This window comes from Streptomyces sp. NPDC006487 (genome assembly GCF_042870555.1).
Lineage (GTDB): Bacteria > Actinomycetota > Actinomycetes > Streptomycetales > Streptomycetaceae > Streptomyces.
In genome coordinates this window covers 1-57,671 of sequence record NZ_JBIAHN010000009.1, presented here as the reverse complement: position 1 = coordinate 57,671, position 57,671 = coordinate 1, and the positions used below count along the sequence as shown (strand labels likewise).

The window sequence follows — 57,671 nt, the reverse complement described above, 5'->3', positions numbered from 1 at the left end:
CTCGAGGTGGCCGCGTGGCCGCCTTCCAGGGAGAACAGCGCCCGCTCCACGTGCGCGGCGGGCAGCTCGGTGCCGGCCGCCGCGGCGACGGCCTGGGCGGCCACCAGCTTGCGCAGGGAGGGGATGTGGTCGGGCGGGCCCAGCACCAGGCCGATGCGCTCGTGGCCCAGGGAGGCCAAGTGGCGCCAGGCCTGTTCGACCGCGACGGCGTCGTCGCAGGAGACGCACGGGAAGCCGAGGTCCTCTATCGAGGCGTTGATGAGCACCACCGGGACCTTGCGGTCGTGGAGCAGTCGGTAGTGCTCGTGCGGGGCGTCGGCCTGCGCGAAGAGCCCTCCGGCGAAGACGACGCCGGACACCTGCTGCTGGAGCAGGAGCTCGACGTAGTCGGCCTCGGAGACCCCGCCCGTGGTCTGCGTGCAGAGCACGGGGGTCAGCCCCTGCTGGGCCAGCGCGCCGCCGATCACCTCGGCGAAGGCCGGGAAGATCGGGTTCTGGAGTTCCGGCAGGACCAGGCCGACCAGCCGGGCGCGTTCGCCGCGCAGTTGGGTGGGGCGCTCGTAGCCGAGGACGTCCAGGGCGGTGAGCACGGACTGGCGGGTGGTCTCCGAGACGCCCGGCTTGCCGTTGAGCACCCGGCTGACCGTTGCCTCGCTGACCCCCACCTTCTTCGCCACTTGAGCAAGTCGTCGCGTCATGAGCGCAAGAGTAGCGCAAACAATGCAAGTTCCTTGCAGTTCGATTACGGCCAGTTTGGCCCATCGGAAACCGGCGCGGAACCCCCCGAGCCCCACCCGCCCCGGCGAGCCCCCGCGCGGCGAGCGGCGGGGCACCCCTCAGGGATGCCCCCCCGCCCTCGTTCCCCGTGCCGGCCGCCCGCTAGGGCAGCTGGTTGATCTTGAACGTCGAGGTCGTGTTCCGTACGTCCACGGCGTTGTCGCTCATCTTCAGATTCTGGATGGTCACCTCACCCACCGCCGGACCTTGTCCCGCTTCGGGCATCTCGTTCGCCCAGAGACCGAAGCCGGACTTGGCGTCGAAGGCGTCACCGCTCTTCTTCGCCCCCGTGATGGTGATGTCCTTCAGAATGGTGTCCTTGATGGGATTGACCGGCTGGCCGCCGACGTACTGCGTCTGGAACATGATTCCGCTGTAGGTCGGATCGACGATGTCCACATTGTTGATGCGGATTCCCTGGAACACCTTGGACGCCGAGAAGATCCAGATTCCGGGGAAGGTCTGCGCCCCCCAGAAATGGCCTCCGGCCCGGACGATCGAGATGTTCTCGAAGAGCGTCGGGTCGGTCCCGAACCCGTTCATCGGATACCCGAAGTCCAGCGAGCTGATGGTGATGCCCGAGTAGACGAGGATGTCCGCGATGTAGATGTTGCGGAAGGTGTTGTTGAAGCCGCCGTACACGGCGACACCGGCCGCGCGCCAGGTGAGGATGGCGCTCAGGTTCTCGTAGACGTTGTTCTTCATGTCCGCGCCGCCCGCGTCGATGGCGGAGAACAGCGCGAAGCTGTCGTCACCCGTGGAACGGGCCTCGATGTTGGTCACGAGGTTGTCCGTGCTGCCGTTGGTCATGTTGATGCCGTCGGCGAAGGTGTCGCGGATCCGCGAGTTCTTGATCGTGATCCGGTCGGTGTTGGCGCCCCAGTAGAGGCAGACCTGGTGCTCGTTCCAGACGTTGTCGATGGTCATGTCGGTCACGTTGGCGAAGTCGAATACCTTGCCCGGACCGTCGATGCGCGAGGTGTAGTTGCCGAAGTAGGCGAAGCCCGTGAAGGACGAGCCCTTCGCGGTGCCCTCCGCGCGCCAGCCGTTGTCGGTGTTGTCCTGCGTGGACGGGGCGTGGAAGCGGGTGAACCACGGTCCGGCACCGACGACCTGCACGGCCTTGCCGTACACCTGGAACTTGCTCGCCGTGGCGTAGTCGCCCGGCGGCAGGTAGACGCCCACGAGCTTGCCCGTGGTGTCCATGCGGACCTTGTCCAGGGCGTTCTGCACGTCCTGGTGGGTGAAGCCGGCGGGCACCGTGTAGATCGCCGCGTCGGGGTTGGGGACCACCGTGGCCTGTTCCAGGCTCACGAAGTCGATCGCGTAGGTGGTGGTGTTCGCCGCGTCCTTCTGGAGGCGGATCTTGCTGCCCTGCGGGACGGTCTCGCCGAGGAGGATGTTGGCCTCGTCGTAGATGTGCCGCGGGGCTCCGGCGCTCGGCGCGTTGCCCGGGCCGGCCTCGGCCCCGTAGAGCCAGGCGTACTTCGAGGTCAGCGGCAGGGCCTTCTTCAGGACGCCGTTGACGTAGACGTTGATGGTGGAGTCGATGCCGCCGCCGCCCGGGGCGTCCGGGATGGAGAAGCGGGTGACCAGGGTGTTGGTCGCGGCCCGGGTGGTGAACTCGACGTACTCGCCCGTCGCGTCCAGGTTCACGGCCTTGCGGCCCGAGGCCTCGCCGGCGATGTCACCGACGGTTCGGTTGGGACCGACGACATTGGCTCCGCCGCCGACCACTCCGTCCTCCGCCTCGTAGGTGTCGAAGGGCATGTTCGCCCCGCGGCCGACGAAGAAGGGCTTGGTGGAGGTGTTGTTGGCTCGCTTGACCGGCAGTTCGTTGGCGTCGTCGGCCAGAACCACCTTGACGGTGTACTTGCCGTTGGCCGCCGTCCAGTTGCCGAGGGCGATCGGGGCCGAGGAGGCACCGGCCGCGAGCGCGCCGCTGAAGGATCCCGTCAGGGTACGGACGGTGGCGCCGCCCGCGTCCTGCAGGGTGAGGGTCACGTTGTGGGTGCCCGTGGCGGCGGCCACGGTGCCCTGGTTCTTGACCGTGACGGAGAAGTTCACGGACTGCCCGGCGGACGGGGCGCTCGGCGACCATCCGACGGACGAGGCCACCAGGTCCGAGCTGTCGACCGGACGGACCACGAGCGGGGCGCCGATGAGGGTGTTGTTGGTCTCGTTCTGCTCGATGACCGTGTTCGCCTCGTCGACGACCGCGCTCAGCGGATAGCTGCCCGCGTCGCGCGGGCCGATCCCGGCGGTGACCTCGGCCGTGGCGCCGGCGGCCAGCGCGGGCACGTTGGCCGAGGCGACCTTCGAACCACCGAGCTGGAAGGAGACGGAAGTCGCCGCCGCCGGGGCCGGGCCGGTGTTCTTGACGGTGGCGGACAGGGTGACGGACTCCGACTCGACCGGGGTGGCCGGGCTGGCGCTCACCGCGGCGACCTGGAGGTCCGGGTTGGGCGCCGCGACGCCCACGACCTGGAACTCGGCGATCTGGCCGTTGGAGGAGCCGGTGTTGGAGGTGAAGCGCAGCTGCACGTCCGCGACCCGGGCGTTCACCGGGATGGTGACGGTGTTGGAACCCGAGGCCGGGTTGAAGACGTAGTCCTTGGCGGCCACCAGGCCGGTGACGCCCGAAGCGCTCTGCTCGCGGCCGAGGACCTGGATGTTCTGGGTACGGGTGCCCCAGCTGCTGTCCGGGTTGAGCTTGAGGACCAGGCGGTCGACGTCGGCGTTGGACCCGAGCTTGACGGTCAGCGTGCTCGGGTAGGCACCGCCCGCCCCTTCCCAGTAGGTGGAGGTGCTGTTGTCGTTGGCGTTCTCCGCGACGAAGGTGTGGATCACCGAGGAGCCCACGATGGGCTTTCCGACGGCCAGGTTGGAGCCGCCGCCTCCGCCGCTGCCGTTGCGGGTCACGGAGTTGCTGTCACCGGAGCGGTTGCCCGCCGCGTCCTTGGCCCGGACGAAGTAGCTCACGGTGGCGGTGGCCGGCTGCGTGTCCGTGTAGGTGGTCGCGTTCCCCGCGACCGTGGTGAGCAGCACGTTGTTGGCGAAGACCTCGTAGCCGGTGACGCCGACGTTGTCGGTGGACGCCTGCCAGGCCAGCTTGATCTGGCCGGAGGCCGGCTCGGTGAAGGCCAGGGCGCCCGGGATGGTCGGGGCCTGGGTGTCGCCGGTGTCGCCGGCTCGGGTGACGCTGTTGCTGTTGGCCGACTGGTTGCCTGCCGCGTCCTTGGCCCGGACGTAGTAGGTCACGCTCGCGGAGGCGGGCTGGGTGTCGGTGTAGGTGGTGACGTTGCCCGCGACGCTGGTGCGCAGCTGGTTGTTGGCGTAGACGTCGTAGCCGGTGACACCCGTGTTGTCGGCGGCGGCGTTCCAGGTGAGCTTGATCTGGCCAGTGGCGGGCTCGGTGTAGGCGAGCGCCGTCGGGGCCGTCGGGGCCTGGGTGTCGCCGGTCGTCGGGCCGTAGATCTCCAGCTCGGAGAGCTGCCCGCCGGGCTGTACGGAGTTGGCCGATATCCACACCCGTACGTAGCGGGTGGTGGTGGCATCGAAGGTGACGGTCACCGCGTTGGCGGCGGCGGTGTTGAACTCGTAGGCCTTGGACGCCGTCAGGTCGGTGTATTCCGTCCCGTTGGCGCTGCTCTGGATCTTGAGGGTCTGGGTGCGGGCACCCCAGTTCTCGGGCAGCTTGAGGACCACGCGGTCCACGCGCACGGAGGCGCCCAGGTCGGCCTGGATCCACTGGGGCATGGCGTTGTTGACGCTCTCCCAGTAGCTGGCGGCGTTTCCGTCGCCGGCGTTGCCCGGCACGTAGACCTGGGTGTTGCTGCTCGCGGTGAAGGTCTTACCGAGGGCCAGGTTGGTCCCGGAGTCACCGGGGGCGCGGACCTCCAGCTCGGAGAGCTGGGCGGCCTGCCAACCGGTGTTGGCGGTGATGTCGATCCGCACGTACCGGGCCTGGGTGGCCGGGAAGCCGATGGTGACCACGTTTCCGGCGCCCTGGCCGAAGGTGTACGTCGTCGAGCTCACCAGGGTGCTGAAGCTGGTGCCGTCGGCGCTGCCCTGGACGGACAGGGTCTGGTTGCGGCTCTCCCAGGAGGCGGGGAGCTTGAGCACCACCTGGTCGACGCGGATGGTGGCTCCGAGGTCGGTCTGCACCCATTGCGGGAAGGTGCTGCCGGCGCTCTCCCAGTACGAGGACTGGTTGCCGTCCGTGACGTTGCCGGCCGTGTAGGCGCCGTTGGTACTGCTCGCCGTGGCGGGCCTGCCCGCCGAGACGCTCGGTCCGCCGGCGGCCACGGCGGTCAGAGCGGGCCAGCCCAGCATCAGCAGGGCCGTGCTGATCAAGGCGGCCAGGGTCCGCCATCTCCAGTTGTGCCTTCTCATATGTCCTCGTCCCTCGACATGAACTTTCTGAACCATGGGAGATAGGAATTTGCAGTGTGCGGTGCGAGAGTTGCAGAGCTTTGGCGAGTCGTCTACATCTCTGACCGCACTTTCATGCCGTCATCGCTTGCGCAAGCTGGGCGCAAATAACGCAAGCCATTTGCGTGAGGGGGAGGAATTCCACTTATGCCCGAACCGCCCTACCGTTCGTACTCATGCGGTCCCTGCGGTTCCTCCACATGAGCCCTCGGCGGCTCGGGCTCCCCAGACGGGCCGCCTCCCAGATCCTGCTGACGCAGCTGGCCATCGCCGCCGGGGTGCTCGCCCTGGCCACCGGCCTCTTCCTGGCCCCGCTGAGCGCGCAGCTCGACGACCAGGCCATGCGGCGTGCCCTGGCCATCGCCCAGAGCGCCGCCGCCGACCCCGCCCTGGCCACCGGCCTCATCGGCTCGGCTCCCTCGCCGGACAGCCCCGTACAGGCCTCGGCGGAACGGATCCGCTCTGCCACCGGCGCCGAGTACGTGGTGGTCCTGGACCTGGACGGCATCCGCCGCTCGCACCCCAGCCCCGACCGCATCGGGCGGCACGTCTCCACCGACCCCGGCGACGTCCTGGCCGGCCGCGAGGTCATGGAGATCGACGAGGGCACCTTGGGCCGTTCCGCGCGCGGCAAGGTCCCCCTGCTCGCCGCCGACGGCGAGATCGTCGGCGCCGTCTCGGTCGGCATCGCCTACGACAGCGTCCAAGGCCGCCTGCTGGGCGCCATCCCGGGCCTGCTCGCGTACGCGGGCGGGGCCCTGGCCGCGGGCGCTCTCGCCGCCTACCTGCTCTCGCGCAGGATCCACCGGCAGACACGCGACCTGGCCTTCTCCGATATCGCGGGCCTGCTCGCCGAGCGCGAGGCGATGCTGCACTCCATCCGCGAAGGCGTGATCGCCCTCGACCGGGACGGCCGGGTCCGGCTGGTCAACGACGAGGCGGCCCGGCTGCTCGGGCTCGCGCCCGAGGCCGCCGGCGCTGTGGCGGGGCGCGCGCTGGACGAGGTGCTCGGCGCCGGCCGCACCACCGACGTCCTCACCGGCCGGGTCACCGGCCGCGACCTGCTCACGGTCCAGGGCAGCAGGGTCCTGGTCGCCAACCGGATGCCCACCGAGGACGGCGGAGCCGTGGCCACCCTGCGCGACCGCACCGAGCTGGAGCACCTGGGTCGCGAGCTCGACTCCACCAAGGGCCTGATCGACGCCCTGCGCGCCCAGGACCACGAGCACGCCAACCGGCTCCACACCCTCCTGGGCCTGCTGGAACTGGGCCTGTACGAGGAGGCCGTGGAGTTCGTCACGGAGGTGGTCGGCGTGCACCGCAGCACGGCCGAGCAGGTCACCGAGAAGGTGCAGGACCCGCTGCTCGCCGCCCTGCTGATGGGCAAGGCCACGGTCGCCGCGGAGCGCGGGGTCCCCCTGCGGCTCGCCGATTCGGCCCTGCTGCCCGACCGCCTCGTCGACCCGGGAGGTCTGGTCACCATCCTCGGCAACCTCGTCGACAACGCGCTGGACGCCGCGGTCGGCTCGCCCGCGCCCCTGGTCGAGGTGGACATCCGGGCGGATGGCCGCACGGCGGTCCTGCTGGTCCGCGACAGCGGCCCCGGCGTCTCCGTGACACGCCGCGAGGAGATCTTCACCGAGGGCTGGTCGACCAAACAGCCCCCTGCCGGCGCCCACCGCGGACGCGGGCTCGGTCTCGCCCTGGTGCGGCGCCTGGCCGAGCGGCAGGGCGGCACGGTCCGGGCCGGCGAGGCAGCGGACGGAGGGGCGGAGTTCTCCGTCGTACTCCCGGAGGCCCTGCGATGAACGATTCCAGCGCGTTCAGCACATCCGGCGCATCCGGCATTTCCGGCGTGTTCGACGTACTGGTCGTCGACGACGACATGCGTGTTGCCCGGATCAACGCGGCCTACGTGGCCAAGGTTTCAGGCTTCCGCGTGTCGGCCCAGGCTCATTCCGCGGCGGAGGCGCTGGCCCTCCTCGACTCACACCCGGTGGACCTGATCCTCCTCGACCACTACCTCCCCGACGAGAACGGCCTCGACCTGGTCCGGCGCCTGCGCGAGCGCGGCCACCACACCGACGTGATCATGGTGACGGCCGCCCGCGACCTGGCCACGGTCCAGGCCGCGATGCGCCTCGGCGCCCTCCAGTACCTGGTCAAACCCTTCACCTTCGCCGGTCTGCGGACCCGGCTGGAGGCCTACGGAGCCCTGCGCCGCACCCTGGACACGGGCGGGGAGGCCGAACAGGCGGAGGTGGACCGGATCTTCGGCGCCCTAGCCGCGGCCGGCGCGGACGCCCCGAGCGACCTCCCCAAGGGACACTCCCCCACCACCGCCGACCTGGTCCGCGGGATCCTGCGCACCGCCGAAGGCCCGCTCTCCACCCAGCAGATCGCCGACCGCGCGGGGATCAGCCGCCAGACCGCCCAGCGCTACCTCAAGCTCCTCGACCGCACCGGCCGCGTCACCCTCGCCCTGCGCTACGGCGAAACGGGCCGCCCGGAACACCGCTACGCCTGGCGCCCGCCCACCACGGGCTGACCCCGGCCGCCGGTCCGGCCGACCCCGCTCCCCCGCCCATGCGGACCTACACCGCACCGGCCCCGGTCAGCGCGCGGACCTCGGTCTCCGCGTGCCGCCGCTCGTCCGGTTCCTCCGCCGAGGTCACGGTGCCCAGCCAGCCCGCCAGGAAGCCCAGCGGGATGGACACGATGCCGGGGTTCTGCAGCGGGAAGAACTGGAAGTCCACACCCGGGAAAAGGGATTCGGGGCTGCCGGAAACCACCGGGGACAGCGCCACCAGCAGCACGGCCGGGAGCAGTCCCCCGTACACCGACCAGACGGCGCCCCGCGTGGTGAACCCGCGCCAGAACAGCGAGTACAGGAGCACCGGCAGGTTCGCCGAGGCCGCCACCGCGAAGGCCAGACCCACCAGGAAGGCCACGTTCAGGTCCTGCGCGAGCAGACCCAGCGCGATCGCCACCGCTCCGATCCCGACCGCCGCCACCCTGGCCACCGCCACCTCGCTGCGCTGCCGGGCGTGGCGGCGCTTGAGCGAGGCGTACAGGTCGTGCGCGACGGAGGCCGACGAGGCGAGGGTGATCCCCGCGACCACCGCGAGGATGGTCGCGAAGGCGATGGCCGCCACGAAGGCGAACAGCACCGCGCCGCCGGTCGAGTCGGCCCCGCCGCCCAGGAAGGCCGCGAGCAGCGGAACCGCCGTGTTCCCGGAGGCGTTGGAGGCCTTGACCTCCTCCGGCCCGAGCAGCGCCGCCGCGCCGAAGCCGAGCACGATGGTCATCAGGTAGAAGCCGCCGATCAGCCCGATCGCCCACACCACCGACCGGCGGGCCGCCCGCGCCGTGGGCACGGTGTAGAAGCGCGACAGGATGTGCGGCAGCCCGGCCGTGCCCAGGACCAGGGCGAGCCCGAGGCTCATGAAGTCGAAGCGGGCCGTCCAGTCCCCGCCGTACTTGAGCCCCGGGCCCAGGAACCGGTCGCCGTGCCCGCTGCGCTCGGCGGCGCTGCTGAGCAGCTGGTCGAAGTTCCCGTGGAAGCGCAGCAGCACGAGCACCGTCAGGGTGATCGCCCCGCCCATCAGCAGCACGGCCTTGACGATCTGGATCCAGGTGGTGGCCCGCATGCCGCCGAAGGACACGTAGATCACCATGAGGGCGCCGACCCCGATGACGGTCAGCGTCCGTGCGGCCCGGCCCGAGTCGGCGAGCAGCAGGCCCACGAGGCTGCCGGCGCCGACCATCTGGGCGACGAGGTACAGCACGGAGACGACCACCGACGAGGTGCCTGCGGCGATCCGGACCGGCCGCTCGCTCATCCGCGCGGCGACCACGTCGGCGAGGGTGAACCGGCCGCAGTTGCGGACGAGTTCGGCGACGAGGAACAGGACGACCAGCCAGGCGACGAGGAAGCCCACCGAGTACAGCAGGCCGTCGTAGCCGAAGAGGGCGATGAGGCCGGAGATGCCGAGGAAGGAGGCGGCGGACATGTAGTCACCGGCGATGGCGAAACCGTTCTCCATCGGCGAGAACAGCCGCCCGCCCGCGTAGAACTCCTCTGCCGAACCATGCCGGTTGCGGCTCACCCAGGTGGTGATGCCCAGGGTGACGGCGATGAAGACGCTGAACAGGAGCAGCGCCAGCGTCTGGTGCTCCGTGGTCACCGGCCCGCCCCCCGTGCCCGGGTGCGCTCGCCGGCATCCGCCCGGCGGACCTGCTCCTGCTCGAAGACCGTCCAGCGCAGGTCCAGCGCCGCACGGTCGCGCCGCAGCCGGGCGTGCCGGGCGTAGGCCCAGGTCAGCAGAAAGGTGCTGAGGAACTGGCCGAGACCGGCCAGCAGGGCCACGTTGACGGACCCGAACACCGGCCGGGCCATCATGCCGGGCGCCGTGGTGGCGGCGATCACGTAGGCCACGTACCAGAGGAAGAAGCCGGCGGTCGCGGGGACGACGAACCTCCGGTAGCGGCCGCGCACTTCCTGGAAGGCGGCGCTGCGCTGCACTTCGAGGTAGATGTCGGACGCTGCGCGCGCGGGTGCGCCGCCGGGGCCGGAGCTCGGGGGTGACGTTTCCGCTCCGCCGCCCGGCGCTCCGCCGGACCCCTCGCCCACCCCGGCACCCTCGCCCTCGCCCCAACCGACGGCCAGCGCGTCGTACCAGGGGTCGTCCAGCCGGATCGTTCCGGCATCACGACCTTCGTGCTTGTCCACCGAACTCTCCTTGTCCGCCGCCGCAGTGGCCGCGTGCCCACAAGGATGTGCGGGAGGGACGGTTTCCGGACTGGTGTCCCGGTGCTCTTCACTCCATCAGGTGATGGAGTGAAGAGCACCGGTGTGCCAGGGCCACGGAAGTGCCACCGGGGGTCCCCGGTGGCCCCGGGTCCGCTCAGGCGTCGATCCGCGAGCGGTCCAGGGTGGCGGCGGAGCTGGTGATGAACTCCTTGCGCGGAGCCACCTCGTTGCCCATGAGCAGGTCGAAGACCGACTCGGCGGAATCCAGGTCGCCGATGTTGATCCGGCGCAGGGTGCGGAAACGGGGATCCATGGTGGTCTCCGCCAGCTGATCGGCATCCATCTCGCCGAGGCCCTTGTAGCGCTGGATCGAGTCCTTGTACCGGACGTTCTTGCGCTGGTACTCCAGCAGGGTCTGGCGCAGCTCGTTGTCCGAGTACGTGTACACGTACTTGTCCTGGCCCTTCTTCGGCTGGACGAGCTCGATCCGGTGCAGCGGCGGCACGGCGGCGAAGACCCGGCCCGCCTCGACCATCGGGCGCATGTAGCGCTGGAAGAGCGTGAGCAGCAGGCAGCGGATGTGCGCGCCGTCCACATCGGCGTCCACGAGCAGGACGATCTTCCCGTACCGGGCGGCGTCGATGTCGAAGGTCCGGCCCGAGCCCGCTCCTATGACCTGGATGATCGCCCCGCACTCGGCGTTCTTGAGCATGTCCGAGACCGAGGACTTCTGGACGTTGAGGATCTTGCCCCGGATGGGCAGCAGCGCCTGGAACTCGGAGTTCCGGGCGAGCTTTGCCGTACCGAGGGCGGAGTCCCCCTCGACGATGAAGAGCTCGCTGCGCTCCACGTCGTCACTGCGGCAGTCGGCCAGCTTGGCGGGCAGCGAGGAGGACTCCAGCGCGGTCTTGCGACGCTGCGCCTCCTTGTGCTGGCGGGCCGCGATCCGGGTCCGGGCGGCCGCGACGATCTTCTCCATCACGGAGCGGGCCTGCTGCTTGTCGTCCCGCTTGGTGGAGGTCAGGAAGGCCTTGAGCTCCTTGGCGACGACGGCCGCGACGATCCGGGTGGCCGCCGAGGTGCCGAGCACCTCCTTGGTCTGGCCCTCGAACTGCGGCTCGGCGAGGCGGACGGTGACGACCGCCGTCATGCCCTCCATCGCGTCGTCCTTGACCACGTCGTCCTCGGCGACCCGCAGCAGCTTCGCGGAGCGCAGCACCTCGTTCACGGTCTTGGTGACCGAGCGCTCGAAGCCGGAGATGTGGGTGCCGCCCTTGGGGGTGGCGATGATGTTCACGAACGACTTCACGTTCGTCTCGTACCCCGTGCCCCAGCGCAGGGCGATGTCCACGCCGAGCTCACGGGTGACCTCGGTGGGGGTCATGTGGCCGCGGTCGTCGAGGACCGGGACGGTCTCCTTGAAGGTGCCGGTGCCGGTCAGGCGCAGCACGTCGCAGGCCGCCTTGTCCTGGGCGAGGTACTCGCAGAACTCGCTGATGCCCCCGTCGAAGCGGAAGGTCTCCTCGGTCTTGCCGGCCCCTTCCAGGGCACGCTCGTCGCGGACCACGATGGTCAGGCCGGGCACGAGGAAGGCCGTCTGGCGGGCGCGCTGGTAGAGCGTGTCCAGCGTGAGCTTGGCGTCCTTGAGGAAGATCTGCCGGTCGGCCCAGTAGCGGATCCGGGTGCCCGTCTTGCCCTTGGCGATCCGCTTGCCCTTGCGCAGGCCGTTGGCGGGGTCGAAGGGGCTGTCGGGGCCCTGCTCGGTGAACATGCCGGGCACGCCGCGCCGGAAGCTGATGGCCTGCGTCGCGCTGCCCCGGTCGACCTCCACGTCCAGACGGGCCGAGAGGGCGTTGACCACGGAGGCGCCGACGCCGTGCAGGCCTCCGGAGGCCGCGTACGACCCGCCGCCGAACTTGCCGCCGGCGTGCAGCTTGGTCATGACGACCTCGACTCCGGAGAGGCCGGTCTTGGGCTCGACGTCCACGGGGATGCCGCGGCCGTTGTCGCGGACCTCCACCGAGGAGTCCTCGTGGAGGATCACCTCGATGTGGTCGCAGTACCCGCCCAGGGCCTCATCGACCGAATTGTCGATGATCTCCCAGAGGCAGTGCATGAGGCCTCGGCTGTCGGTGGAGCCGATATACATGCCGGGGCGCTTGCGGACGGCCTCGAGGCCTTCGAGGACGAGCAGGTGCCGCGCGGTGTAGTTGGAGCCGTCCCGGTCTGCTCCGGTCAGGAGTGCGCTGGAAGGCACGGACGTGTCGGCGGTCACGCAGTTCGCTCCTCGCTGAATTTCTTTTCTGGCCCGGTCGGGCGCAGTGGTGGCTCGGTTGCCGTTGGAAGGGTACCGAGGCCTGGTAGAGCCGATGCAACGCCATCCCAGCCCCTTCACCAGCCTAGTGCAGGTCCGTACGCATGTTCGATCCCCCGTGAGGGTGAAGCAAACATCACGTTCCCTTCCGCGCATGAACCATTTAGTGTTCGGGCACGTCCTCATCAACAACCGGCACTCAGCCGGAGAGGGCAGAACTGCGACAAGCGAACGACCTGACACCGCGAAACCGTAAAGCAACGCAATACGGTTCCTTCGCCGCCAACCGGCAACGGCCGGCCAGCTTCGGAAGGAAGTTTCGAGGAAAAGCCGCGAGCGGGAACGTTTTCGGCCTGGTTGGATGTTGACCCTGGTACGACAGCTCGTCGAGCTAGAGAAGAGGCGACGTGACTACTGTTCTGACACCCGCGACCCCGCTGACGGCCGCTGACCGATGCGACCGTTGCGGCGCCCAGGCATATCTGCGCGTCGTCCTGCTGAGCGGCGGTGAACTGCTCTTCTGCGCCCACCACGGGCGCAAGTTCGAGCCGGAACTCAAGAAGATCGCCGCGGAAATACAGGATGAGACCGAGCGGCTTACGTCCGCTCCGGCGGCCAGTGCCGCCGACCCCGAGGACCGCTGACACAAGGCCTACACCTCGCATCCGACGAGCCAGGACCGGCTAAGCCGGTCGACGGGCGGTATCTCTGCGACCCAGAGACACCGCCCGTCCTCATGCCCGGATGCGGTTCAGCGCTTCGGCGCGGGCCGGTCCCCTGCCGCGAGGCCCCTCCCGGGCCCCTGAGCGGGGCGTACGCCCATCCCCAGGACTCCGCGGGCACCAGGACGACCCAAGTCCCCCCGGGTCGTCTCCGGGCCGCCGGCGGAGTCGGCGACGAAGCCGATCAGCGGTGCGATCCGCGTGTACACCCCCGGGCTGTCCGCGCGCCCGCAGCCGCGCCCCCAGGACACCAGCCCGATGAGCCGGCCCTGGGCCACCAGGGGTCCTCCGCTGTCCCCCTGGCAGGCGTCCTTGCCGCCCGCGCGGTCGCCCGCGCACACCATGGAGTCGGCCCGGTACTGACCGTCGGCGTCTCCCGGGTAGGCCCGCCCGCACACCTCGTCCGCCAGCACCGTCACCCCGGCGGCCCGCAGCCCGTAGGCGTAGTCGCCGAATCCGCTCGTGTCGCCCCAGCCGTATACGGCGGCCTCGGTGCCGGCCCCGTACGCCGGATGCCCGAGCGCGGCCATCGGCAGCACGTTCTGCGCGGCCACGGCTTCGACCAGCTCGAGGACGGCCAGGTCGCCGGCATTGCTGCCCGGGTCGTAGGCCGGGTTCACCCGGGCGGAACGCACCGCGATCTCCCGGCCCTCGCTCGCGCGCAGCTCCGTACGCCCGGTGATCACCCGGAAATCGCGGACGGAGTCCACCGGGCCCCCCAGCACCTGACGCCCCAGGCAGTGGGCCGCGGTCACGACCTTGGTCGTGGTGACGAGGACGCCCCCGCAGAACTGGCCGCCGCGCGTACCCCCGAACCGGTCACGGCTGGCGAGGGCCACGACCCACGGGGCCTCGGCCACCTTCACCGGCCTTCCGCCGATCACCACGCTGTCCGCGGCCGCTCGCGGCGCCTGGGAGAGCGGCGCCGCCGCCGCTCCCGCCGCCAGGGTCAGCGCTCCCGCCAGGACACGGGCAAAGGGACGACGCATGAGGCCTCCTGACTCCGAGTGTGCATGACTCCACTCAGAGTGGGACGCCCGGTGGCCGCGCGCACCCGCGCGGCCACCGGCGACGACCTGCGGCGAACCCCTCGCCGCGCCCGGTGCGGACCGGTCCGGCCTAGTCGAGGTAGTCGCGCAGCACCTGGGACCGGGACGGGTGACGGAGCTTCGACATGGTCTTCGACTCGATCTGGCGGATGCGCTCACGGGTGACCCCGTAGACCTTGCCGATCTCGTCGAGCGTCTTGGGCTGGCCGTCCGTGAGGCCGAACCGCATCGAGACCACGCCCGCCTCGCGCTCGCTCAGCGTGTCGAGGACCGAGTGCAGCTGCTCCTGCAGGAGCGTGAAGCTCACGGCGTCGGCCGGTACGACCGCTTCGGAGTCCTCGATGAGGTCGCCGAACTCGCTGTCGCCGTCCTCACCCAGCGGGGTGTGCAGGGAGATCGGCTCGCGGCCGTACTTCTGGACCTCGATGACCTTCTCGGGGGTCATGTCGAGTTCCTTGGCCAGCTCCTCCGGGGTGGGCTCGCGGCCCAGGTCCTGGAGCATCTGGCGCTGGACGCGGGCCAGCTTGTTGATGACCTCGACCATGTGCACCGGGATGCGGATGGTGCGGGCCTGGTCGGCCATGGCCCGGGTGATCGCCTGCCGGATCCACCAGGTGGCGTACGTGGAGAACTTGTAGCCCTTGGTGTAGTCGAACTTCTCCACGGCGCGGATCAGACCCAGGTTTCCTTCCTGGATCAGGTCCAGGAAGAGCATGCCGCGGCCCGTGTAGCGCTTGGCCAGGGAGACCACGAGGCGGAGGTTGGCCTCCAGCAGGTGGTTCTTGGCCCGGCGGCCGTCCTCGGCGATGATCTCCAGCTCGCGCTTGAGCTTGGGCGCCAGCTTGTCGGAGTTGGCGAGCTTGTCCTCGCCGAAGAGTCCGGCCTCGATGCGCTTGGCGAGCTCGACCTCCTGCTCGGCGTTGAGGAGCGGAACCTTGCCGATCTGCTTCAGGTAGTCCTTGACGGGGTCGGCGGTGGCGCCGGCCACAGCGACCTGCTGGGCCGGGGCGTCGTCCTCGTCGTCCGAGATGACGAAGCCCTTGCTCTCGGCACCTTCCTCCTCGTCCTCGGACTCGGCCTTGGCGGCCCCGGGACCCTCTTCGGCGGTCTCTTCGTCGCCCGCGTCGTCGGAGTCCTTCTTGGCGGCCGTCTTCTTCGCCACCGTCTTCTTCGCCGCGGTCTTCTTGGCGGCCGTCTTCTTCGCCGCCGTCTTCTTCGCCGCGGTCTTCTTGGCGGCGGGCTCGGTCGCGGTCCCCTCCGCGAGGGCGTCGGCAGCCGTGTCCACGGGGTCCGCTTCCGCCGTCCCGGCCGCCGCGTCCGGTACGGCCACTGCGGGCGCGGCCGCCGTCTTGGCCGCGGCCTTCTTGGCGACGGGCTCGGTGGCCGTCCGCTTGACGGGGCTCTTCGCTGCGACGCTCTTGCGGGTGGCGCGCTTGGGCGACTCCGCGGCACTGACCATCAGCGTCACACCCTCTTCCTCGAGGATCTGGTTGAGGCTGCGCAGAACATTCTTCCACTGGGTCGCAGGAATCTGGTCAGCCTCGAAGGCCCGACGCACGTCATCGCCGGCGATCTGCCCCTCGGCCTTGCCCCGCTCGATGAGCGCCATCACAGACTCGGAATCGGCGATCTCCGGCGGGAGCGTACGGGATGTGCTGGCCGACACGAACAACCTCTCGGAACGATGGAAACGGCTTCCGACCCCGGCCTGGTGGTGCTGGACCGGAGCCGACGACCACGACTGGGGATGGGCCGGGGGCGCGGGCAGGGGCCGGGGAGCTGCACAGCACCCGCAAGGGCTGCTGTCTTCCCTCCGTCGGCCATCACCTCTTAGGTCATCGCGTGACCTCGCTGAGCGTTACGCCCAATCTTCGTGGCCCGAGTCACACCCCGTTTGATGCCATGCCGGTCATACCGTTATTTCTGCACGTCCGGTGTGTCCGAACACGCCCCGTTTCGCGGGCCGGACGACTCCCCCGAAGCGGAGTCCCGGCGACCGCGGACCGGAGCCGGGAGCCGGCCGGGACTCTCAGGATCCGGACCGGGAGCCGGATTCCGCTGCCGCCGGACCCTCCCCGGACCGGGTCCGGGGGGCGCCGCTCGGGACCGGCTCCCCCTCGACACGCTCGCGCTCACGCCCGCGCCCGTGCGCTGCGGCCCGTCAGTGCTCGCGCGGGGCGGGAACCACGCGCTCGACCTCCGGATGCACCGTCAGAAGCTGGCGCATGGCGTTCTCCGCGCCCACCGCGTCGCCGGCGGCGAGGCACTCGACCATGCGCGCGTGGTGCGCGACGCAGGTCTCGCTGGGGCGGTCGCAGGAGGTGACGGGACTGCCGGACACCTGCAGGGCGGCGGAGACGATGCCCGAGAGGTGCTCCAGCATGCGGTTGGCCGCGACCTGGATGAGCAGGGCGTGGAACTCGTTGTCCGCACGCGCGAAGGTGATCGAATCGCCCTGGCCGAGGGCGTGTCCCATGATCTCGACCATGTCGGCGAGGCGCTGCTGGATCTCCGGGCGCCCGTGGCCGGCGGCGAGGCGGGCGGCGAGCGGCTCGATGGTCCAGCGGAGCTCGCCCAGCTCGCGGCGCTGGTCGTCGCGCTGCGGGCCGAAGGCACGCCACTCGATGATGTCGGGGTCGAGCAGGTTCCAGTCGGCGACCGGGCGGACCCGGGTGCCGACGTTGGGGCGGGCGCTGACGAGGCCCTTGGCCTCGAGGACCCGCAGCGATTCGCGGACGACGGTCCGGGAGACCTCGAAACGCTGTCCGATCTCCTCGGGGACCAGCGGGCGGTCCGCACCCAGGTCGCCGGAAACGATCATCTGGCCGAGCTGCTGGACGAGTTGGCCGTGCAGGCCGCGGCCGCGGCTGCCCGCGGCGCGGCGGCCGACCCGGCTCAACTCGACTTCGGATCCGTCCCAGTGGGGCACTCCCACCCGGTCGGCCCCCGAGGCCTCCGGGTAGGGGTAGCGGTCGAGTTCGCCCGCGCCGGCGAGGCCGGAATCGGCATGGCGGGCGGCGGTCATCATGGTGTGCGCAAGGGTACTCACGAATCCTTTGTCGGCCGTGTCTCCGCGACCCTTGAGGTCTTTGGTGAAAAGCACACGAAAGGGTGATCGGTGCCACCTACGCAATTGACGACTTATCGTAAAGAACCGGGCCTTTTGCGGGGAGTTGCGGTCCGGCGGGCTTGATGTGGGCCACAACGGTCCCGTTGGGTCCGGACCGGCGCCGGAACGATCACCAACGATCCCTCACAAACGGACGCGGCCGCGCAGTCCTGTGAACCCATAGGCGCACAACAGGACCATCAGCGACAACGCCAGCGCGGTGCCCACCGGTTGGGCCATCACCCGGATCGCCCCGAGGACCACCCGGTCCGCCTCCGGCGGCCACTGCGCCCAGGCCAGGCCCCGCAGCCGCTCAGCCAGTCCCGTGACCGGGTACGCGGACGGGCCGTCCAGGGCCTTGCGCACCAGCGGTACGACCATCACGGGTACGGCGAGCACCGCCGCCAGCCCGGCGGAGGCCGACCGGAAGACGCCGGAGGCCAGCACTCCGGACCAGGCGCAGCCGATGAGCAGCCCCGCCCAACTCGCGGCCGGGGAGACCCACTCCGCGGGCGTACGGAGCGGCCCGCCGCCGAACACCAGTGCCAGGGTGGCGGCGTCGGCGGTCACGGCGAGGGCGCCGAGGAGCAGTGCCATGGCCGCGCTGACACCGAGCTTCGCCGTGAGCAGCCCGAGCCGGCGCGGGACGGTGCCGCGGTCGGCGGCGAGCGCGGGGTAGCGGTACTCCTCGCCGAAGGCCAGGGCTCCGAGCAGCCCGGCGCCCAGCGCCGCGGGCGGCAGCGGGAGCAACTCCGGCCAGGCGGCGAGCAACCGGTTCTGCGGGGTGTGGCCGATCCGGGCCAGGACCAGCGCCGTGACGACGGAGAAGGCGACGACGAAGGCGGTGGTGAGTACGGGGGTGGCGGTGCCGAAGAGCCGGTGCAGCTCGTAGCGCAGGGGGCGCAGCGGGCCGCCGAGCCGGCGCACGGCGGTGGTGGGCCCCCCGGCGCGTGCCGGGCGGCGCCGGTCCGCGGCGCCCGCTCCGGGCGCGGCCGGTGTTGCACCGCCTGCCGCGGCCGGGGCACCGGATCCGGCGCGGTCCCGGGCGCGCGGCAGCGACGGCTCCGCTCCCGCGTCGCCGGTCTCGTCGGCGAGTTGGTGGACGAGCACACCGTGCCGGAAGGCGGCCTCGCCGACCTCGGCACAGTTGCTGCCGTAGACGGACAGCCGGCTGCCACTCTCCTCCACGATCTCCAGCGTGCGCTGGGCCGCCCGCGCTTCCCGGCCGAGTACGTCGGCCAGCCGGGCGGCGTGCGGGGTGCGCACGGCGACCCGCGGCCGGAGCCGGGTCCGGGCGAACTCGGCGGCGTCCTGGTCGGCGACGAGCCGGCCCGCCTCGATGCTCACGACCCGGTCCGCGCTGCGGGCGGCCTCCTTCGCGTCGTCGGTGGTGAAGAGCACCGCGCCGCCGAGGGAGGCGTGGCCGCGCAGCAGCCCGTGCAGCCAGCTCCGTTCGCGGGGCGAGAGCCCGGCGGAGGGCTCGTCGAGGAGGAGCGTGCAGGGGTCGGCGAGCAGGGCGGCGGCCAGCGCGACCCTGCGCTCCATGCCGAGCGAGAGCGACCCGAGCCGCTGGTCGCGCAGTCCCGCGACGCCGACGACCTCGAGCATGGCGTCGGCACGCGCGGCCGGCACGCCGGCGACGGCGCAGAGCATCCTCAGCTGGCCGCGCACGGTGCGCGAGGGGTTGCCGGGGAGATCGCCGAGGAGAACGCCGACCTCACGGCCCGGATGCGGGATCCGGTGCAGGGGGCGCCCGCGGAAGTAGGTGACTCCGCGGCCCGGTTCGAGTTCGAGCATGAGCCGCAGTGCGGTCGTCTTGCCCGAGCCGGGCTCGCCGAGCAGTGCGGTCACGCTCCCGGGGCGGGCCTCGAAGGTGAGGTCGTCCACGAGGGGCGGGAGGTTTCGACGGGGGGCGCTGGTGAGTCCGATGGCCTGGAGCATCGCTTCTCTCGCGGGGGGTGAGACCGCTCTGCGGCAGGGTGAATACCGCTAACAAGATAACGCGATATGTCCGATTTAAGGCGCAGCCGGTCCCGAAGCGTGCCCGTGTCGGCGCCGTGGCCGTTTCAAACGGGGGCGCGAGCCTGCATACCCGCCGGTCCACCGGCTCTGGTGGCGATCCGCGGGCGGTGCCGGGCGCCTGCGTCTCAGACTTCCGGGCGCAGCATCGGCGGGTTGAGCAGCGTTGCCCCGCCGGCCCGGAACAGCTGGGCGGGACGGCCGCCCTGACGTGTCGTCGTCCCCCCGGCCGGCACCAGGAACCCGGGAGTGCCGGTGACCTTGCGGTGGAAGTTGCGGGGGTCGAGGGCGACCCCCCAGACAGCTTCGTAGACCCGGCGCAGCTCGCCGACGGTGAACTCGGGCGGGCAGAACGCGGTGGCCAGCGAGGAGTACTCGATCTTCGAGCGGGCCCGCTCGACCCCGTCCGCGAGGATCTGCTCGTGGTCGAAGGCGAGTCCGGCGCCGGTCTGGCCCTCCGTGGACAGGAGCTCGTCGACGGGGGCCCAGCGCGCGCTGTTCGCATCGCCGCCGGCCCGGGGCGCGGGCAGATCCGGAGCCAGCACCAGATGCGCCACGCTGACCACGCGCATGCGCGGATCCCGCTTCGGATCACCGTAGGTCGCCAGCTGTTCGAGGTGCGCCCCGTTGCCCACGTCCGGTGCGGCCGGGTCGTGGGCGCAGAGGCCGGTCTCCTCGGACAGTTCGCGGGCCGCAGCCGCCGACAGGTCCTCGTCCCCGCGCACGAAGCCGCCGGGCAGCGCCCAGCGTCCCTGGAACGGCTGCTCACCCCGTCGGATGACCAGCGCGCAGAGCGCATGGCGCCGCACGGTGAGCACGACCAGGTCGACGGTGACGGCGAAGGGCGGAAAGGCCGACGGGTCGTAGGGCGACATGCCGCGATCATAGTCGTCTGCCTGACGATAAACAGAGCTTTGGAGATCTTCGGACCCTGGAACCGGCCACGGAAGCGGAAGCCCGGGGCCGATCCGGCCCGATCGGCAGGGCGCCCCCTACGCGCCCGGTCGTACCTACCCGCCCAGTTGCAGTGCACCGGCGGCCTCCTCCACCATGCCAAGGCCCAGCCGGCTGATCCGGACGGCGAAGGGTTCCCCCGAAACCCGCAGTCCCGAGAGGCGCAGCCCGCCGAGCGGGGCGCCGGGGAGCGGTACGAGGGCGACCGTACCGGCGGGGGCGTCCGGGCGGATCCCGGCCAGGGCCGTCAGTACGTGGATCCCCGCGGCGGCGGCGACCGCCGCCGGCCGGCAGGCCGCCGGATGCGGAAGCGGGGCGCTGCCTTCGGTGCGCTGCTCGGCGGCGTACATCTCCGGGAGGCGGTACCCGAAGCCCTCCGCCGCGTCCAGCAGGCCCTTCAGCAGCCCCGTGGCCTCCTTCTCGAAGCCCGCCTGGGCCAGGCCCGCCACCGCGACCGCGCTCTCGTACGGCCGGACCGCGCCCGAGCGGTACCCGAACGGGTTGTGCCCGGGCTCGCGGAGCGCCATGCTCCGCAGCCCCCAGCCGGAATCCATGGCGGGAGCTCCGAGCAGCCGGGCCAGCTGCTCGGTACGGACCCGGTCGAGCAGCCCCGGCGCGAGCCGGCCGCCTCCGAGCAGCCCGGTGTCCAGCAGGTGGGCGGCGGCCCCCGTCAGCCGGGGCAGGGGCCGCCCGTCGGGATGCAGGGCCGCCGCGGGCCGGCCGCCGTCGGGGCCGTCGACCCAGAACCGGGCTGCGAACCGCTCCCGCAGCCCGGCGGCCCGGTCCCGCCACTCCTCGGCTCCGGGCCGACCGCACCCGGCGAGCAGGTCGGCCCCGAGGAGCGCGGCCCGATGGGCGTGGGCCTGGGTTTCACAGCGCCGGGGTCCCGGATCGGGATCGGCCAGGAAGCCGTCCTCCCCGAAGGCGCCCCGGATCCATTCCAGGCATCGCTCGGCGGCGGGCAGCAGCCGGGCCACCTCCGCCTCGGGCATCCCCCAGCGCCGGGCTTCGGCGAGGACCGCGGGGAAGGCGAGCGTCGCCTCGGTCCCGGTGCATCCCGGGGGCAGCTGTGGCCCGGCCCCGCGGAGCGGCCCCGGGATCTTCCCCGCGTCGGCGCCCCGCCCCCCGGTCTGGGTCCGGGCCAGGACGCGCAGGGTCGCGGCGGCGAGCCCGGTGCCGAGCGGGAGCGCCATGCGGGCGGCCCACAGGGACTCCGCCGGGGCCAGTCCCAGCCGCCACGGAACTCCGGCCGCCGCGTAACTGTCGGCAGGTTCCTTCGGGTCCCTGAGCAGCAGCGCGCCCAGGTCCTGCACGCTCGTGCGCAGCCACGCCTCGGCCCGCGGGTCGTCTCCCTCCGCGCGGGCGTCGTCGGACAGCGGATTGGCCACCTGTCCGGCGGGGGCGCGGGCCCCTCGGTCCCGGGTGGTCCGCAGCTCGATGGTGCGGGATTCGCCGGGGCGCAGTTCGAGCTGCCAGCGCAGCAGCCCGGCCGAAGCCAGCGCGTCGTCCGGGGGCGGCTCCACCGCGGTGACGGCCTGGTCCTCGCCGTTGGTCCAGCGCAGCCCTGCGGCGTGCACCGCGGCGGGCAGCTCCGGCCCGGCCCGGCCGGCGGCCACCTCGGCCAGCTCCGCCAGGTCGGTGCCGAGCGAGACCTCGACCGGGATCCGCAGGAGCCGGCCGGTGAAGCTGCGCAGGGTGATCCGCTCGGTGCCGTCGGCGTGCCGGATCCGCTCGACTCCGACGTCGGGATCGGGCCCTGGCTCCGCTCCGGTCCGCACGGTCGCGGTGAAGGAGGCCCGGTCGGCGCCGAGACTGCGGGCCTGGACCGCGACGGGATCCCGCCCGCCGACGCGCAGCACGCAGCGGGACAGCAGCCGGAGCCCGGCGCGGTAGATCCCGTCGACCCCCCGCCCGGTGAGCTGGCCGTGCTCGGGCGAGATGACCAGGCACGGCGCGGCGACGCAGAGGACGGCACCGTGCACGGGCGGCAAGTCGGCCCTGCCGGAGGGAGCCACACGGGCGGGGGCCACGCGGGCCGGGGGTACGGGGTGGGACATGGGTCGCCTTGTCTGCGCTCCGGGTGGATCGGCTGGGCGGCGGCGCGGCCGGGTCCCCACCACCCCCCAGCGCAACGCCCCCGCCCCCGCCCGGGTCACGGGCCCCGGTGGCGGCTGCGCCCGGCGGAGTACGGGCCTTCGCGGGGGCCGCCGCCGCAGGACCGCTCGCGCCCCGTCCCGCAGCCACCGCCGGAAGCCGGACCCGCGGCCCTCGCCCCGGCCACGCCCGGGGCCCGCACAGCCGCCTCCGTCCCGGCCCCGGCCCTGGGCCCGACCGCGGACGCGGGCCTGGCCCATGCAGCTGCCCCGGTCACGACCCCGGCCGCGGTTCACTGCTCGCTCCCCGCGGTGCTGCCGGACTCGCGGCGGCTGCTCGTCCCGCCCGGGCGGCCGGGCGGCCTGGTGACGGCGCCCGCCCGCCGGGGTCCTGCGGGCGGGCGCCCCCGGCGGGGCTCGCGTCGCCGCCGCTCCTCCCGCAAGCACTCCCGCAGCCCCTCCGGGTCGATCCCCTCGTTGCAGGCGTGGTGGAGCAGCTGCGCGAAGCGGTACCCGTCGTCCGCCCGCAGGGCCAGCCCGAGGGCGATCCTGGCCGTCGGCTCGTCCCCGGTGGACCAGGAGACCCAGCCCGCCAGGGTGAGGGGAGCCGCCGCGTGTTCTCCGTAGGCCCCGACGCAGCGCCGGGCCAGGGCCCGCCACAGCCGCAGGGCGGGTGCCGCCTCCTCGCCCTCCATCCACTCGGCGGCGATGTCGCGGATCTCGCGGTCCTGGAGCCCGAGGATCAACGAGGCGGCCTCGTCGTGGCCCAGCAGCGCGTCGTCCCAAGCATCGGCTCCGGGACCGCCTGCGGCCGGCGGGGCGAGGGTCATGCGCTGGATCAGCGCGCGGGCGAGCAGGACGGTCTCGGCCCCCACCTCCTCCCGGGTGGCCCCGTCGAGGATCTTCGGCACCAGCGCGACGGCAGCGCGGTCCAGGGCGCCCTCCATCTCGCCGGCCACCGTCCCGCGCAGCGGCGTGAGCCTGTGCTCGATCTCCCGGAGGGAGCCGCGCACCTGGAGTCCGGCGAACGTGGCCGCGGCGGCCATCACCGAGGTGCCGGGCGCGGCCAGCGCGCTGCCCTCGGCGGGGCAGCACCGCTCGTCGGGGCAGCAGTAGGACCAGTACCGCCCGGCGGAGAGGCACAGGGCCTCCAGTACGGGGACGTCCAGAGCCCCGCAGGCCAGCCGGATCCGCTGGGCGAACGGGCGCAGCCTGGTCATCACCCGCTGCGCGCTGTCGCCGTGGGGCGGATCCTGACAGAGGAAGACGATGATGCCGTCGGGCCTGGTCCCGCGCCGCACACTGCCGCGGATCAGACAGTCGGCGACCTGCCGGGCAGTGTCCTCCCATTCCTCGGGGGCCGCGGGAATCCCCACCCGGAGCCGACCGCCGAAGCGGCCGGCCTCCCCGTGGACGGCGACCATGACGAGGGAGTCGCTCGGGTGGAAGCCGAGCATGTAGGGCAGTGCATCGGCCAGTTCGGCCGGACTGCGCAGGGTGATCCTGGACGCGTCCACGCCTCCGGACGGACCGGTGGACGAGGGGGACGAGGGGTCGGACGGGGTGCGTGCTGCTTCGTGATTGTTCGTCATGTCCCGAAGGTCCCGTGTCCGGCCCGATCCGGAAACCCCTGTGGATAACCCCCGGGCAGACCCGCCCGAACCCGAGCGGACCCGCCCCAAGCGGCCCACCGACCGGCCGCCGGGGCCGCCGGGGCCGACCGGGCGCCTTCAGCCCGCCAGGGCAAGGGTCAGCGGAAGCACCTGCTCTGCTCCGCTCTGCCGCAGGAGGCGCGCGCCCACGGCCAGGGTCCAGCCGGAGTCGGCGTAGTCGTCGACGAGCAGGACCGGTCCCGGGGTGGCGGCCAGGGCGGCGGCGAGTTCCTCGGGGACGGCGAACGAGGCGGCCAGGGCGCGCAGCCGCTGGGCGGAGTTGCTGCGGTGCGCGCCGTACTCGCCCGCCTGCGCGGTGTAGGCGAGGCTGCCCAGCAGCGGGAGCCGGCCGACCCGGGCCAGGCCCTCGGCGAGCGAGCCCACCAGCCGCGGGCGGGAGCGGGAGGGCATGGCCACGATCCCCACGGGCCGGGCCATCGAGCCGCCCGCCCAGCCACCCGGCGAACGGGCCCAGTCGGCCACCACCGTCACCACGGCCGCCAGTACGTCGTCCGGCACCGGCCCGTCCGCGGCCTGCTCCGACAGGAGCGGGCGAAGGCGGTTGCCCCAGCCGATGTCCGACAGACGCCCCAACGCCCGCCCGGTGGACGCCTGCTGGCCCACGGGGATGCGGCCCTTGAGGTCGACGCCGACCGCGGGCATGCCCGAGGGCCACATCCGGCGGGGCTCGACCTCGACTCCGGGACGGTCCAGCTCACCGGTCGCCGCGTCGAGCGCCCCGTGGGACACGGCGGGGTCGAGCCAGGGCCCGGCGCAGGAGTCGCAGCGGCCGCACGGGGTCGCCTTCTCGTCGTCGAGCTGGCGCTGCAGGAACTCCATCCGGCACCCCGTGGTCGCCACGTAGTCCCGCATGGCCTGCTGCTCGGCCTGCCGCTGCCGGGCCACCCACTCGTACCGCTGCGCGTCGTACGCCCACGGCTGTCCGGTGGAGGTCCAGCCCCCCTTCACCCGCTTGACCGCACCGTCCACGTCCAGGACCTTGAGCATCGTCTCCAGCCGCGAACGCCGAAGGTCCACGAGGGGCTCCAGCGCCGGCAGCGACAGCGGACGGCCGGCCTGTTCCAGTACGTCCAGGGTCCGCCGGACCTGCTCCTCGGGCGGGAACCCCACCGAAGCGAAGTACGCCCAGATCGCCTCGTCCTCCCGCCCCGGCAGCAGCAGCACATCGGCGTGGTCCACGCCGCGCCCCGCACGGCCCACCTGCTGGTAGTAGGCGATCGGGGACGAGGGAGAGCCCAGGTGCACCACGAACCCCAGGTCCGGCTTGTCGAAGCCCATGCCCAGCGCGGAGGTCGCCACCAGGGCCTTCACCCGGTTCGCGAGCAGATCCTCCTCGGCCTGCAGCCGGTCGGCGTTCTCCGTCTTCCCCGTGTAGGAGGCCACCGGATACCCGCGCTGCCGCAGGAACGCCGCGACCTCCTCCGCGGCCGCCACCGTCAGCGTGTAGATGATCCCCGAGCCCGGCAGGTCCCCCAGCCGCTCCCCCAGCCACGCCAGCCGGTGCGCCGCGTTCGGCAGCTCCAGCACACCGAGCCGCAGGCTCTCCCGGTCGAGGGGGCCGCGCAGGACCAGAGCGCCCCCGCCTCCCGTGCCCAGCTGCTCGGCCACGTCCGCCGTGACCCGTGCGTTGGCCGTCGCCGTGGTGGCGAGCACGGGGACGCCGGGGGCGAGCTCGGCGAGCATGGTGCGCAGCCGACGGTAGTCGGGGCGGAAGTCATGGCCCCAGTCGGAGATGCAGTGGGCCTCGTCGACGACCAGCAGGCCGGTCGTGGCCGCGAGCTTGGGCAGCACCTGTTCGCGGAAGTCCACCGAGTTGAGGCGCTCCGGACTCACGAGGAGGACGTCGGTCTCGCCCCGCTCGACCTCCCCGTAGATCGTCTCCCACTCCTCCGGGTTGGCCGAGTTGATGGTCCGCGCCTGGATTCCGGCCCGGGCCGCCGCATCGACCTGGTTGCGCATCAGCGCCAGCAGCGGCGAGATGATCACCGTCGGGCCCGCGCCGCGACGGCGCAGCAGGGCTGTCGCCACGAAGTACACCGCCGACTTGCCCCACCCCGTGCGCTGCACCACCAGCGCCCGCCGGCGCTCCTCCACCAGGGCCGACACCGCCTGCCACTGGTCCTCCCGCAGCCGCGCCGAACCCCCCGGGGCACCGACCAGCTCAGCGAGGATGGCATCGGCTTCAGCGCGGAGCTCCAGGTTGTCCATGCCCCCATGCAACCCGATGCCTAGGACAATCGGCCAATTCACCCAGCGTGACGTCCGGCCCACAGGCCGTCCGTCGCGGCGCGTGACCGCCGGGACGGACGGCCGCCTGGGAACTGTTTCTCCTGGTGCCGGTGCACAGGCCCGGACCGAATGAGTCATCTTCGGCGTGGCGGGGCAAGGATATGAACGGCATACCGGCGAATTCCGGTCGGCGGCTCCAATTGCTCGTTGCCGCATGCTCACGGGCCACGCGAGAATTGTCCTGCTCCCGCTCGGCTCGACGGCGCTCTCCTGGGCCGTGCCGCGGCGCGCCCGCACTCCAGCCGTGCCCGCTCGCGGGCGTGTACCCGAAGGGAGGACCGTGACCTTCGGATTCGCCCCGCCCTCGACCACGTCCCTGAGAACGACCACCGGCGGCGCCAGCCGGCACGGCAGGCTGCTGGAACCCTCCGATTGGACGGCGTCGGGCATCCCCCTGCTGCGCAATCCGCGCGAGGTAGTCAGCGGACTGCATTCGCGGCACAGTCCCGCCCCGTCCACGGCGGTGATCGCCGTGCTCGGGCCCGAGGAGCGGCTCGTGGCCAGCGCTTCCTTCGTTCAGCGCTCCACCGCGGCCGACGGCTGGGAGTACCGCAACGCCCTGCTGTCCCGGCTGCGCCGGGTCCTTCCGCACGACCTGCGCCGGCGGACCCCGGTGCGGACCGCGGTGCTGCTTTTCTGCCGCGACGGCGACGAGCGCTGGACCGAGGAGGACGGCGCCTGGATGTGGGGGCTGCGGGACGCCTGCACCCTGCACGGGCTGCGCTGCGGCGCGTACATCACGCTGACCCGGGGCGGCTGGCACGTACTGGGCGAAGGCCGCGGCGGCCGGAGCCCCAGCTCGAACTCCCGGCCCGAGCGCCTCGGCGATACGCCGTCCGAGTTCGCCCCGCTCGCCCTGCGCGGCGGCGGAGCCACGGAGGCCCTGCGCCACACCGCCGCACGCTGAGCCCGTACCGTCGCACCGCCGCACGCTGAGCCCGTAGCGTCGCACCGCCGCGCTCGTCCCCTGCCGGCGCACCGCCGCTCTGAGCCCGCGCCGCCGCACCCGGAGCGCGCGGGGCCCCTACCCGGGAACGACCAACGGCCGTACACCCGAAACGGGCGTACGGCTGGTCAGGCCTCGGACTTCGGCAGGGCCGGCCACCGGCCCGCCCCACCCCTCGACCGTACGGGAGTACGGGGCGTCAGACGCCCGCCCCCAGCACGGAGTTGATCTGCTGCGGCTCGCCGCACACGATCAGGAGGGCACCGGCTCGCGCGAGAGCGACCGGCAGGGCTCCGGCAGCCGCGTCGGCCGGTCCGCCGTTGGCCGCGAAGACCACGACGGGACGGCCCGCGGCGCGCTGGACCTGCGCGGCGTCCGCGTAGAAGACGTCGTCACGGGCATCGTGCAGGGCCCAGTACGCGGCCTCGCCGAAGGACAGCTCGTGCGCGGCCCACGGGTGCGGGTCGCCGGTGGTGAGCACCAGGATGTCGCCGGGCGCACGCCCGGTGTCGAGCAGCAGGTCCACGGCCTCCTCGGCCGCGTCCAGCGCACCCTCGGCGGATGCCGGGATCAGCTGGACCTGCGGTACGGACGCGGAGACCGAGGGCGTGGTGGCGGCCGCGGGAACGCGGGCGGCCTGCGGCTTCCGCGGCGCGGGCGGCGCGGGCCTGGGGGCGGGACGGGGACCGGGTACGGGGCGGGGGGTCTGCGCGGTGCGGCTCGCGGCCGGCGTGACGCGGGGACCCTGGGCACTCTCGTGAATCTGAGGCTCCTCGGGGGCGGGGGTGAGAGGCATGAGTTGATATCTATCAAACATCGGTGCGAAACGTACCGGTTGGTGGCACGTGCGTGCGATCAGAAATCGAAGCCGAGTTGGCCTCCGTTTTCCAGCTCCATCGATTCCTCGCTGCGGCGCACCTTCTTGAGGTGGCTCCAGCGGGGCAGGGCGTCAAGGTAGGACCAGGAGAGCCGGTGGTACGCGGTCGGACCCTGCTCCTCGAGCGCCGCCCGGTGCACGGGCGAGGGATATCCGGCGTTGGCCGCGAAAGCGAAGTCCTGGATTCCGCCGCCCTGTTCACCGATGTCTGCCATCATCCGGTCGCGCCGGACCTTGGCGATCACCGAGGCCGCGGCGACGGCGACGCAGGACTGGTCGCCCTTGATCACCGTTCGGACCCGCCAGGGCGCACCGAGGTAGTCGTGCTTGCCGTCGAGTATCACCGCGTCGGGCCGCACGGGCAGCCCCTCCAAGGCACGCACCGCGGCGAGGCGCAGGGCGGCGGTCATACCGAGTTCGTCGATCTCCTCGGGGGACGAGTGGCCCAGTGCGTAAGCGGTGACCCAGTCCTCCAGGACGCCGACGAGCGCGTCGCGGCGCTTGGGGGTGAGCAGTTTGGAGTCGGTGAGTCCCGCGGGCGGCCGGCGCAGACCGGTGATCGCCGCGCAGACGGTGACGGGACCGGCCCAGGCCCCTCGTCCGACTTCGTCGACCCCGGCGATGACCTTGGCGCCGGTGGTCGCCCGGAGGGAGCGTTCGACGGTGTGAGTGGGTGCTTCGTACGGCATGGCGCCAGCAAGGTTACGCCGCCCCGGGCCGCCTGCACACCCCGCCCCCTCCCCGCCGCGCCTCCGCCCCCTCCCCGCCGCACCCAGGCCACCTCCGCGCCGCGCCACGCACCCCGCCCCGTCTCACCCCCTGGGCGGCGGCGCCGTCACCCCGCGAGCCGTCTCGGAGAGTTCCGCGCCCAAGCATTCGCTCCCGCACACCTTCGCGCGGTTCATCACCGGCACCGGGATGACCTCGACGAGACGCGGACGGGTCACGCGCGGCCCGACGTCCCTCCGCTTGCTTCCATGGCAAAAAGCTCGCCGATCAGCATGCACACCGGCCCACACCGCCCGGACCGCACCGCCCGGCCCGGACCGGCTCGCGGAACCGCTCCGCATCCGCGTGATCGCACTCGCGAAGCAGTACCGGCCCATGGCGTTCAGCTGCTCCAACGCGGCATGGAGAATCGCCCGTTCGAGTCTCCACCACCGCCCCGTCCGGGGTGATCAGTACTCCACCCGGCTCCCGAAGGTCCCCAGGCTCTTGCACTCCTCGTACGAGGCGCTCACCCCGCGCTCCCTGAGGATCTCCCTGGCCCTGCGCTCCCCCAGGCTCGTCGCGTACCAGGGCGTGCGACCGGCCGCCGCCAGCTCCCTGGCGATCCCGCGCAGGGCGCAGGAACGCCGGGGCTCGGGCAGCCGGTCCAGGGCGGGTACCGCGTCGGCCGACAGGGACTGGAAGTAGGCCAAGTCGATCTTGCCGTCCTGCTCGTACCGCGTGACGTTGCCCTCCGCGATCACCCCGTCCGGGGACATCAACCCGAAGGCCAGTACGGCCGCCACGACGCTCCCCGCGACCGCGCGCGGCAGCCAGCGCGCGCCGAACAGCCCGCCGGCCATGATCAGTACGATGACCAGCCCGAGCCACAGCTCCACACCGGCGACCGACAGCCGCAGCCTGGTCAGGCCGTACGCGTCCACGTAAAGGTCCATGCGGCGGAGCGCCGAAGCCACGACCACGAGGGTCAGCACGCAGAGGGTGCCGAGCACGGCGCGCACCAGCCGCCGGTCGCCGGCTCCGTCGCGCGGGGCCCAGCGCAGGGCCAGCGCGATGACGGCGAGGGTGAGCAGGGTGGCCCAGAGCAGCTGCCAGAAGCCCTGGCGCGCGTACTCGGCGTAGGTGAGGCCGGTGGCCTCCAGGACCTTGCGGTAGCCGCCGAAGAGGACCGCGAGCTGGACGGCGTTGAAGGCGGCGAAGAGCAGGTTCAGCACGATGAGCGGAAGGGCCCACTCCACCCGGGAGCGCGCCTTCCCCGGGCGCACCTCGATGCGGTCCCAGCGGGAGGGGGCGGCCGCCGCGCGGGCGACGGCGATCGCGACGACGAGGCCCAGCGCGAAGAGCAGGAAGCGAACCGGGCCGCCCATACCGCTGATGTCGGGGGTCAGCCCGCTCAGCAGGTCCGCGAACGCCGCGTCGGCGGAGGCGAACAGCGTGCCGAAGAGCGCCAGCAGAACCACCGCCACCACGACGGCCTTCGCCACCGGCAGCCAGCGCTCCCGGCGCCCCTCGCCGCGCGACCGCAGGCCGCTCCAGACCCAGCGCACCCCGAGGACGGCGGAATCGAGGAGGCCGACCGGGCCGAGCAGGATGCCGGGCCCGCTGCGGCTGCCGTGCAGGGCCAGGGCACCCGTCAGGAGGGCCGCGAGCAGGGCCGTGACGGCCGGCCAGGCGGAGGCCCGCAGGGCGGGCACGGCGAGCAGCGCGAGGCAGCCGAGCGCCCAGAGCGCGGTCCACGGGCGAAGCCTGCGGCCGGCCGCGCGGGCGGCCGCGTAGGCGGCGAGCAGCGCCGGCACCACCGCGAGCAGCAGGCCCGGCCCCAGCCCCTCGCCGAGGAGCAGGGAAGCGGCGATGCCGGAGGCGAGTACGGCGCCCAGCACGACGGCAGGCACCGGTCCGACGGCGGCCGGGCGTGCGGCCTCGGCCCAGGCGAGCGGGGCCATCGACCAGGCACCGGAGGCGGCGCGCTCCTTGCGCAACTGGTGGGCCCGCCAAGCCTTGGGATCCCAGCCGGGCGGCGCGGACGGTACGGGCGCGGGCGGAGCGGGCGCGGACGCTACGGACGCGGACGCTACGGACGCGGACGCTACGGACCCTGCGTCGGCCGCCGCACCCGCGGCGGCCCCCGCGGTGTCCGCCGTCTCGGCGTTCTCTGCTGACATCGGGTTCCCCTCCCCTGTCGGTCGCCCCCGGCCGTCAGGCGGGGGGCGACGAAGCCGACAGAGTAGGCCGGTCACCTGCAGTTTTGAACAGGCTCAAAAGAGGCCTGTGGCAGGACCGTGACAAACAGAGGGCCACGAACCGGCGCGGACCGCCCCCGCCCCCGCTGCTCCCCTACCCCGCCGCCTCCGGCAGCCAGGCGGGCAGTGCCTCGGTCCGGGCCAGCCAGGCCTGCGGCAGCACCGCGTCCCCGCGTGCGCCCAGCACTCCGCCGACGATCGCGCAGGTGGTGTCCACGTCTCCGCCCACCTGGGCGGTGGTCCAAAAGGCCCGCTCGTAGTCGTCCAGGCCCCGTGCCGCCGACCACAGGGCGAACGGCACGGTGTCGTGGGCACTGGTGCGCCGCCCGCAGCCCAGTACGGCCGCGACGGTGGTCGCGTCGCCGTAGTCGAGCATGTCTCGCGCGCGCCTCACCCCTGCGCCCACCGCGCTCCGCGGGACCAGCGCGATCACACCGTCCAGCAGGTCGGCGGCCTTCGGCGGCCCGGCCGGATCGGCCGCCAGCGCGGCCGCGGCGGCCACGGCCATCGCGCCGCACACCGCTTCGCGGTGCTGGTGGGTGGTGTAGGCGGAGATCTCCGCCTGGTGCGTGGCCTGCTCCGGATCGTCGGCGTACCAGGCGCCCAGCGGGGCGACCCGCATGGCCGCGCCGTTGCCCCAGGAGCCCTGCCCGTTGAACAGCTCCGCGGCGAGCGTGCGCCAGTCCGCGCCCTCGCGGATCAGGCGCAGCATCCGGTTCACGGCGGGCCCGTAGCCGCGGTCGAAGTCGTGGTGGTGGGCGAAGGAGGCGGCCAGCGCGTCCTGGTCCACCCGGCCGTGTCCGGCGAGCACGGCCACCACCGAGCAGGCCATCTCGGTGTCGTCGGTCCACTGCCACGGATCGCTGCCGGCGGGCAGCTCGCGCCGCTTGAGCAGCGGGTAGTTCACGGGGACGAAGTACTGGGAGCCCAGTGCGTCACCCAGGGCCAGCCCGCGGAGGCTGGCCATGGCGCGTGCGTAGCGCCCTTCGGGGGAGGAGTCAGCGGTCATCGCGCGTCACTCTAGCCGTCCAGATCATAAGGCTCGGGTGTGGTCCACCGCTCAAACGGGCGGTCCATCCGGTACCGGCCGTCGGAACCCAGCATGAGCACCCGGTATTCGCCGTTGCCCGGGTTGGACAGGGCTTCGAACTCGGCCACGGACCAGTGGAACCAGCGCATGCAGAACAGCCTCATCGTCAGGCCGTGCGTCACGAGCAGCACGTTCTCCGGATGGTCCGGGGCCTCGAAGCTGCGGTAGAGGCTCTCCAGGAAGGCTCCGACCCGGTCGTAGACGTCCGCGCCCGACTCCCCCTGCGCGAAGCGGTAGAAGAAGTGCCCGTACGCGTCCCGGTAGGCCTTCTGCAGACGCACTTCCTCCCGCTCCTGCCAGTTCCCCCAGTCCTGCTCGCGCAGCCTCGGCTCCTCGCGCATCCGCACGCGCGTCGGGTCCAGGCGCAGCTCCCGGAAGGTCTGCAGGGTCCGGCGGTACGGCGAGACGTACGCGCTGACGTGCTCGTCCCCGAAGAGCTCGCGCAGGCGTCCGCCGGCCTCCGCTGCCTGCTCGCGCCCGGTGGGAGTCAGCCGTAGGGCGTGGTCGGGCTCCCGCTCGTACACCGTGTCATCGGCATTGCCCTCCGATTCCCCGTGCCGGACAAGGACGATGCGCCGTGGTCGTACCATCCCACGACCCTATTCGGCCATCGGCGGGCGCGCGGACCGGGCACGCCGTACGGCCCCGGCGGCGGCCCGGCGGCCGGCTCTCCGGCGGGGCCGCCCACGGCGTACGGGTCAGACCGTCCAGGAGGGTTCGAGGTCGACGACGTCCCCGGTGAGGGCCTCCACGTCGGCCTGGATCTGGGCGCGCAGCGACAGCCGCTCGACGCGCTCCTGCCGGTACTTGCCGTGTTCGGCCGCCGCGTGCCACATCGACAGCACCAGGAACTCACGGCCCGGAGCCTCGCCGAAGAGGCCGCGGACCATGCCGGGCGAACCCGCCATGGCCGGGTTCCAGACCTTCTCCTGCATGAGCGCGAAATGGTCCACGCGACCCTCCCGCACCCGGGTGTGGGCGACCCTGACGACATCGGCGTCGGTGAACCGCGGCTCGAACCCGGTCTTCACGTCGAAGCGGTGGTCGAAGAGCGTGACCCGCGCGTCGGTGTAAGTGCCGTTCTGCGAAGCGGCCAGCCGGTCGTGCGAGCGGGCCATGAAGGAATCGTAGAAGGAACGGCTCTCCCAGAAGGTGAAGACGTGCGCCACCCCCTGCCGGCCCCGGCTCCAGCCGCCGCCCTGCCCCCGGAATCCCGGTTCCCCCGGCAGTCCCGCCCATTTGCGCTGCCCGCGCTCGAACCCGCGTCGGTCCGTCACCGTGCAGCGAATCCACTTGACCAGCACTGCGCCATCGTACGGTCCCGGCGGGGCCCGGGTCAGTCCTCGGCGCGGTACAACCGAAGGAGTTCGTCCGCGTCCCGCTCGGACAGCCGAAGCCCGAACTCCCGGCCGAGCAGGGCGAGCAGTTCCTCGGCCGGCACCTCCCGCCGCTCGGTCCGCCCGTCGGGGAGCAGCCGCGAGAGCTCCCGCCCTACGAGGGCCAGGCGCTCGGAGTCGCCCTGCCGCTGGACGACGACCCGGCCTACGAAGGCGGAGCGGGGGTGCGAGGAGCTGTAGTGGTTCAGCACCACGTAGTCGACGGGGTGGTAGGGCTGTGGGGCGAAGGCGTACAGGTCCCGCCAGGCACCCTCGCGCGGCACGCACAGCACGAGGACCCCGTCCGCCTCCTCCCGGACGCGGAACACCCACTCCCCCTGGCGCACTTCGGCACCGGGGCGCGCCAGAGGCACGGGCTCGCGCGGCCCCTGCCAGCCGAACCCGGCGTCGCAGAGCCAGGGTTCCCCCTCGACGGTGACGACGAGCACGGCGTGCGTCACCGCGGTCAGGGCGTCCCCCCGGGAACGGTTGCGGGCACCGCGTCCGGAGACCTCGAAGCCGATCCGCTCCAGGGCGGCGGCCAGCAGGGTGTTCTGCTCGTAGCAGTAGCCGCCGCGGCGCTCGTGCACGAGCTTGTTCTCGATCGTCTTGACGTCCAGCCCGACGGGGCGGCCGAACAGCACGTCCAGGCTCTCGAAGGTGATCGCACCGGTGTGCGCCCGGTGCACTGCCTTCAACGTCGCCAGGTCGGCGCGGAGTTCCCCGCCGCTCCAGCCGATCCTCGCCAGATAGGCGTCCAGATCCAGTCCGTCACCGCTCCACATATATCCCCCGCTCGACGCAGCACGATCTTCGGGGGCACCCCGTCGCGGCGCCCCACACCATGGTCATCATGACGGCGCACGCCGCCCGGGACGACACGAAAAAGCGGGGACCGGCCCTGGGCCGGTCCCCGCTTCCTCAGCTGCTCAGCTGCTCAGCTGCTCAGCTGCTCAGCAGGAGCGTTCGTGCTCGTCAGCTGCAGCCGCTGGTGGAGCCGCAGCCCTCGCAGATGTAGCAGGAGCCGGCGCGCTGCATCTTCGTACCGCAGGAGAAGCAGAGCGGGGCGTCGGCGGAGACGCCGAGCTGCATCTCGACCAGTTCGGCGTTGGAGTGCGCCGTCTTGGGGGCCGGGACCGGGGCGACCGCGACCGGCTTGGCGGCCGGGACGGTCTGGACCGCGGCGATCGGGGCCGCCTGGGTCAGGGACTCGGTGTCGAGCTCCTCGTCGAGGGGCTCGTAGGAACCGGTGTCCAGGTGGCGCTGACGCTCCTCGGCGGAGTGGATGCCGAGGGCCGAGCGGGTCTCGAAGGGCAGGAAGTCGAGCGCCACGCGGCGGAAGATGTAGTCGACGATGGACTGCGCCATGCGCACGTCCGGGTCGTCCGTCATACCGGCCGGCTCGAAGCGCATGTTCGTGAACTTCGCGACGTACGTCTCCAGCGGGACGCCGTACTGCAGACCGACCGAGACGGCGATCGAGAAGGCGTCCATCATGCCCGCGAGGGTCGAGCCCTGCTTGGACATCTTCAGGAAGACCTCGCCGAGACCGTCGTCCGGGTAGGAGTTCGCGGTCATGTAGCCCTCGGCGCCACCGACCGTGAAGGAGGTGGTGATCCCCGGGCGGCCCTTCGGGAGGCGCTTGCGGACCGGGCGGTACTCGATGACCTTCTCGACGGCCGTCCGGATGGTGTCCTCCGCCTTGGCGGTGACCTCCTCCTTCTCCTCTTCCTTCTTCTTCGCGGAGAGGGGCTGGCCGACCTTGCAGTTGTCGCGGTAGATCGCGAGCGCCTTGACGCCCAGCTTCCACGCCTCGAAGTAGATCTCCTCGATCTCCTCGACGGTCGCCGTCTCCGGCATGTTGACCGTCTTCGAGATCGCGCCGGAGATCCAGGGCTGGATCGCGGCCATCATGCGCACGTGGCCCATCGCGGAGATGGAACGCTCGCCCATCGCGCAGTCGAAGACCGAGTAGTGCTCCTGCTTCAGGCCCGGGGCGTCGACGACCACGCCGTGCTCGGCGATGTGGGCGACGATCGCCTCGATCTGCTCTTCCTGGTAGCCCATGCGGCGCAGGGCCTGCGGAACGGTGCCGTTGACGATCTGCATCGAGCCGCCGCCGACGAGCTTCTTGAACTTGACCAGGGCCAGGTCCGGCTCGACACCGGTGGTGTCACAGGACATCGCGAGACCGATGGTGCCGGTCGGCGCGAGGACGGAGGCCTGCGAGTTGCGGAAGCCGTTCTTCTCGCCGAGGCGGATCACGTCCTGCCATGCCTCGGTGGCCGCGGCCCAGATGACGTTGTCCAGGTCCTCGGTGCGCGGCGCGACGGCGTTGGCGTCGGCGTGCTGCTTCATGACGCGCTTGTGCGACTCGGCGTTGCGGGCGTAGCCGTCGTACGGGCCGACGATCGCGGCCAGCTCGGCGGAGCGCTTGTACGCGGTACCGGTCATCAGCGAGGTGATCGACGCAGCGAGGGTGCGGCCGCCGTCGGAGTCGTACGCGTGGCCGGTGGCCATCAGCAGGGCGCCGAGGTTGGCGTAGCCGATGCCCAGCTGGCGGAAGGCGCGGGTGTTCTCGCCGATCTTCTGCGTCGGGAAGTCCGCGAAGCAGATGGAGATGTCCATCGCGGTGATGACCAGCTCGACGACCTTGGAGAAGCGCTCGGCGTCGAAGGACTGGTTGCCCTTGCCGTCGTCGTCGAGGAACTTCATCAGGTTCAGCGAGGCGAGGTTGCAGGACGTGTTGTCCAGGTGCATGTACTCGCTGCACGGGTTGGACGCGGTGATGCGGCCGGACTCGGGGCAGGTGTGCCAGTTGTTGATCACACCGTCGTACTGGATGCCCGGGTCGGCGCAGGCCCACGCGGCCTCGGCGAGCTTGCGGAAGAGCGACTTTGCGTCGACGGTCTCGATGACCTCGCCGGTCATGCGGGCCCGCAGGCCGAACTCGGTGCCGTTCTCGACGGCCGTCATGAACTCGTCGTTCACACGGACGGAGTTGTTGGCGTTCTGGTACTGGACGGACGTGATGTCGTCGCCGCCCAGGTCCATGTCGAAGCCCGCGTCGCGCAGGGCGCGGATCTTCTCCTCTTCCTTCACCTTGGTCGCGATGAAGTCCTCGACGTCCGGGTGGTCCACGTCCAGGACGACCATCTTGGCCGCGCGGCGGGTGGCACCGCCCGACTTGATCGTTCCGGCGGACGCGTCGGCGCCGCGCATGAAGGAGACCGGGCCGGAGGCGTTGCCGCCGGAGGAGAGGAGCTCCTTGGAGGAGCGGATGCGGGAGAGGTTCAGGCCGGCGCCGGAGCCGCCCTTGAAGATCATGCCCTCTTCCTTGTACCAGTCGAGGATCGACTCCATGGAGTCGTCGACGGCCAGGATGAAGCAGGCGGAGACCTGCTGCGGCTGGGGCGTGCCGACGTTGAACCACACCGGGGAGTTGAAGCTGAAGATCTGGTGCAGGAGCGCGTAGGTCAGCTCGTGCTCGAAGATCTCCGCGTCAGCGGGCGACGTGAAGTAGTCGAAGTCCTCGCCGGCCTTCGTGTACGTCTTCACGATCCGGTCGATGAGCTGACGCAGACCGGTCTCGCGCTGCGGGCTGCCGACCGCACCGCGGAAGTACTTGCTGGTGACGATGTTGACCGCGTTCACCGACCAGAAGTCGGGGAACTCGACGCCGTACTGCTCGAAGTTGACCGAACCGTCGCGCCAGTTGGTCATGACGACGTCGCGGCGCGCCCAGGTCACCTCGTCGTACGGGTGGACGCCCGGGGTGGTGTGGATGCGCTCGATACGCAGGCCGCTCTTGGCAGTCTTGGTGCCCTTGGCGCGGGAACCTCGTGCCGAGCTGCTCGCCGTCTCTGTCATGCCGTTCCTCCCAATGCGGGCAAAACGCCCTAAAGTGCCAGCGCTATTCCGCGGCACGGTGCTGTGTGTCTTGTATCTACGTCTTCTTCGCCTGACCCACCGGCCGTTCCACGACGCACGTACGGCGCGGAACGGACCCTCCGGTCAGTCGGCGGCGGAGGCGGGCACGGGGACCGGAACGGTCCCACCGGGCTCGCACTCTTCGGGGTGAGGCCGCGGCACGCGGAGTTCCGCGATGGCGGTCTCGAAGTCTTCGAGTGTGTCGAACGCCTTGTAAACGGACGCGAACCGGAGGTACGCGACCAGATCGAGCTCCTGCAAGGGGCCGAGTATGGCCAGGCCCACGTCGTGGGTGGTCAGCTCGGCGCTTCCGGTGGCGCGCAGCGCCTCCTCGACCCGCTGGCCGAGTTTGGCGAGGGCGTCCTCGGTGACCGGCCGCCCCTGGCACGCCTTGCGCACGCCGGAGATGACCTTGGTACGGCTGAAGGGTTCGGTCACCCCGCTGCGCTTGATCACCATCAGCGAGGCCGTCTCCACCGTCGTGAAGCGACGGGAGCAGTCGGGGCACTGGCGGCGCCGGCGGATCGACGTGCCGTCGTCGGTGGTGCGACTGTCGACGACACGGCTGTCGGGGTGCCTGCAGAAGGGGCAGTGCATGGTTCCCTCACCCTCCTCTTGGCACGACTGAATCACCTCGCGAGACTCCTGAACGGCAGAGTCGAAGCTCTGCAGGAGGCTCTCGAAGCAGCCACAAGCATATGCGATGTCGGGGACCCCGGCAGACCGAGGACCACAACTTCTGGGTGGCAGCGCTCATCCAACCACTAGATCTTGGGTTGTGGTGGATTTACACCGCTCCGCGTGTCGCGGCGTCCGATGGCCGGATAACAGGCCTCTCGGTGCCAAACTGAGCGCAGACCCGGACGGTGGCGACCCGACCCGGAAGGGTACCGTAAGCAGTGGTTCCGCAGCCGAACCCCCGTTCGGTCCGGACAGCCCACTGGCGGCATATACACCTCACGAAGTGAACACGGTGGGTGATCTCCGATTTTTCACTCGAACGTGTGTTTGGCGCAACCTTTCGAAAGCAACTACCGTTGTCCAGCTAGGGAGAACATTTCGAGAGGGGCCGACGTGACCACCACCGCAGACAGTGCCACCATCACTGCCCAGAACCGCTCCCAGAGCCGACTTGAGCCGGTGCATGCCATGAATGACGCAAGTCTGAACCCGGAGGCGGAGCCCGCACGCCCCGCACGCTCGCTGCCAGGGCGGCCTCCAGGCATCCGCGCCGACAGCTCCGGGCTCACGGACCGGCAGCGGAGGGTCATCGAGGTCATCCGCGACTCGGTGCAGCGTCGCGGCTACCCGCCGTCGATGCGGGAGATCGGCCAGGCGGTCGGCCTGTCCAGCACCTCCTCGGTCGCGCACCAGCTGATGGCTCTGGAGCGCAAGGGCTTCCTGCGCCGCGACCCCCACCGCCCCCGGGCGTACGAGGTGCGCGGATCCGACCAGCCCAGCTCGCAGCCCACGGACACCACGGGCAAGCCCGCGGCCTCGTACGTGCCCCTGGTCGGCCGGATCGCGGCCGGTGGCCCGATCCTCGCCGAGGAGTCGGTGGAGGACGTGTTCCCCCTCCCCCGCCAGCTCGTCGGCGACGGCGAACTGTTCTGCCTCAAGGTCGTCGGCGACTCGATGGTCGAGGCCGCGATCTGTGACGGCGACTGGGTCACGGTCCGTCGCCAGCCCGTCGCGGAGAACGGCGACATCGTCGCCGCCATGCTCGACGGCGAGGCCACGGTCAAGCGCTTCAAGCGGGAGGACGGCCATGTCTGGCTGCTCCCGCACAACGCCGCCTACCAGCCGATCCCCGGTGACGAGGCCACCATCCTCGGCAAGGTCGTGGCCGTACTGCGCCGGCTCTGACCGCCTGCGCCCCCATCCAGCTCCGGGACCTCCTGCGCCGGTCCCGGAGCTGCTTTGTGTCTCCCCTGTCTTTGCGGCCAAACCGCCGCCGCTCTCGCGGACGTGGTTGCTCGACGATTGGGTTGCCCAACTGATGGTCGCCGCTCGTGCTCCCGTAACTACGTCCCGTCGGCCTGGGCGGCCGCGTCGATGGCGGCGAGCGAGCGACGGACCTGATTGCGGTCCGTGGTGTACCAGAAGTCCGGCAGTGTGGCCCGCAGGAAGCTCCCGTACCGGGCCGTGGCCAGCCGGGGGTCCAGGACCGCTACGACGCCCTTGTCTCCGGTGGCGCGTACGAGACGGCCCGCCCCCTGGGCCATGAGCAGGGCCGCGTGCGTCGCCGCGACGGACATGAAGCCGTTCCCGCCGCGCTCCTCGACCGCCTTCTGCCGGGCGCTCATCAGCGGGTCGTCGGGACGCGGGAACGGAATCCTGTCCATGATCACCAGCTGGCAGCTGGGCCCCGGAACGTCCACGCCCTGCCACAGCGACAGGGTCCCGAACAGGCAGGTCTTCGGGTCGGCGGCGAAGGCCTTGATCAGCTCACCGAGCGTCTCCTCGCCCTGGAGCAGGATCGGGTTCTCGAGCCGTCCGCGCAGTTCCTCGGCGGCGGCCTTCGCCCCGCGCATGGAGGAGAACAGTCCGAGGGTGCGGCCGCCCGCCGCCTCGATCAGCTCCGCGAGCTCGTCCATCATGTCGCCGCGGGTGCCCTCGCGGCCGGGGGTGGCCAGGTGCTTGGCGACGTAGAGGATGCCCTGCTTGGGATAGTCGAAGGGCGAGCCGACGTCGAGGCCCTTCCACTGGGGCACGTCCTCACCCTCGACGCCCTCCGGGGACAGGCCCATCGACGCCGCGACCCCGTTGAAGTCGCCGCCGAGCTTCAGGGTCGCCGAGGTCAGGACCACGGAACGGTCCGCGAACAGCTTGTCGCGCAGCAGGCCGGACACCGAGAGCGGAGCAACCCTGAGGGTGGCACCGAACCGGTCGTGGCGTTCGTACCAGACCACGTCGTACTCGGAGCCGGCCACGATTCGCTCCGCCACCCCGTGCACGCTCTCCACCGCGGCCAGCGCCTGTTTGCGGACGGCGTCCTCGTCGTGGACGGACTTGTCGCGCGTGTTGCCGATCGCCGAGATCACGGTGCGCGAGGCGTCCCGCAGGGCCATCAGCGCGTAGCCGAGGTCCTCGGGGATCTCCTCCAGCCGGCCGGGGAGGGCCAGCTCCATGACCCGCTCGAAGGTCTCGGACGCGGTCTGCAGGGAGTCGGCCGTCTTCTCGTCGACCAGCTTGGCCGCACGCTTCACGGCACGGTTGACCTGGCCGGGGGTGAGCTCTCCCGTGGCGACCCCGGTCACCCGGGACACCAGCTCGTGGGCCTCGTCGACGATCAGCACCTCGTGCTGCGGGAGCACCGGGGCGCCTTCGATCGCGTCGATGGCGAGGAGAGCGTGGTTGGTGACGACCACGTCCGCGAGCTTGGCCCGCTCGCGGGCGGCCTCGGCGAAGCACTCCGCGCCGTACGCGCACTTCGTGGCGCCCAGGCATTCGCGGGAGGAGACGGAGATCTGCGCCCAGGCCTTGTCGGAGACACCCGGGGTGAGGTCGTCGCGGTCACCCGTCTCGGTCTCGTCCGCCCAGTCGCGCAGCCGCAGCAGGTCCTGCCCCAGTTTGCTGGTCGGGGTGGCCGCCTCGAACTGGTCGAAGAGGCCCTCCTCCTCGTCCTGCGGTGCGCCCTCGTGCAGCCGGTGCAGACACAGGTAGTTGGAGCGGCCCTTGAGCATGGCGAACTGCGGGCGGCGGCGGAGCTGCGGATGCAGTGCCTCCACCGTCCGGGGCAGGTCGCGCTCGACGAGCTGGCGCTGGAGGGCCAGCGTCGCCGTGGCCACGACCACGCGCTCGCCGTGCGCGAGGGCCGGCACCAGGTAGCCCAGGGACTTACCCGTGCCGGTACCGGCCTGGATGAGGCGGTGGGAGTTGTCGTCGATCGCTTCGGCGACGGCTTCGGCCATGGCCACCTGGCCGGGGCGCTCCGTGCCGCCGACGGCGGAGACGGCGGCGTGCAGCAGGTCGGGGAGGGAGGGCTTCGTCATAGCAGTGCCAACCCTACGGGGCCCCGCCGACAGTGACCGCACCGGCGAGCGGTCATGACCGGTGGAGGGGGTTCGGTACGGTCCCGAACCGCACGGCGTTGGGGCGGTCGGGCCGGTCGCGGTAGCCGTCCTCGTAGAGACGGTTCCTGTTGAGACAGAGCCTCACGATGCGTTCGCCGAGGAGGTCGAAGAGCTCGTAGCGCTCCTTGAGCTCCGGGAATCGGGCCTGGTGGCGGAGGATCTCCGCCCGCACGAGGGACCAGAACGTGTCTTCCGGAACCCCGAGCCCGTCCTCACAGAGTGCGGAGAGGTAGCGGAAGACGCCGACGAAGAGCCCGGAGTGGATGAACTGGGGCAGGAAGTCCGCGGGCTCGGCGGGCAGGACGGCACGGACCTCGTCGGGCATGGACGCCAGCTCGGGCAGCGGTTCGGCGCTGACGTTGACGTCGTCCACGAAGTCCTTGATCGCGAGCCGGACCGGGACGTCGTGCTCGTCGAAGATCACGACGGCGTTCTCGCCGTGCGGGGAGAACACGGTGCCGTAGCGGTAGAGGAAGCGGAGCAGCGGAGGCAGCAGGGCGGCGAAGAGGCGCTGGAGCCAGACCGTGGGGGTCAGGCCGGAGCGGGCGACGAGCTCGGCGGTGAAGGACCGGCCACGGGGATCGGTGTGCAGGAGTGAGGAGAGGGTGCGGGCCCGCTCCCCGGCGGCGAGGTGTCCGGTCAGCGGCTCGCGCCAGATCGCGCCGAGGAGCTCCTTGTACTGGTACGGGACTTCGGGGAGCGCGTCGTAGACGGGGTGGCGGACCGTGACGGAGGCGACCTCGCCGAGCAGGATCACCCCGCATTCCTCGCGCAGGAAGGGGTCGTCGTCGCGCAGGGAATGGATCCAGGCGGTGACGGCGGGCGCCGCGAGGGCCAGGTCCGAGGGCAGGCCGCGCCAGACCATCGTGTTGAAGACGGAGAGCGGCAGTTTGACGCTGTGGCGGTCGGGGCGGGTGAGGTTGAGGAAGGTGCGGATCGACTGCTGGGGGAGACGGAGGTCGGGGTCGGCGGGGAGCGGGACCAGGGTGCCCGCGGCGAGGGCCGGCGCGAAGAGGGGCAGGAGGACCTCGTCCCACTGCCAGGGGTGGACGGGGAGGTAGAGGTAGCCGAGCGGGTCGAGACCGCGGTCGCGCAGGGTCCGGTCGAAGAGGGCGCGGGTGACGGGGTCGAGCTCGGCGGAGTAGAGGCGCGCGGGGTCTTCCAGGCCGGCGGTGCCGCGGTAGTGCGCGAGGGAACTGTGCGCGGCGAGCCAGGGCAGACGCTGGGCGGTGCGGGCCTCGGGCGCCCACGCGGCGGTGTCGGAGGCGGAGAGTCCGATCCGCCCCTTGTTGAGGACGAGCCAGGGGTGACCGGTCTGGTGGCCTTCGAGGGCCGCGTAGTCGAGATCGGCGAGGACGTCCGCGGTGAGCGCGGTGTGGTCGATGCGGGCGTCGGCAGCGAGGGTGGCGCTGAGCTCGCGGACGAGGTGGCCGAAGGTGGCGCCGTCGAGGCCGAGGAGCGTGCGTGCGCGGATGAGGAAGGCGTACGGGTCCCCGAAGGCGGTCGGCGACCCGGCTTCGGCGGGCTGCGGGGTGAGGGTGATCGTGTCGGGTGTGACGTGCCAGCTGCCGTATGAGCGGCGGCGGGCCCGGAAGCCGAGGCTGCTGCCGTCGTCGAGGGTCAGCGTCCAGGCGTCGCCGGAGGCCGCCGGGGCGGGGACCGGGGTGATGATCTCCTCGTACGCGAACTCGCCGAGCATCTTGGCGAGCAGGCGGCGGGCGGCGAAATCCCAGGTCGGGCGGTTCAGTTCGGGTGGCGTGCACGGGTGCTGGGGCGACGGGGGCACGGTGTGCGGGAAGTGGGGGCCTGGGGAGTCGGGGGCTGCGGAGAAATTCTGCACGGGACTCCTCAGGATCGGGAACTTTGCTGTGTGGCGCAGAGTTTTCGAGGTGAGATGTACGGGAAGTGAAGGGATGTACGGGAACGGCCCGGATGTACGGGGAGTGCGGGGCGGCAATCAGAGGAGATTGCGCAGCGCCCGCTCGCGGATCATCAGGGCGGCTCGTTTGCCGGGCAGTTCGATCTCGGCGGGACAGCGGAAGCCGGAGTTCAGGAAGGCTGATACGGAGGGGGTGTTGCGGATGTCCGGTTCGGCGATGACACGCATGCAGCGTGGGCGGTTGTCGAGCACCAGGTCGGCGACGGCGCGCAGGAGTGTGGTGCCCAGACCCCGGCCACGGTTCGTGCCGTCTCCGATGAGCAGGTGGATACCCGTGTCGTGGGGTCGCGCCGGATAGTGCGCGGAGAGCGGGTCGAGGTCGGCCCGGTAGATCTCCCAGTAGCTCATCGGCGTGCCGTCGAGGAGGCCGAGGCACGGGATGCTGCGGCTGTCCCCGTCCCGTTGCGCCCAAACGTGGGCGGCGGTGACGGCGGCCGGGCCGGCGAGTTCCCAATAGGCGTCCACCTGAGGGTCGTTCATCCAGCCGGTGAGCAGATCCAGGTCGCGGGCGAGCCGCACGGGTTCGAGGCGGAAGAAGCCGGACCGCGTCGTGACGCCGCCCCAGGCGGCCGGGGAGTCGAGGAGATCTGCCTCGGCCAGCTGGGGCAGCGACTCGGCGCTGAGACGCGGCGCGGGGGTGCGGAGCACATCGGGGCGACGCATACCGGGGCGGAGCACATCGGTGAGGAGCACGCCGGTGTGGAAGTCGGTCGAGGTCATCGGTGGCTCTTCTCCGTTTTCTGTGCTGACGCGTCAATCGTGGAGGGGGTTGGCGATGGTGACGTAGACGGACTGGGTGTCGACGGGACCGACGAGCTCGTCCAGGCCTCCGAGGCGGGTGAGGAGATTCGCCTTGCAGCGCAGGGTGGGCGAGTCGAGAAGCCTCTCGGGGAGCGGGCCGAGGCCCTTGGCCTTGCCGAGGAACCGGCGGAAGGCTGCCAGCAGGACACGCTCGTCGGCGAGCCGCTGGGATCCGAAGGCCCCGATGAGACCGAGCACGTTGTTGATGCCGAGGTAGTAGGCGAAGCGTTCGTCGGTGACGGCGTCCGAGACGAAGGTGTCGCTCGTGGCGCCGATTCCGGGGAGCCGGCGCTCCAGTTCCGTGCGGCGGGAGGCGCGGAAGTAGTAGCCCTGGTTGTCGCGGTAGCGGCCGCCGACCGGCCAGCCGGCCGGGTCGAGGAGGACCAGCGTGTTCTGCTGGTGCGCTTCGAGGGCGATGCCGGCGAGCGCGTCGAAGGCGAGGACCGGCAGGACCACGTGTTCGAGGTAGCGCAGGAACCACTCGGCAGCGACGGCGGAGGTCGTCCGCCCGGTGGTGGCGGCGAGGCGCGAGACGGTCTCGGCCAGGCGGGAGCTCGTGGTGGTCCGCCCTGGCCACGGGCGGGGTGAGGTGAGTGCGGCGACGCAGAGGGCGTCGTCGCCCGGTCGGAAGGGGTTGTGACGCAGCAGGACGTCGAGTCCGGGGACGGGAGTGCCGTCCGGGGCGTCGACGGCGACCCAGGCGGGATCGCGGACGATGTCGAAGCCCGGGTGGGCGGCCTGCCACCGCTCGGCGAGTCCGGTGCGGAGCAGTCGGTGCACCTCGATACCGCGATGGAGTTCCTTGCGGAGGTTCTCGCGACGGGAGTTGGTGATGCGCAGGCCCAGGGAGAGCTTGAGCATCGCGGGAGCGCCGGGCTGATGGACGGTGCGGATGGAGGAGGTCGGATACCAGGGGGCGCCGTACGGGCCCAGGTCGTGCAGGAGTCCCGCGTCGCGGAGGGCGGCTACCGCGGGGCGCTGGAGCAGGTCGCGGGCCTGCCAGGGGTGAAGGGGAAGGGGGGTGGCGCCGTCGGGAACCGGGAGGCCGGGGGCGAGGCGGCCCAGCAGGCGGCCGGCGGAGACCGGGCGGCCGCGTTCGGTCCAGGCGGAGTCGGTGGCGAGGGCGGCGGGTTCGACCGCCACCCAGTGCAGGGGGAAGGAGCCATGGAGTTCGGGTGAGTAGCGGCGCACTTCGGCTTCGGAGAGGCCTTCGCGGCTCTTCGGGGTCGGGTGCAGCGGGTGGCCGAGGAGGAGGGACTGTTCGGCGGTGAGGAACCGGTCCGCGCCGACGGGGGCGGGTGCGGCCGGGCGTTGACGGCGGTCGGTGATGAACTCGGCCGTGTGGCGCACCGAATCGGCGACCCGCCCGACCAGGTCGCCGGCTCCGGGGGCGCTGTCGCCGTGGACACCGGCGGTGTGGGCACCTTCGCTCTGGGCTCCGGTTCCGGGGCCGCCTCCTTCGCGGGAGATCAGCGCCGCGAGGGTGACCGCGTCCAGGGCGGGGGCGTCGGCCGGGACGCCTGCGAACCGGGCCGGACCGAAGCGGTGCCAGCCGGCCGCGGACCAGTAGCGGACGGCGACGAGCAGGGCGGCGCCGGATGCGGGAAGGGGGATGCGCAGGACGGGGCCGACGGGCTGTTCGAGTCCGGTCTCGCGGACCCAGCAGCGCAGCAGGTTCTCCACCGAGGCGGCCTCGGCGGCGACTCTGGGGTCGGGGTGGTCCAACGGGTCCGCCGCTCCCGCGCGGGGACGGACGGTGCCGTCCTGCTGCCGCGGCACCGCGGCGGGTGCCTGCGGCTCGGCCGCCGGCCAGGGCATCCCCGCGGGCGGCATGCCGGGGAACGCAAAGGCCGGACCGGTAGAGCCGTCCCCCGGCGGCGCGGATGCTGCGGCCCGCTCCCCCGGTTCGGCTGCGCCAAGTCGCGGGTCCGCCGCGGAGGGTCCCTTCGGAGCGGCCTTGCCCTGTCCCCCCGAGTCCGGCTCCCCCGAACGCCCCGGGCCGGGCGGCGCCGATCCGCCCGACGAGACGGGGCCCGGGCCCGGGCCGGGCTGGGCTCCCCGAGACTCCGCGGAACCCTCGGCCCTCGGACCCCCTGCCCGGCTTCCCGGACCGGAGTCGGCCGCAGCCCCGGAAGCCGGTCGCAGAGCAACGGGCGAAGGCGCACTGCCTGAGGCCTCACCGGCAGCCGGTACCCCGGACCACGCCACGGCACCGGCCACCGGCGGCCACGCGGTGAGGGCGGGTGAAGGGTCCGCCGAGACAGCCGGGTTGGGGGTGGGCCGGGGGGCGCTGTCCGCGGGAGCGAGCAGTGGCGGCCACGCGGTCGGGGTGGGCGAAGGGCCCACTGACTCGGCGGGGTCGGTGGCGGGGCGGGGGGCATTGCCCGCGGGAGCGAGCAGTGGCGGCCATGCGGTCGGGGTGGGGGAAGGCCCGCTGGGCCCGGTCGGCGCGAAGGGGAGTTGGGGGGAACGTTCCGCTGGAGCGGGTGGCGGCTGCCACGCGGTGGCGCCGGGCGGAGGATCGGTGGCCGGAGCCGGACCGGGCTGCTCGGGTCGGGCCGTAGCAACGGACGGTGACGGGCTCGGCCTGCCGTCGAGGGAGACTGAGGGGATGGGGCGCGCGGGCGCAGCCGTCGCGGCCGAGGCGGCGCTGACTGGAACCGGCCCGTCCGGGGCCCCCAGTGCGACGGCCGGAGTCGGGCTCGGGCTCGGAGCGGGAGCCGGGGGCTCGGTACCGAAGGCCTTCCCACGCCGGGGCGGCGGGTGCCCGGTGGAGGCCGCCAAGGGCGGAGAGGGGCGGTCACCGGGGGCCGGGGTCGACGGCGGCGTAGGCGCGGCGCCGAAGGCCGGGTCCGGCGGCGGAGTAGGTGTGGCCGGGGCGGCGGGAGACGGTGCCGGCGTGCGCTCGGCGACGGGTCGGGTCCCGGGTGCGGGGGCCGGCGGCTGCGGGAGGCCTGTCGAGACGGCCGAACGGAGCGAGGGCCCGTGCCCCGCCGCAGCGGCCGGGGCCTGGGCGGCCGCCGGCGGCGGTGCCCCGACGGTGGCCGGGACACCGGGGGGAGGGACGGACGCCGTTGAACGGGGCCCCGTCTCCTCCGGAGTCGGCAGGGGTGAGAGGCCGACGGGAGTGGGCACGGAGGGTGTGTCCCCGTACCCGCGGGCAGGGGGAGAGCCCGGGGCGTCCGGAGACGGGACCGCACCGACCCCTGCGCAGGGTGGCGTGCCCACGGCCGGCACCGACCTCACGGGCGGAACGGCGGACATCGACACGGGCTGCGGCCCGGCCGCAGCAAGGGGAGACCGTGGCTGATCGACGGACGCCGGGGACGACGCCACGGAAACAGCCGGAGGAATCGGCGAAGCGGGCCCATCAGCGGACACCGGGACCGGCTGCGCGGACTCAGCCGAAGCAAGGAGGGACCGTACCGGATCGGCAGACACCGGCGCGGGCAACGCAGCGGCGGCCTGCGGAAGCGGCGAAGCCGGCCCATCGGCAGAGGGCGGCACCGGCTCCGGCAAAGCGGGTGCAGGCGAGGAATCCGCCGATGGCTGTGGATCGGCGGGCACCGGTGCCGGAAGGGCCGACGCAGCCGGAGCGAGTGGCGGCCGGAAGGGAACGGCTTGCGCCGGCGGGGGTGGCGCAGGGACGGCCTGGGGAAGCGGCGGGCCCAGCCGGTCAGTCGACAGCGGCAGGGCGGGGGCGGGGGCCTGGGCGGGGGCGGGCCTCGAGTCCGGCGACGGCAGCGCACTGATAGGCGGCGCGAACTCGGCCGGAGACGGCGCGGACCGTCGCGGAGTGGTGGGCAGCAGCGGCGGTGGGGCGGCCGCGGGCTGAGGGTGCGGCGGTGGTACGGGGTTGGCGGGTGGGTGTGCCGAGGCGGTCGGGGGGAGGGTGGGGGCCACGGAGGTCGTCGGGTGGAGCGGGTCGGTGTGCGCAGGGGCGGGGGGCGGGAGGGGAGACGAGGGGTGGAGGGGGTCGGGCATCGGGGTCCTTAGCGGCGGGTAGCGGCGGAGAGGGCGTCGGCGAGGCGGTCGAGGACGGCTGAGGCCTGTTCGTCGGTCAGGGTGAGCGGGGGGAGGAGGCGGACGACACTGGCGTGGCGGCCGCCGAGTTCGACGATGAGACCCCGGTCCAGACAGGCCTGGCGGACGGCCACGGCGAGGTCGGGGGAGGCTTCCCCGGTGTCGGGGTCGGCCAGTTCGACGCCGATCATCAGCCCGCGGCCCCGTACGTCCGCCACGCAGGGATGGGACGGGATCAGGCCGCGCAGCGCGGCGAGCATGTGCGCGCCCAGGGTCCGCGCACGCTCCGCCAGGCCGTTCTCCCTGACGTAGGCCAGCGTCGCGGTGCCCGCCGCCATGGCCAGCTGGTTGCCGCGGAAGGTGCCGGCGTGGGCTCCGGGGGCCCACTGGTCCAGCTCCGCCCGGTACACGATGACCGCGAGCGGCAGGCTGCCCCCGATGGCTTTGGAGAGCACCATCACGTCGGGGACGACCCCCGCGTGGTCGACCCCCCAGAAGGCCCCGGTGCGCCCGACCCCCGTCTGGACCTCGTCGGCGATCAGCGGGATCCCGCGCTCCGCCGTGATCTCCCGCATGCTGCGCAGCCAGGCGTCGGGGGCGGCGTGGACTCCGCCCTCTCCCTGGACGGGTTCGAGGATCATCCCGGCGGGCGCGGGCACCCCGCTCTTGGGGTCGTCGAGCAGGTTCCGCGTCCACCGGGCCGACAGTTCCGCTCCCTCGGCACCGCCGACTCCGAAGGGGCAGCGGCGGTCCTGTGGATACGGCAGCCGGGTCACCCGTACGTCCGTGGTGCCGCCGGCATCCGTGGCGCCGCCGGAGACGGCCAGTGCTCCGGCGGTCATGCCGTGGTAGGCCCCCGTGAAGGCGAGCATCCCGGACCGGCCGGTCGCGGTGCGGACGAGGGTGAGCGCGGCCTCCACCGCGTCCGTCCCGGCCGGTCCGCAGAACTGGATGCGGGCGTCCGCGGCCAGCTCCGCCGGCAGGCTCGCGAACAGCTCGGTGGTGAAGGCGTCCTTGACCGGAGTCGCGAGGTCCAGCACGTGCAGCGGGGCTCCCGAGTCGAGGACCCCGCGGATGGCTTCGAGCACCACCGGGTGGTTGTGGCCGAGGGCGAGGGTTCCGGCACCGGAGAGGCAGTCGAGGTAGCGGCGTCCGTCCGCGCCCTCGATGGTCAACCCCCGAGCACGCACGGGCACGATGGGCAGGGAGCGCGCGTAAGTCCGCGCCGCGGACTCCCGTTGTGCCTGCCTGCGCAGGATCCCCTCGCCCGCGGCCCGCCCCGGAGCCGTACCAGATCCCGGAGCCGTATCGGACCTCGGAGCCCCGTCCGGGCCCGGATCCGCGAACCACCCTGTCTCCGGAACCCGGTTCGCCTGCGCGGGTACCTCCGCCCCGGCCGTGGCCTGCTCGCCCGTCCAAGCCGTCAAAGGCACGAGTGTCGCTCCTCCCGCACGGTTGCCCTTCCGGGGTGCGCTTCGAACACCCACGCTGCTCCCCCATCCCCCGTACGTACCAACGACAGTGGCGGCGACGGATCACGGGTGGGCCCAAGATCCTTGTCCGGCCGGGGGGAACCGACGCCCCGGGCTGTGCCGTCCCCCACGGCAGCGGCATAGTGGGGTGCTGCAACCCGGGCGCCCGCCCACCCAGGCGCCGTCCCGAACCGGAACCATCCCGAACCAGAACCATCCAGGGGGCTTCACGACATGCGACCGATCCGACCGGTCACCGCGATCCTGTGCTCGGCCGCGCTCGCGCTGACCGCCGCGGCCTGCGGGCCCGGCGACGGTGAGACCGACGCCAAGCCGACCGTGGCGGCGAGCCTGCCCACCAGCCTGGACGGGGTGAAGATCCCGGACGGGCTGAAGGACAAGCTCAAGGAGCACGGCATCGACCTGGAGAAGTGGAAGGGGGGTGAGTGGAAGAACTGGAAGAAGGAGGACTGGCTCCGCGAGGCGGGCGACTACATCAACCCGATCATCGAGGACCTCTGGGACCCGGACCGGATGCGTGACGCCGCCAAGACTCCGCAGCCTCCGGCCGTCGACCCGGACGCCGGCAAGGACCAGGGCGTCACCGACCCGACCCCGGCTCCGGTGGCGGCCAAGGCCGCGACCGCGCCCTACCACCAGAGCGTTCCCGCCTCCGGCAAGGTGTTCTTCGACGGTCCCGAGGGCTCGATGGTCTGCTCGGCGACCGTGGTCAAGGACCCCGCGCACCCCGGCAAGTCCAACATGGTCTGGACGGCCGGCCACTGCGTGCACGCGGGCAAGTCCGGCGGCTGGTACCGCAACATCGCCTTCGTCCCGTCGTACAACAACAAGGGCAAGTCCGCGGCCGCGCTCAAGGGTGCGCCCCGCGAGGAAGTGGCCCCGTACGGCGTGTGGTGGAGCGACTGGGCGCAGACCTCGGACCAGTGGATCGCGACCGGCGGTCCGACCGGCGGCGCGGGTGCCCCGTACGACTTCGCGGTGCTGCACGTGACCCCGGAGAAGGGCGGCGGCAAGTCGCTGGAGGAGACGGTCGGTACGGCGCTCCCCGTGGAGTTCAACGCCGCGGCCGCGCCCAAGATCGCGAAGATGACGGCGACCGGCTACCCGGCGGCGGCTCCGTTCGACGGCCAGAAGACCTTCCAGTGCGCCGACAAGCCGGGCCGTCTGTCGCTGAACGCGACCGACCCCACGATGTACCGCATCGGCTGCACGATGACCGGCGGTTCCTCGGGCGGCGGCTGGGTCGCGGCGGGCCGGGACGGCAAGCCCGCGCTGGTGTCGAACACCTCCATCGGCCCCGCCAAGGCCGGCTGGCTGGCCGGGCCCCGGCTGGGGCCGGAGGCGAAGGGCGTCTTCGACGCCGTGAGCGGCAAGTTCAAGTAACCGCGTCTGCACACCACACGACGGAGGGCCCCCGCTGCTGCGGGGGCCCTCCGTCGTTCGTTCGGTACCCGTCAGTGCTTCGCGAGGGCGTACGGAGCGAACTCCGCCGCCAGTTCCGCGTGCACCCGCGCCTTGAGCAGGGTGCCCTCCGCCGTGTGCTCCTCGGAGATCACCTCGCCCTCGGCATGCGCCCGGGCGACGAGCCCGCCGCGCGTGTAGGGCACGACGGCCTCGATCTCGATCGCCGGCCGCGGCAGCTCGGCGTCGATGAGCCCGAGGAGTTCCTCGATGCCCTGACCCGTGCGCGCCGAGACGGCGATGGAGCGCTTCTCGATCCGCAGCAGGCGCTGGAGCACCAGCGGGTCGGCCGCGTCCGCCTTGTTGATCACCACGATCTCGGGCACCTTGACGGCGCCGACCTCGCGGATGACCTCGCGGACCGCCGCCAGCTGCTCCTCCGGCGCCGGATGCGAGCCGTCCACGATGTGCAGGATGAGGTCGGAGTCGCCGACCTCCTCCATCGTGGAGCGGAACGCCTCGACGAGGTGGTGGGGCAGGTGCCGGACGAAGCCGACCGTGTCGGCCAGGGTGTAGATCCGGCCGGACGGGGTCTCGGCCCGGCGGACGGTCGGGTCGAGGGTGGCGAACAGCGAGTTCTCCACCAGGACGCCCGCACCCGTGAGGCGGTTGAGGAGCGAGGACTTGCCCGCGTTGGTGTATCCGGCGATGGCGACCGAGGGCACCTTGTTGCGGCGCCGTTCCTGCCGCTTGATGTCGCGGCCGGTCTTCATCTCCGCGATCTCCCGGCGCATCTTCGCCATCTTCTCGCGGATCCGGCGCCGGTCGGTCTCGATCTTGGTCTCACCGGGGCCGCGGGTGGCCATGCCGCCACCGCCGCCGCCACCCATCTGCCGGGACAGCGAGGCACCCCAGCCGCGCAGTCGCGGCAGCATGTACTGCATCTGCGCGAGTGCGACCTGCGCCTTGCCCTCTCGGGACTTGGCGTGCTGGGCGAAGATGTCGAGGATGAGCGCGGTCCGGTCGACCACCTTCACCTTGACGACGTCTTCGAGGGCGATGAGCTGGCCGGGGCTGAGCTCACCGTCGCAGACGACGGTGTCGGCGCCGCTCTCCATCACGATGTCGCGCAGCTCGCGCGCCTTGCCGGAACCGATGAAGGTGGCCGGGTCGGGCTTGTCGCGGCGCTGGATCACTCCGTCGAGTACGAGCGCGCCGGCCGTCTCGGCGAGTGCGGCGAGCTCCGCGAGGGAGTTGTCCGCGTCCTGCACCGTGCCGGAGGTCCAGACGCCCACGAGGACGACCCGCTCCAGGCGGAGCTGGCGGTACTCGACCTCGGTGACGTCTTCGAGCTCGGTGGAGAGACCGACCACGCGGCGCAGGGCCGCGCGCTCGGAGCGCTCGTACTGGGCGCCGTCCCGCTCTCCGTCGATCTCGTGGCTCCAGGCGACGTCCTCTTCCATCAGGGCGTCGGCCCGAAGGCTCTCGGTGAAGCTCTGCGGATCCGGCGCACCCTGTGCGTCGTCCCGCGCGTCCTGGGAAGGGGAAGAAGAGGAGGTCATTGGATCCTTACGTCGTTTTCGAATGCGTCCGCGTCAGGCGAAGCGGAGCCAAGGCCAAAGCTACTCCCGCGCGTGACATAACACTGTCACGTCCAACGTGTGACACTCCCCTGGGATTCCCCCGGACCGCGGAGATTCCCCGGTGGTGCCCCGCGCAGCGGCCTCGTCGATGGTGGCATGCCCGTTCCGCACGCGTCACACGCTTTTCGGGGCGCTCCACTCCGGGTGCCCCGGCATGGCAGGGGTCTTCTTCCCGTACAGCCAGGGCTCCAGGAACGCACCGAGGTCCCGGCCCGCCTCCTGCGAGGCCAGCCGCACGAAGTCCTCCGTACCCGCGACCCCGTCCCGGTTCTCCCCCACCCAGCGCCGCTCCACCCGGTCGAAGGCCTTGGCCCCGATCTCCTGCCGCAGCGCGTAGAGGATCAGCGCGGCGCCGTCGTAGACCGCCGGACGGAACAGCCCGATCTTCTCTCCCGGTGCAGCCGGCTTGGGCGCGGCCGGGGGGCCGCCGGCCGCCCGCCACTGGTCGGAGCGCTGGTACGCCTCACGCATCCGCCGCTCCAGGGAGTACTTGCCGAGGCCGTCCGCGTACAGGGCTTCGTACCAGGTGGCGTGGCCCTCGTTGAGCCACAGGTCGGACCAGGTGCGGGGGCTCACGCTGTCGCCGAACCACTGGTGGGCCAGCTCGTGGACCATCACGGACTCCACGTACCACTCGGGGTAGCCGCCGCTGCCCGCGAACAGTGCGCTCTCGAACAGCGACAGGGTCTGCGTCTCCAGCTCGAAGCCGGTACGGGCCTTCGCGATCAGCACCCCGTAGTTCTCGAAGGGGTAGCGGCCGATCCGTGCCTCCATCCACTCGATGTGCCCGGCGGTCTTCTTCAGCCAGGGCTCGAGCCGCTCCCGGTCCGCCGCGGGGACCACGTCGCGCAGCGGCAGCCCGTGCGGTCCGGTGCGGTGGACCACGGCCGAATCGCCGATCGAGACCTGGGCGAGCTCGGTGGCCATCGGGTGCAGCGTCCGGTACGTCCAGGTGGTCGCGGCGCCCGCCCGGCGGGCCGGCAGTGCGCCCGGCACCCCGTTGGCCACGGCCGTCATCCCGGCCGGGGCGCTCACCCGGAAGGTGAAGTACGCCTTGTCGGCGGGGTGGTCGTTGCACGGGAAGACCCGGTGCGCGGCGTCGGCCTGGTTGGCCATCGCCAGCCCGTCGTCGGTGACCACCCAGCCGCCGTCGCCGCGGCCGCGCGGGTCGCTCGTGTGCCGGACGGTGATGTGGAGGGGCAGGTCCGGCTCCACCGGCCGGGCGGGGGTCAGCACGAGGTCCTCGCCGATGCTCGCGAAGCCGGCGGGTTCCCCGTTGACCTCTGCGGAGGCCACTTTCCCGTGGGTGAAGTCGAGGTTGACCGTTTCGAGCCGGGTGAGGCTGCGCGCGTCGATGACGGTGACCGCGTCGAGAGGGCTGCTGTTGTCCTTGTACGCGAAGGACAGGTCGTACGAGAGGACGTCGTACCCGGGGTTCCCGAGTTCGGGGAAGAGCGGGTCGCCGATGCCGAGCGCCCGGGGCGGGGGCACAACGGCGGCGACGAGGGTGAGGGAGGCCGCGGCGAGCAGGGCGGCGCGCAGGCGCGCGGAGGTGAGCTGCATCCCCCACCGCTTATCAGCGCCCGCCACGCGCCCGCGAACGGCGCGCGACGGCTCCACCCGAAAGGGGTAGGGCGGGCTGGTGGCCTCCTCCCCGGGACCCCTTACGCCCGGCTGACGTCGTAGACCCCGGGCACGTCCCGCATGGCCCGCATCAGCGCCGGGAGACCCGTCGCGTCGGGCAGCTGCAGGGTGTAGCTGTGCCGGACCCGCTGTTCGACCGGCGGCTCCACCGTCGCGGAGACCACCTCGACCCCCTCGCGGGCGATGGCCTCGGTCAGATCGGCCAGCAGGTGCGGGCGGCCGAACGATTCGGCGAGCAGGGTGACCCGGCAGTCCGCGGTGGCCCGCCAGTGCACGGCGATGGGGGTCCGCCCCACGGCCCGCATCTGGGCCACCGTCGCGCAGTGGACCCGGTGCACGGTGACGGCCCCGCCCCGTACGACGAACCCCTCGACGGCGTCCGGGGGCACCGGGGTGCAGCACCCGGCGAGCCGCACGGTGGCGTCGGGCAGGTCGGCGACGGCGTTGCCCCCGCCGCTGCGCAGGCCGATCACCGACAGCGGCGCCCTGGGTGCTGCGTCGGCGGGCCGGGCCCCGTCGGGGTGGGCCTCGAGCCAGCTGCTGACGGCGATCCGGGCGGCCGGGGTCTTGGCGTGGTCCAGCCAGTCGGCGGTGGGCCCCGAGGAGGCGTCGTGCGCGATCAGGAGCTGGACGGTGTCCCCGTCGGAGAGCCGGGAGGACAGGGAGGTCAGGCGCCCGTTGACCCGGGCGCCGATACATCCGTGGGCCGCCTCGCCGTACTGCGCGTAGGCGGCGTCGATACAGCTGGCGCCGGCCGGCAGGCCCAGGGTGCCCCCGTCGGCGCGGAACACGGTGATCTCCCGGTCCTGCGCCAGCTCCGAGCGCAGGACGTCCCAGAAGGTGTCGGGGTCGGGCGCCGACTGCTGCCAGTCGAGCAGCCGCGACAGCCAGCCGGGCCGGGTCGGGTCCACCCGCTCCTCGTCGCAGTCGGCCGCCGCGATCGGCTCCGCCGACGGCGGGGCCGTGTACGGATTGCCGAGCGCCACCACGCCCGCCTCCGCGACCCGGTGCATCTGCCGGGTCCGCACGATGACCTCGGCGACCTGGGTGGTGGGCCCCTCCGACGTGGCGAAGGCGGTGTGCAGGGACTGGTAGAGGTTGAACTTGGGGGTGGCGATGAAGTCCTTGAACTCGGAGATGACCGGGGTGAAGCAGGTGTGCAGCTCCCCCAGCACGGCATAGCAGTCCGCGTTCTCCCCCACGAGGACCAGCAGGCGGCCGAAGTCGGAGCCGCGCAGTTCCCCGCGCTTGAGGGAGATGCGGTGGACGGAGACGAAGTGCCGGGGCCGTACGACCACCTCGGCGGCGATGCCCGCGTCGCGCAGGACGGACCGTACCGAGTCGGCGATGGCGGGCAGCGGGTCGCGCTCGCCCGCGTGGGCCGCGATGAGGGCGCGGGTGTGCTCGTACTCCTCGGGGTGCAGGATCGCGAAGACGAGGTCCTCCAGCTCGGTCTTCAGGGCCTGCACGCCGAGCCGTTCGGCGAGCGGGATGAGGACGTCGCGGGTGACCTTGGCGATGCGTGCCTGTTTCTCGGGCCGCATCACGCCGAGGGTGCGCATGTTGTGCAGCCGGTCGGCGAGTTTGATGGACATCACGCGGACGTCGTTGCCGGTGGCGACGAGCATCTTGCGGAAGGTCTCGGGCTCGGCGGCGGCGCCGTAGTCGATCTTCTCGACCTTGGTGACGCCGTCGACGATGAAGCAGACCTCGTCGCCGAACTCCTCGCGGACCTGATCGAGGGTCACGTCGGTGTCCTCGACGGTGTCGTGGAGGAGCGAGGCCGTCAACGTGGTGGTTTCGGCGCCCAGTTCGGCCAGGATGAGCGTCACGGCGAGCGGATGTGTGATGTACGGCTCACCGCTCTTGCGCATCTGGCCGCGGTGCGAGGTCTCCGCGAGCAGGTACGCGCGGCGCAGCAGCGACAGATCCGCGTCGGGGTGGTGGGCGCGGTGCGCCTCGGCGACATGGCCGATGGCGTCCGGCAGTCGGTCCCGGGGCGTGGGGCCGAGCAGCGCAGCGCGTCCGAGTCGTCGCAGGTCAAGCCTGGTACGGCCGCGTCTGCGAAGTTCGGGGAGCGCTTCGGGACGTGCTTCGGGGTTCGTGGCCTCTGCACTCATGGGCACCTCCGACGGCTTCGACCGGCGGTGGTGGGCATGGGGTGCGCCCGCAGGGCCGGTGCCTGATGCTACCGACCCCACCACGTGGCGCAGTCCACCTCTCGCTCAGCGTGAAATGGATCACCCATTAGAGGGAAGCTTCAGGCGAAAGCCGTTTCGGTGAGCCAGGCGGGATCGAACTCGCCCTCGGCCACGATCACGGCGGGTCCGGTCATCTCGATCCGCCCGTCGGGGTGCTCGGTGATGCGCAGGGTGCCGCCGGGCAGGTCGACGGTGTACGTGACGGGCGCGCCGGTGACGGCCGGGTCGGCGCCGTCGCGGCGGATGGCGGCCACGGCGACCGCGCAGGCGCCGGTGCCGCAGGAGCGGGTCTCGCCGGAGCCGCGCTCGTGCACGCGCATGGCGACGTGCCGGGGGCCGCGGTCGACGACGAACTCGACGTTGACACCCGTCGGGTAGGCGGACGCCGGGCTGTACGGGGGCGGGTCCAGCAGCTTCCCGGCATCGTCCAGGCTGTCAACGAAGGCCACCGCGTGCGGGTTCCCCATGTTGACGTTCCGCGCGGGCCAGGAACGGGCCCCGACGGAGACGGTGACCTCGCCCTCGGGAAGCTCGGCACGGCCCATGGAGACGGTCACGTCGCCGGTCTTGTCGAGGTGCACCCGCTTGACTCCGCCGCGGGTGGCGACGGCCAGGTCGCCCGGCTCCGCGTGGCCCGCGTGCTGGAGGTAGCGGGCGAAGACGCGGACGCCGTTGCCGCACATCTCGGCGATGGAGCCGTCGCTGTTGCGGTAGTCCATGAACCACTCGGCCTCGCCGGCCAGGTGCGCCGCCTCGGGGTGCGCGGCGGAGCGCACGACGTGCAGCACGCCGTCCGCCCCGATCCCGGCCCGCCGGTCGCAGAGCCGCGCGACGGCGGAGGGCGTCAGCTCGATGGCGTTGTCCGGGTCCGGGACGATCACGAAGTCGTTCTCGGTGCCGTGGCCCTTGAGGAAGGAGAGGCTGGTCTGCGTCACCCGCCCATGGTACCGAGCCGACGCCCGGCCCGGCCGGGCCGGGCGGCTAGGGCCTGTCGTCAAACTCCCGTCGTCGCCCGAAGGGCGGCCTCGCGGCGTCTGGTGCGTGCTCTCGGCGTGCCGGGCGGAAGCCCGTGTACT

37 protein-coding genes (1 of these 37 running past the window's edge) are annotated in these 57,671 nt (G+C 72.2%); 6 read left to right on the top strand and 31 right to left on the bottom strand.

Features of this window, described 5'->3' with window-relative positions; translation table 11 throughout:
- Both ACFYM0_RS17020 and ACFYM0_RS17015 read right to left on the bottom strand, forming a co-directional pair.
- Positions 1 to 698, bottom strand: the 5' portion of a protein-coding gene (locus ACFYM0_RS17020; RefSeq protein WP_388501840.1) for a LacI family DNA-binding transcriptional regulator. Its footprint begins 322 nt before the window's first position; the window shows 698 of its 1,020 coding nt (coding positions 1-698); it begins with the start codon at positions 696 to 698; its stop codon lies off the left edge, out of view.
- Positions 699 to 879: 181 nt separating this feature from the next.
- On the bottom strand, positions 880 to 5,172 hold the full coding sequence (locus ACFYM0_RS17015; RefSeq protein ID WP_388501837.1) for a discoidin domain-containing protein: 4,293 nt from the start codon (positions 5,170 to 5,172) through the stop codon (positions 880 to 882).
- A gap of 215 nt (positions 5,173 to 5,387) precedes the next feature.
- Between ACFYM0_RS17015 and ACFYM0_RS17010 the strand changes: the two genes are divergently transcribed.
- On the top strand, positions 5,388 to 7,019 hold the full coding sequence (locus ACFYM0_RS17010) for an ATP-binding protein (RefSeq protein WP_388501835.1): 1,632 nt from the start codon (positions 5,388 to 5,390) through the stop codon (positions 7,017 to 7,019).
- Complete coding sequence (locus ACFYM0_RS17005) at positions 7,016 to 7,759, top strand: response regulator (RefSeq protein WP_388501832.1); 744 nt, start codon at positions 7,016 to 7,018, stop codon at positions 7,757 to 7,759. Before ACFYM0_RS17010 ends, ACFYM0_RS17005 begins: the two co-directional genes overlap by 4 nt.
- Before the next feature lie 46 nt (positions 7,760 to 7,805).
- Here the strand turns inward: ACFYM0_RS17005 and ACFYM0_RS17000 are convergent, their stop codons facing one another.
- From ACFYM0_RS17000 to ACFYM0_RS16990, 3 genes are all read right to left on the bottom strand, one after another.
- The gene (locus tag ACFYM0_RS17000) at positions 7,806 to 9,398 is read right to left on the bottom strand and encodes a cation acetate symporter (RefSeq protein WP_388501829.1); all 1,593 of its coding nucleotides are present in this window, start codon (positions 9,396 to 9,398) and stop codon (positions 7,806 to 7,808) included.
- On the bottom strand, positions 9,395 to 9,943 hold the full coding sequence (locus tag ACFYM0_RS16995) for a DUF485 domain-containing protein (protein WP_388501827.1): 549 nt from the start codon (positions 9,941 to 9,943) through the stop codon (positions 9,395 to 9,397). Before ACFYM0_RS16995 ends, ACFYM0_RS17000 begins: the two co-directional genes overlap by 4 nt.
- Before the next feature lie 175 nt (positions 9,944 to 10,118).
- Entirely contained in the window at positions 10,119 to 12,239 is a 2,121-nt protein-coding gene (locus tag ACFYM0_RS16990; RefSeq protein ID WP_388501825.1) for a type IIA DNA topoisomerase subunit B, read from the bottom strand.
- Positions 12,240 to 12,685: 446 nt separating this feature from the next.
- On the opposite strand from ACFYM0_RS16990, the gene ACFYM0_RS16985 reads away from it, so the two are divergent.
- Positions 12,686 to 12,922: a hypothetical protein gene (locus tag ACFYM0_RS16985; RefSeq protein WP_327255290.1), complete on the top strand. Its 237-nt coding sequence runs from the start codon at positions 12,686 to 12,688 to the stop codon at positions 12,920 to 12,922.
- A gap of 107 nt (positions 12,923 to 13,029) precedes the next feature.
- Here ACFYM0_RS16985 and ACFYM0_RS16980 read toward each other — a convergent pair whose 3' ends face one another.
- The 8 genes from ACFYM0_RS16980 to ACFYM0_RS16945 form a co-directional block, all read right to left on the bottom strand.
- The gene (locus ACFYM0_RS16980) at positions 13,030 to 13,989 is read right to left on the bottom strand and encodes a S1 family peptidase (RefSeq protein ID WP_388501823.1); all 960 of its coding nucleotides are present in this window, start codon (positions 13,987 to 13,989) and stop codon (positions 13,030 to 13,032) included.
- A gap of 130 nt (positions 13,990 to 14,119) precedes the next feature.
- Positions 14,120 to 15,721: an RNA polymerase sigma factor gene (locus ACFYM0_RS16975; RefSeq protein ID WP_388501820.1), complete on the bottom strand. Its 1,602-nt coding sequence runs from the start codon at positions 15,719 to 15,721 to the stop codon at positions 14,120 to 14,122.
- Between the two features lie 489 nt (positions 15,722 to 16,210).
- Positions 16,211 to 17,152, bottom strand: coding sequence for a FadR/GntR family transcriptional regulator (locus tag ACFYM0_RS16970; protein ID WP_388501818.1), 942 nt, complete (start codon positions 17,150 to 17,152; stop codon positions 16,211 to 16,213).
- Between the two features lie 150 nt (positions 17,153 to 17,302).
- Positions 17,303 to 19,099 carry an ATP-binding cassette domain-containing protein gene (locus ACFYM0_RS16965; protein ID WP_388501817.1) on the bottom strand — a complete coding sequence of 599 codons (1,797 nt, stop codon included), beginning with the start codon at positions 19,097 to 19,099 and terminating at the stop codon, positions 17,303 to 17,305.
- Between the two features lie 206 nt (positions 19,100 to 19,305).
- The gene (locus ACFYM0_RS16960) at positions 19,306 to 20,052 is read right to left on the bottom strand and encodes an NUDIX domain-containing protein (RefSeq protein WP_388501815.1); all 747 of its coding nucleotides are present in this window, start codon (positions 20,050 to 20,052) and stop codon (positions 19,306 to 19,308) included.
- Between the two features lie 135 nt (positions 20,053 to 20,187).
- Positions 20,188 to 22,188, bottom strand: a complete 2,001-nt coding sequence (locus ACFYM0_RS16955) for a glycogen debranching N-terminal domain-containing protein (RefSeq protein WP_388501814.1) — start codon at positions 22,186 to 22,188, stop codon at positions 20,188 to 20,190.
- A gap of 329 nt (positions 22,189 to 22,517) precedes the next feature.
- A complete protein-coding gene (locus ACFYM0_RS16950) occupies positions 22,518 to 23,816 on the bottom strand; it encodes a DUF4192 domain-containing protein (RefSeq protein WP_388501812.1) in 1,299 nt (432 codons plus the stop codon).
- Between the two features lie 138 nt (positions 23,817 to 23,954).
- On the bottom strand, positions 23,955 to 26,105 hold the full coding sequence (locus ACFYM0_RS16945; protein WP_388501810.1) for a RecQ family ATP-dependent DNA helicase: 2,151 nt from the start codon (positions 26,103 to 26,105) through the stop codon (positions 23,955 to 23,957).
- A 361-nt stretch (positions 26,106 to 26,466) separates the two neighbouring features.
- On the opposite strand from ACFYM0_RS16945, the gene ACFYM0_RS16940 reads away from it, so the two are divergent.
- Positions 26,467 to 27,093, top strand: coding sequence for a hypothetical protein (locus tag ACFYM0_RS16940; protein WP_388501808.1), 627 nt, complete (start codon positions 26,467 to 26,469; stop codon positions 27,091 to 27,093).
- Between the two features lie 238 nt (positions 27,094 to 27,331).
- Here ACFYM0_RS16940 and ACFYM0_RS16935 read toward each other — a convergent pair whose 3' ends face one another.
- The 9 genes from ACFYM0_RS16935 to nrdR form a co-directional block, all read right to left on the bottom strand.
- Positions 27,332 to 27,928, bottom strand: a complete 597-nt coding sequence (locus tag ACFYM0_RS16935; protein ID WP_388501806.1) for a hypothetical protein — start codon at positions 27,926 to 27,928, stop codon at positions 27,332 to 27,334.
- A gap of 59 nt (positions 27,929 to 27,987) precedes the next feature.
- Positions 27,988 to 28,698 (bottom strand): ribonuclease HII, encoded by a 711-nt coding sequence (locus tag ACFYM0_RS16930; RefSeq protein ID WP_388501804.1) that lies wholly within the window; start codon positions 28,696 to 28,698, stop codon positions 27,988 to 27,990.
- Positions 28,699 to 29,187: 489 nt separating this feature from the next.
- Positions 29,188 to 30,900, bottom strand: coding sequence for a DUF4173 domain-containing protein (locus tag ACFYM0_RS16925; protein ID WP_388501803.1), 1,713 nt, complete (start codon positions 30,898 to 30,900; stop codon positions 29,188 to 29,190).
- A 172-nt stretch (positions 30,901 to 31,072) separates the two neighbouring features.
- Positions 31,073 to 31,987, bottom strand: a complete 915-nt coding sequence (locus ACFYM0_RS16920; protein ID WP_388501801.1) for an ADP-ribosylglycohydrolase family protein — start codon at positions 31,985 to 31,987, stop codon at positions 31,073 to 31,075.
- An 11-nt stretch (positions 31,988 to 31,998) separates the two neighbouring features.
- A complete protein-coding gene (locus ACFYM0_RS16915; protein WP_388501798.1) occupies positions 31,999 to 32,658 on the bottom strand; it encodes a histidine phosphatase family protein in 660 nt (219 codons plus the stop codon).
- A gap of 108 nt (positions 32,659 to 32,766) precedes the next feature.
- Positions 32,767 to 33,372, bottom strand: coding sequence for a YdbC family protein (locus ACFYM0_RS16910; protein ID WP_250748831.1), 606 nt, complete (start codon positions 33,370 to 33,372; stop codon positions 32,767 to 32,769).
- Between the two features lie 32 nt (positions 33,373 to 33,404).
- Positions 33,405 to 34,229, bottom strand: a complete 825-nt coding sequence (locus ACFYM0_RS16905) for an arylamine N-acetyltransferase (RefSeq protein ID WP_388501795.1) — start codon at positions 34,227 to 34,229, stop codon at positions 33,405 to 33,407.
- 190 nt (positions 34,230 to 34,419) lie between these two features.
- Positions 34,420 to 37,314, bottom strand: coding sequence for a vitamin B12-dependent ribonucleotide reductase (locus ACFYM0_RS16900; protein WP_388501793.1), 2,895 nt, complete (start codon positions 37,312 to 37,314; stop codon positions 34,420 to 34,422).
- A gap of 144 nt (positions 37,315 to 37,458) precedes the next feature.
- Positions 37,459 to 37,971, bottom strand: a complete 513-nt coding sequence (nrdR, locus tag ACFYM0_RS16895) for a transcriptional regulator NrdR (RefSeq protein ID WP_388501791.1) — start codon at positions 37,969 to 37,971, stop codon at positions 37,459 to 37,461.
- 477 nt (positions 37,972 to 38,448) lie between these two features.
- On the opposite strand from nrdR, the gene lexA reads away from it, so the two are divergent.
- Positions 38,449 to 39,240: a transcriptional repressor LexA gene (gene lexA / locus ACFYM0_RS16890; protein ID WP_388501789.1), complete on the top strand. Its 792-nt coding sequence runs from the start codon at positions 38,449 to 38,451 to the stop codon at positions 39,238 to 39,240.
- A gap of 158 nt (positions 39,241 to 39,398) precedes the next feature.
- Here lexA and ACFYM0_RS16885 read toward each other — a convergent pair whose 3' ends face one another.
- The 5 genes from ACFYM0_RS16885 to ACFYM0_RS16865 form a co-directional block, all read right to left on the bottom strand.
- Complete coding sequence (locus ACFYM0_RS16885) at positions 39,399 to 41,369, bottom strand: ATP-dependent DNA helicase (RefSeq protein WP_388501786.1); 1,971 nt, start codon at positions 41,367 to 41,369, stop codon at positions 39,399 to 39,401.
- 52 nt (positions 41,370 to 41,421) lie between these two features.
- Positions 41,422 to 43,290 carry an IucA/IucC family protein gene (locus ACFYM0_RS16880; protein ID WP_388501784.1) on the bottom strand — a complete coding sequence of 623 codons (1,869 nt, stop codon included), beginning with the start codon at positions 43,288 to 43,290 and terminating at the stop codon, positions 41,422 to 41,424.
- A gap of 117 nt (positions 43,291 to 43,407) precedes the next feature.
- A complete protein-coding gene (locus tag ACFYM0_RS16875) occupies positions 43,408 to 44,109 on the bottom strand; it encodes a GNAT family N-acetyltransferase (RefSeq protein ID WP_388501783.1) in 702 nt (233 codons plus the stop codon).
- Positions 44,110 to 44,142: 33 nt separating this feature from the next.
- Complete coding sequence (locus ACFYM0_RS16870; protein WP_388501780.1) at positions 44,143 to 46,023, bottom strand: IucA/IucC family protein; 1,881 nt, start codon at positions 46,021 to 46,023, stop codon at positions 44,143 to 44,145.
- 2,159 nt (positions 46,024 to 48,182) lie between these two features.
- The gene (locus tag ACFYM0_RS16865; RefSeq protein WP_388502361.1) at positions 48,183 to 49,472 is read right to left on the bottom strand and encodes a diaminobutyrate--2-oxoglutarate transaminase family protein; all 1,290 of its coding nucleotides are present in this window, start codon (positions 49,470 to 49,472) and stop codon (positions 48,183 to 48,185) included.
- A 447-nt stretch (positions 49,473 to 49,919) separates the two neighbouring features.
- Between ACFYM0_RS16865 and ACFYM0_RS16860 the strand changes: the two genes are divergently transcribed.
- Positions 49,920 to 51,089 carry a trypsin-like serine peptidase gene (locus ACFYM0_RS16860; protein WP_388501777.1) on the top strand — a complete coding sequence of 390 codons (1,170 nt, stop codon included), beginning with the start codon at positions 49,920 to 49,922 and terminating at the stop codon, positions 51,087 to 51,089.
- Between the two features lie 71 nt (positions 51,090 to 51,160).
- On the opposite strand, the gene hflX is transcribed toward ACFYM0_RS16860, so the two are convergent.
- From hflX to dapF, 4 genes are all read right to left on the bottom strand, one after another.
- Positions 51,161 to 52,669 (bottom strand): GTPase HflX, encoded by a 1,509-nt coding sequence (hflX, locus tag ACFYM0_RS16855; protein ID WP_388501774.1) that lies wholly within the window; start codon positions 52,667 to 52,669, stop codon positions 51,161 to 51,163.
- A 195-nt stretch (positions 52,670 to 52,864) separates the two neighbouring features.
- Positions 52,865 to 54,313, bottom strand: a complete 1,449-nt coding sequence (locus tag ACFYM0_RS16850; RefSeq protein WP_388501772.1) for a M1 family metallopeptidase — start codon at positions 54,311 to 54,313, stop codon at positions 52,865 to 52,867.
- Positions 54,314 to 54,414: 101 nt separating this feature from the next.
- Positions 54,415 to 56,514: a RelA/SpoT family protein gene (locus tag ACFYM0_RS16845; protein ID WP_388501769.1), complete on the bottom strand. Its 2,100-nt coding sequence runs from the start codon at positions 56,512 to 56,514 to the stop codon at positions 54,415 to 54,417.
- A gap of 140 nt (positions 56,515 to 56,654) precedes the next feature.
- Entirely contained in the window at positions 56,655 to 57,530 is an 876-nt protein-coding gene (gene dapF, locus ACFYM0_RS16840) for a diaminopimelate epimerase (protein ID WP_388501767.1), read from the bottom strand.
- Between the last annotated feature and the right edge of the window lie 141 nt (positions 57,531 to 57,671).

Bases quoted from the DNA above. Each gene is read 5' to 3' on its own strand.
- ACFYM0_RS17015 (WP_388501837.1), bottom strand. From the start codon at position 5,172: ATGAGAAGGCACAACTGGAGATGGCGGACCCTGGCCGCCTTGATCAGC.
- ACFYM0_RS17010 (WP_388501835.1), top strand. From the start codon at position 5,388: ATGCGGTCCCTGCGGTTCCTCCACATGAGCCCTCGGCGGCTCGGGCTC.
- ACFYM0_RS17005 (WP_388501832.1), top strand. From the start codon at position 7,016: ATGAACGATTCCAGCGCGTTCAGCACATCCGGCGCATCCGGCATTTCC.
- ACFYM0_RS16980 (WP_388501823.1), bottom strand. From the start codon at position 13,989: ATGCGTCGTCCCTTTGCCCGTGTCCTGGCGGGAGCGCTGACCCTGGCG.
- ACFYM0_RS16965 (WP_388501817.1), bottom strand. From the start codon at position 19,099: ATGCTCCAGGCCATCGGACTCACCAGCGCCCCCCGTCGAAACCTCCCG.
- ACFYM0_RS16960 (WP_388501815.1), bottom strand. From the start codon at position 20,052: ATGTCGCCCTACGACCCGTCGGCCTTTCCGCCCTTCGCCGTCACCGTC.
- ACFYM0_RS16955 (WP_388501814.1), bottom strand. From the start codon at position 22,188: ATGTCCCACCCCGTACCCCCGGCCCGCGTGGCCCCCGCCCGTGTGGCT.
- ACFYM0_RS16950 (WP_388501812.1), bottom strand. From the start codon at position 23,816: ATGACGAACAATCACGAAGCAGCACGCACCCCGTCCGACCCCTCGTCC.
- ACFYM0_RS16945 (WP_388501810.1), bottom strand. From the start codon at position 26,105: ATGGACAACCTGGAGCTCCGCGCTGAAGCCGATGCCATCCTCGCTGAG.
- ACFYM0_RS16935 (WP_388501806.1), bottom strand. From the start codon at position 27,928: ATGCCTCTCACCCCCGCCCCCGAGGAGCCTCAGATTCACGAGAGTGCC.
- ACFYM0_RS16930 (WP_388501804.1), bottom strand. From the start codon at position 28,698: ATGCCGTACGAAGCACCCACTCACACCGTCGAACGCTCCCTCCGGGCG.
- ACFYM0_RS16925 (WP_388501803.1), bottom strand. From the start codon at position 30,900: ATGTCAGCAGAGAACGCCGAGACGGCGGACACCGCGGGGGCCGCCGCG.
- ACFYM0_RS16920 (WP_388501801.1), bottom strand. From the start codon at position 31,987: ATGACCGCTGACTCCTCCCCCGAAGGGCGCTACGCACGCGCCATGGCC.
- ACFYM0_RS16915 (WP_388501798.1), bottom strand. From the start codon at position 32,658: ATGGTACGACCACGGCGCATCGTCCTTGTCCGGCACGGGGAATCGGAG.
- ACFYM0_RS16905 (WP_388501795.1), bottom strand. From the start codon at position 34,229: ATGTGGAGCGGTGACGGACTGGATCTGGACGCCTATCTGGCGAGGATC.
- ACFYM0_RS16900 (WP_388501793.1), bottom strand. From the start codon at position 37,314: ATGACAGAGACGGCGAGCAGCTCGGCACGAGGTTCCCGCGCCAAGGGC.
- nrdR (WP_388501791.1), bottom strand. From the start codon at position 37,971: ATGCACTGCCCCTTCTGCAGGCACCCCGACAGCCGTGTCGTCGACAGT.
- ACFYM0_RS16885 (WP_388501786.1), bottom strand. From the start codon at position 41,369: ATGACGAAGCCCTCCCTCCCCGACCTGCTGCACGCCGCCGTCTCCGCC.
- ACFYM0_RS16875 (WP_388501783.1), bottom strand. From the start codon at position 44,109: ATGACCTCGACCGACTTCCACACCGGCGTGCTCCTCACCGATGTGCTC.
- ACFYM0_RS16870 (WP_388501780.1), bottom strand. From the start codon at position 46,023: ATGCCGCCCGCGGGGATGCCCTGGCCGGCGGCCGAGCCGCAGGCACCC.
- ACFYM0_RS16860 (WP_388501777.1), top strand. From the start codon at position 49,920: ATGCGACCGATCCGACCGGTCACCGCGATCCTGTGCTCGGCCGCGCTC.
- hflX (WP_388501774.1), bottom strand. From the start codon at position 52,669: ATGACCTCCTCTTCTTCCCCTTCCCAGGACGCGCGGGACGACGCACAG.
- ACFYM0_RS16850 (WP_388501772.1), bottom strand. From the start codon at position 54,313: ATGCAGCTCACCTCCGCGCGCCTGCGCGCCGCCCTGCTCGCCGCGGCC.
- ACFYM0_RS16845 (WP_388501769.1), bottom strand. From the start codon at position 56,514: ATGAGTGCAGAGGCCACGAACCCCGAAGCACGTCCCGAAGCGCTCCCC.